The following is a 57671-nucleotide window of genomic DNA, read 5'->3' on the forward strand; positions in this document are numbered from 1 at the left end:
ACGGTTTGGTGCGGGCCCTGCTCGCGAGGAGAGCCCGCGCCGATTCAGATCTCAATCGTAAAACTCCGGCGCCTTCTTCGTCGCCTTGAAGATTTCCGGATCGTGCCCGTAGAAAATCTGCGCGTTATTCGCATCGCGCACCAGTCTAATGCGCTGATAGCTGCGATAGGCGTCGCCCGGGTTTTGTGTGCCGGGGATCGGCGGGATGAGGTTCTTGTCGAGATTTTCCTTGAGATAGACCACGTCGCTGGTGAGGATGACCGAGCCGGTCTTGGGCAGCTTCACGGTCACGAACTGACTGCCCGGGGTATGGCCAGGAGCACGCATGACACGCACCGAGCCGTCGTCGAATAGGTCCAGATCGCCGTTGAGGCGGATGACGTTCATTTTCTTCGTGTCGGCGAAATCGCCTGGAATGTAATAGACGGAGAAGCCGACATCCGGCCACCAGGCAGCCTTCAGCTCATCTTCCTGGACGACGAGGGTCGAATTCGGAAACTGGCCGACGTTTCCGCCGTGATCCAGATGTAAGTGACCGGCCACCACGTATTTGATGTCGTCGGTCTTGAGACCGATCTTGGCAAGCTGCGCCGGAATTGCGTCATCCTTCGTCATCTTGAGGCCAAAGCCCTTGGCAAGCGGTCCCCACCATCCCTCGGGGTCGGTTATCGTCTTGTCGTTGTTTCCGGTATCAATAATGACGTTGCCCTTGGGATGTTTGAGCACATAGAAACTCACCGGTGCCCAGTCGATATTGCCTTGCCCACCCATCTGCAGGGCGGCCTTCGGGAAGCCTCCCAACGAGCCGGATGAGAAGACGTAAAGTTTTGGGCCCTCTTGTGCGGAGGCCGGCGCGCCCACTACCGCAAGGCCGAGCGCGAAAGCTAGACTCAAGGCAACATGCTTCATCGTCATAGCGTGTCCTCCTTTGCCTTCGTTTTACGGGCTCTCTTTGGAGCCACAAGCCCCGCCCGACGAGGTCGAGGCCAAGCACCAAGAATAGATTGAGCGCCCCGGCAAAACAAGTTGGGAATGATCTTCTCGTTGACCGGCCTACCGCTTTCGGCCACGCTAAACTGGAACGCCAGTTTGGATTAGCGCCCTACCCCTCAAAACGAGACAGGATAAGTAACAGCTACTGCCATTACGGCAGCAACACCTGAGAGTGGGAGACCTACAATGGTGATCTTTCTCAAGACACGAGAGATTGGCATATGTTTTGGAATAGCGACCCTACTCGCCTGCTTTGCCCCAACCGCACGAGCCCTGGATAAGCTCACCGACTTGCTGGACATCGATCCAAAAAAGTTCAACCGGCCGACCATCATCGACAACAAGTGGATGCCGCTGAAGCCCGGCACGCAGCTGGTGTTTGCTGGGACGACGGTCGACGACAATGGCAAGCGCAAACCACATAGCATCGTGTTCACGGTCACTGACCTTGTAAAAAAGATCAACGGGATTGACGTCGTCGTCGTCTGGGACCGCGACATAGCCGACGGCAAGCTCGAAGAAAGTGAGCTAACCTTCTTCGCTCAAGACGATGACGGTAATGTCTGGCATCTCGGCCAATACCGAGAATTGTACGAGGGTACCGATCTGGTCGGCGGACAAGCTTGGATGGTCGGCCATCTGAACGGTGCCAAGGCCGGCATCATGATGAAGGCCGACCCGAAACAGGGCACACCGAGTTACTCGCAGGGCTATGCACCACCACCGTTCAATTGGACCGATCGTGGCCAGGTGTTCAAGACGGGCCAGAAGGTCAAGGTTCCTGCCGGCACCTATGAGAACGTCCTGGTGACCGAGGAATGGGCCCTGTCAGAGGCGAGTGGCGCTCGCCAACTCAAGTACTATGCCCCGGGAGTCGGCAACATCAAGGTCGGCTACGCCGGCAACGATGAGAAAAAGGAGATGCTCGACCTGGTCAAGGTCGTGCAGCTCAGTCCCCAGGAGATGGACGAGGTGCGTGCCGAGGCGCTGAAGCTGGACGGGCGCAACTACGTCTATGGCTCGACCGAAAAAGCACAGCGCCGTCCGCAATAGACGGCGCGCGGTCGCCGCTGCTCCGGTACGTCGTTGCGGCCACGCGCTGTCCTTCGCGACGAACCTGCTCGCGCCTGGATGCGATCAGCGCTTCACTGCGCCAGCTTAGTCATCGGGCTTTTCGGAGGTGATCACGCCGGTCTTGGGATCGGCATGAAATTCCATCTTCTGTCCGTTCTTAAGACCCTCGCCTTCCCATCGGCCATCGTCGGCTTCAAATTTGGTTACTTGCGTATAGCCAGAGTTAAGAACTTTATCGATCACTTGCAGCGCGGGCATCCAGTCCGGCCCCGGTTGATCGGCCGCCTTCACCAGATTGACCGATCCAGCAGACAGGGCGAGGGCAAAAGCGATAGATGCAAATCTGTTCATTTCGGACCTTCCTTTGCTAGTTGAACAACGATGTGAAGTGCAACTGATCAAGCCTTACTTCATTGTCTACGCAACAAGACTGTTTCGATATTGGTCATGGCCGTTTTTTGGTGGACTTTTTCTTAGCCTTCAGCACCTCCGCCTGACTGCGATAGGTCTTCGCCATATTCAAGAAACTTTGGGAGACTTCGTCGTCTGAGGCGAACCGCGCCATGCGCTCAGCCTTATCCGCCGGCTCCCGAAGAAATTTGATTTCCTTCACCATCACGCGACCTACTGCGAGTGCATCGGGACGTATTGAAGGCCACCTAAATCCACTAGGACAGGCATCGCGCCGCCGATACATGGTTGAAGCCGCACAGGCGCCCTTGTTTCCGCCGAGCAGAAAACCCCGCCCGCAAGAAAAGCGGGACGGGGAAAGTTTGTGCTAAGCGCCGGTGTCAACACCCCGACGCCGCAGAAATCATAACATCGGACGGGCCGGATAGGAATTGAGATAATCCCGCGAAGGTGTAGCCTACTTAACGGTAAACTTTGGCAAGACAGGAGCCGTGCTCAGAGGGAGACCAGTCATGAAAAGCGGAGCATTTGTGGCGTGGTTGGTTTTGCGAATTACAAGATGGATAAGCTGGGTGAGCTTTTTGGCGTATTCCTTCGCCATCACTATCACTGCTGACCGATCAAGCTACCTCGATCACTTCGGCCGGCCTCTGTATTCCACTGAAGCGTGGTTGTTTGGCCTACCCATGCTCGCCGTCGCTCTCGGTCTTTTCGAACTGATGATGCGCGAGCGGGCCGGGATTGCGAGACCTGAGTACTTCCATTTGATGCCGCCAAGGCCGCCCATTTCAAACTGAGGCACTACCCGATTCTGATGCGGCTCGGGCGATCGCGCTCAAGCCCGGTTGGTCCGAGCATGGGAAGCATGGCACGATCGACCGGGTGCGCGTCGCGCCTTCGCTCTGGCCCCTACTCTATCAGAAGAGTGACAGGCAATCTCAATCAGCCAGTTCGATGAGGATAGGTTGATGATCGGAGGCGTCGGTCTTGCTATTGACTTCGACGCGGCTGATCCGGCCTGTCAGATCTTCTGTCGTGAAAATAAAGTCGCGACAATCCGGCCCAGCCGCCCATTGCACACGATCGTACAATCCGCAGGTTGGCGATCGCGGTTGGTCCGGATGGCAGATGGCCCATGCGTCCCGGTAGTTAAGGCCGGGCCGAGCCGATCGATCAATCAGTGCATGCTGCCGGTCGGTGACGTCGAAGTTGAAATCACCGCACAACAAGCTCGGCGCCGCCAACGTCTGACTCCCGTAAGGCTCGTTGTGCTGGGAAACCGACGCTTTGGGGCTCGTCGACGCTTCCTGCTGCAGGTCCAGCAGTCGGGTAATCTGCGCTTCGCGCTGATCGGCAGAGTGGTATTCGAGATGCGTATTGACGATCCGCAGCACGCCGAATGCGGCCTGGACCGTGACCTCCAGCGCGTGACGGCGCATGCTGCGCGTGGCGCCAGCTCCCGGCCACGGCAGCAGGTGATTGGCAATCTGCAAGACCGGCAAGCGCGACAGCGTCATGTTTCCGAACCGGTGTAATCCGCCCGCGCTGTCCATCGTTTCGATCGCCGGGCGAAACACCGGCAGATAATCGGATAGCAGCGCAGCAAGTTGCCCGCTTTGATCCGTATTGCCGTCGAGTTTGGAAAAACTGCTAGATACTTCCTGGAAACACAAGACATCTACGTCGGCCATCTCCTTCGCTACGGCAACGATCCGCGCCAGGTCGGTTACGCCGTCGCAACCCTTTCCGCACTGGATATTCCACGTGATCAACCGCATTAGCGGATTCCCGCACGCATGAAGGATTGAACGAACTGCCGCTGGAACAGAAGGAAAGCGAACAGCAGTGGCGCCATCGTCATTACGGTCGCAGCGGTGATGATCGACCAGTCCACACCGGTCTCCGGTGCGCCGAACACAGCCAGTCCAACGGTCAGAGGCCTGGCTTCCACTGAATTTGTGACGATCAGCGGCCACAGGAAATTGTTCCAGTGATAGCTGACCGAAACGAGACCGAAGGCAACATAAGTAGGCCGCGCCAGCGGCACGTAAATCCGCCAGAGAATCTGCAACGGCCCCGCGCCCTCGACGCGGGCCGCTTCGACCAGTTCCTGCGGAACACTCTTGAACGTCTGCCGCAACAGGAAGATGCCGAAAGCGCTCGCGAGATACGGCAACGCGATCGCCGGAATGGTATCCAGTAATCCAAGCTTTCCGATCATGCGGTAATTCTCGACAATCAGGACGTCGGGCATGATCATCAATTGGAGCAGGACGAGCGCAAACGCTATGCCGCTACCTTTGAACGTGAAGCGCGCGAAGGCGTAGGCCGCCAGGGTCGACAGGACAAGTTGCCCAATCAGGATCAGAACGACCAGAACGACCGTATTGAAATAATATCGGCCGAACGGCGCCTGATTCCAAGCCCGTGCAAAATTCTCCAGCGTCCAGGGCGCAGACAGGCTGAACGACGTTGCATAGGCCGCCGGATGCAGCGCGCTCCAGAAGGCATAGGCCAGCGGCGCAAGCCAAAGCAATGCCAATAGCCACGCGGCGATCACTTCAAGAGGATGCGTCCGCCCGTTCATTGATAATGGATCCTGCGATCGAGATAACCGAACTTGATCAGTGCAACCGTGCTCAGTAGGACCAGAAGTACCACCGTCAGTGTCGCCGCATAGGCTGAATCCTGGAACGTGAATGCAACTTCGTAGATGTAATAGAGCAGCAATGTACTTGCGTTGTTGGGACCACCCTTGGTCATGATGACAAGGTGATCGACCAGCTTGAACGAATTGATGACCGCATTGATCGCCACAAACAGGGTGGTCGGCATCAGCAGTGGAAAGGTAATCCGCCGAAACGTGTACCAACGGCTCGCACCCTCAACGGCCGCCGCTTCCTCAAGATCGGGCGAAAGCTGCTGCAGCGCGGCGAGATAGAAGATCATGAAGAATCCGGCTTCCTTCCAGATCACCATGACGACCAGGCAGCTCATCACGGTCGAAGGATCGCCGAGCCAATTCCAACCTGCGAAACCGAACAGCCCGCGGAGCTGATCCAGCAATCCATAGTCTGGCGTGTAAAAAAACAGCCAGATGTTGGCAACCGCTATCATCGGCAGCACGGTGGGCGTGAAATATGCAAGGCGCAGGAAGCCGCGTCCGCGCATGTTGCGGTTGACCCACATCGCCATCAGCAGCGCCAACGCGATCGACGTTGGAATGGTGCCGAGTGCGAACCAGAAATTGTTGACCAGCGCCCTCCGGAAAATCGGATCGGCGGCCATTGAATGGTAGCTCTCGATGCCCACGAAGGCCTCGGTGCCGTTTCGGCGCGTGATGAAGAAGGAATGCCGGATCGTGGCCAATATCGGGAAATGCGTGAACGCAATCAGCAGCACGGCCGCCGGCAACAGCAGCAGCCAGGCATTCACGGCGTTCCACCACGCATGCGATCTCGGCCGGCGCGCGACTGGTGACATGACGACTTGATCGAACATTGGATTGTCAGGCCGGATGAGCGCGAACCCCACCCGGCCCTTCTCTTTATTTATACGCGCGCAGTACGCGGTCGGCCTGCTGCTGAGCGGCAGCAAGTGCCTCCTGCGGCTTTTGCGTGCCGGTGACCGCCGCCTGCACGGCATCCCCGACGAACTTGTAGATGCGGCCGTTCTCGTGAACGGACAATTCCGGCACGGCATGCTCAAGCTGATCACGGGCAACGGTCGCGGCAGGGAAACCCTTCGCATAGGCTTCCATCGCCGGGGTCTTGTAGGCCGCCGGAGAAACCGCGACATAACCCGTCTTCATGCTCCACTCCGCCGCACGCTCCGGAGCCGTCATCCACTGGATGAATTTCACGGCGGCCTTCTGCTGCTCGGATGAAGCGCTCTTGAAGATGTAGAAGTTGCCGCCGCCGGTGGGTGAGCCGCGCCGCTCCTTCGCCGGCAGCATGGCAACGCCGAAGTTGAACTTGGCGGCGTCCTTCACCGCAGTCAGGTTGCCCGTGGTGTGCCACATCATTGCCGTCTTGCCTTCGACAAAATCGGTGCGCAGCGTCGCCCAGTCGATGCTGCCCATCGGCATGACATTATGCTTGCGCGATAGGTCGACCCAGTAATCGAGCGCGCCCACCGTCTTTGGCGCCGTGAGATAAACCTCGTTACCGGGTTCGTTCATTAGCTTCTGGCCATTTTCGATGGCAAGCGCCTGTAGCATCCAGTAGGCGTAGCCGGTTGTCGGAATTTCGACGCCCCAGCGCACGGTGTGGCCGGACGCATCCTTCTTGACGAGCTTCCTGGACATGTCGACCATTTCATCCCAGGTCGCAGGCGCCTTTTCCGGATCGAGGCCGGCTTCCTTGAAGGCATCCTTGTTCCAGTACAGCACGATCGTCGAGCGCTGGAACGGAATGCTCCAGGTCTTGCCGTCGATCTGTCCGTTCGCCATGAACGCCGGATAGAATTCCTTGAACCACGACTTGTCAGCGACGAGACCATCCATTGGCACAATGGCGTTCTCGTCCATCAGCGTGAAGACGTCGGTCGATAGCAGCACCGACAATTGCGGCGGTTGACCACCCTTCATGGCCGTCATCGCCTTGGTCATCGTATCGGTGTAGTTGCCGGCGTAGACCGCCGTCACCTTGATGTCCGCGTTCTCCTTCTCGAAGCGGGCGACCATGTCGTCGATGATCTTCGTCACCGGGCCGCCCACCGCGACCGGATAATACATGGTGAGATCCACCGCCGCCGCGGGAGACAGGCTCAGAGACAGGGCCGCAAGCGTCGCAGCCGCCAGCATTGTTTGTCGAAAGAATCTCATGTCGTCCTCCCTTGTTATCTTTTTTGCCGTGCCGAGACCGTCGTTTCAGTTTCAGCCAGATGCAATTCGCCTTTCCTCATTGACGGCCGACTCCAGCCGCCGCTCCGATTTCTGGTCAAACTGATGTTCATGGCCGGTGTCCCAGGCAAGCCTGACTTCATCGCCTGGGTGAGCCTTGCTGAAACCATCTTGCCGCACCGAAACCGGTTGGCCTTCGATTTCGCACAGAATGATGCTGTCGGCACCGAGATGCTCGACGGCTTTTACGCGCGCTGCGTGACCGTCTTGCGACACGATGCGGATATGCTCCGGCCGGATACCGATCAGCCGGTCGCCCTGCAGAATCAAATTCATCGGTGGCGTGCCGATAAAGCGCGCGGTGAATGCCGTCGCCGGTCGATTGTACAATTCCTCCGGCGAACCGCTCTGCTCAACGCGACCGTCGCGCATCAGCACGACGCGATCGGCCATGGTCATGGCCTCGGTCTGATCGTGCGTCACATAGACCATCGTCATTCCGAGTCGCTGCTGCAGCGCTCGGATTTCGGTCCGCATCTCGTGGCGCAGCTTGGCGTCGAGATTCGAGAGTGGTTCGTCCATCAGGCAGACGCGCGCCTCCGCGATAATGGCGCGCCCGAGCGCCACGCGCTGGCGCTGGCCGCCGGACAGTTGCGACGGCTTGCGCTCGAGCAAATGTCCGAGACCGACGATGTCCGCAACGCGCTGAAGCCGCGCGTCGCGCTCGGCGCGGGATACACGGCGCACGCGCAAACCGAAGATAATATTCTCCGCCACGCTCAGGTGTGGAAACAGTGCGTAGGACTGGAACACCATGGAGATCTTGCGCTGGGCCGGCGTGAGATGCGTCACGTCCGTGCCGCCGATCGTAATCGTGCCACCGTCGAGTTGCTCGAGCCCTGCAATCAAACGAAGCGTTGTGGATTTGCCGCAACCCGATGGACCGAGCAGCACCAGCAGCGACCCTTCTTCCGCCGTGAGACTCACGTCGGCGACGGCCCGCATGGGACCCCAATTCTTGGAAACGTGATCCAGCGTAATCGCCGACATCATCTACCCGGTCCAGCACTGTTGATAGGCACAAGCGCAGTCGTATCGAAGCATCCTAGTCCGTTGCTTCGTTCTCGTGTGGCGTAGCCCGCGATCAGTCATTGAAAACGGAACGATCCCTTTCCCTTTTCCGAACCGAGCGGCCATTCACCCACTCCGAGCGCATTCCAACCTCCTTCTATGTTCATATGAACATAAAATATGCACATATGAAATAGAAATTGCGCCTGGCTTGTTCGAATGATACTTTGTGATGGCAAAGGGGTCCTATGCTCAAGATCGCCACTGAACGCCAGGCCCGTATTCTGGAGATCGTGCGCGAGGAAGGCTTCGCCTCGATCGAGCATCTCGCCAAGCATTTCGACGTCACGCAGCAGACCGTCCGCCGTGTCGTGAATCAGTTGTGCGACCAAGGGCTGCTGCGGCGGATTCACGGCGGCGTCAGCCTTCCCGTGCAGAACCAGAACCTTGCCTACGGAAGCCGACAGGGGTTGAACCCCGACGCCAAGCGACGGATCGCTCATGCGGTTTCCAATTTCATTCCCGACGGCGCATCGCTCATGATTGGCCTCGGCACGACGCCCGAATATGTCGCGCAGGCGTTGTCCCGCCGTCAGGATCTGCGGGTCATCACCAACAACCTGAACGTGGCAGCGGCGTTCGCGCAAAATCCCGACGTGGAAATCACGATCGCAGGCGGAACGCTGCGTCCCTTTGACCGGGACATCATCGGCGACGCGGCAGTACGTTTTTTTTCCTGCTTCAGGGCCGATTTCGGAATCTTCGGCGTCGGGGGCATCGATCAGGACGGCACCCTGCTCGATTTTCATTTGGACGAAGTCCAGGCGCGGCAGGCCATCGTCGCCAATTGTCGAGCCGCCCTGCTGGTCGCCGACACCAGCAAATTCGGCCGCAACGCCACGGTCCGCGGCGGCCATCTTAGCGATTGTCATCATTTCTTCACAGACAAGTCGCTGCCGGCGGGTTTTCGTCCGATCGCCGAACAGTACGCGGATCGAATCCACGCCGCGAGGGATGGCCGCGTAGACGCTGCTTGAATCGGACTGAATGGGCGGCTCAGTTCGTCGGAATACTTAGGAGAGAATCGATCATGTCCCTGTTTGTTTCCTTGATCGATCTTGCCGGCGCCATCGCGCTGCTGCTTTGGGGCACACACATGGTGCAGACCGGTGTCCAGCGCGCCTTTGGGTCGAAGTTGCGGTCGATCCTGGGAAGCGCCTTGCGTACCCGCTTTCGCGCGTTCCTCGCCGGCGTAGGCGTTACCGCGGTCCTTCAGAGCAGCACCGCCACGGGACTGATGACGGCTGGCTTCGCTGCCGGCGGCCTGGTGGCGCTTGTTCCGGCGCTCGCGGTCATGTTGGGTGCCAATGTGGGTACGACATTGATCGTGCAGGTTCTTTCGTTCGACGTCGTGCTGATCTCTCCGGCGCTGATCCTGATCGGCATGGTGATGTTCCGGAACGATTCGCGAACCCAAGCGCACGATCTCGGTCGCGTGTTCATCGGCCTCGGCTTGGTGCTCCTTGCGTTGCACCAGCTTCTCAGTCTGATGACCGTCTACGAGAATTCACTGATCTTGAGCATGCTGTTGAGCGCTGTTTCGGCCTCATGGTTCTTGGACGTATGTCTGGCGGCTTTATTGACATGGGCCGCGCATTCGAGCGTCGCAATCGTCTTGCTTATCATGTCGCTGGCGACGAAAGGCGTGGTTCCTGCTGACGCGGCGTTTGCTTTAGTTCTCGGTGCAAATCTCGGCACAGCCATCAATCCTCTCGTTGAGGGTGCCGGAGGCGACGATCCGGCAGCGAAGCGGCTTCCATTCGGCAATCTGATCGGACGTATTCTGGGGGTTGCCGCGACAGTAAATTTTCTCGGGCCGATCAGTCATTTCATGACGTCGATCGAGCCAACCAGCGCGCGCGCCGTTGCCGATTTTCACACGCTTTTCAATCTTGTCGTCGCTGTCGTTTCGCTACCGCTTCTAGGGCCTTATGCGTCGCTGTTGCGCCGCTGGCTTCCGGAACGTGTCGATCCGGCCGATCCTGCGCGCCCACTCTACCTCGATCCCGCCGCGAGGGAGACGCCCATCGTCGCGCTTGGCGCGGCATCTCGCGAAGCGCTGCGGCTCGCCGATGTGCTCGAGGAAATGCTTCAAGGGGTGAACGCCGGACTAGCGAAGGGAGACCGGCGGTTGCTCGTTGAGACCCGACGGCGCGAAGATGTGCTAGATAAGCTGAACATTGCAATCAAAGCCTATCTTACCTCGCTTGATCCGGAAGAGTTGAATGCGACCGATCATCGCCGCCTAAATGAGATTCTGACGTTCACGATGAACATCGAGCAGGCCGGCGACGTTGTAGACCGAAACTTTTTGCCGCACGCCTCCAAGCGGCTGAAGCGAGGCTTGGTTTTCTCCGAAGAAGAGCAAAAAGACCTGACGGCCATGATCGGGCGCCTTTCTGCGAATCTCAAGACCGCGGCATCGTTGTTCGTCACAGAAGATCCACGAACCGCGCGCCTCTTGGTCGACGAAAAAGTCGCGTTCAGGGACGCGGAGTCGAAGGCGACAGCATCGCACTTCAACCGCCTCCGGGATAGTGACCTCCAGGCGGCTCAAGCCAGTTCGATCCATCTCGACCTTTTACGGGATATCAAACTGATCAACTCCCACATCATAGCCGCCGCCGCATATCCGGTGCTGGAGCGCACCGGCGCACTTCTGCCGAGCCGCGTGACGTAGTTGCTAGGCGAACGGTTCAATACCGGCGCTTGGATTTTCTTTGATCACTCGGTGCACACATCGTGCTCACGCTGCCTTCTTCGTTGTGTTTGGCAGGATTGAAGGACTAGGCAAAGGGCCGTTAAATCATGGGTGATTCGACATATGGTGCTTAGGAATGGCGAAATCCTCGAAACTGGTGGCTGCGAAACGTGGACGGGTGCTTCTCGTAAGACGAAAGCGCGATGGGCTTTGGATGTTTCCCGGAGGGCGCAAGCGCACGCGAGAAAGCGAAAAAGATTGCCTGCGCAGGGAGATCAAAGAAGAACTTCCGAAACTCAAACTTGGACGCCTTCGGCTTTGGAAGGAAGTTAAAGCCAAGAACCGTCGTTCGGGCCGGAAAATGAGTGACGCGATCTTCGTGACAGCGAAAGCGTCCGGACCCCTGACAATCGGCGACAAACATGAAATCGATAAGGCAACCTGGCGCAAACCGCGTGGCATTCGTCTGACGCCGACGTCGCGCTACATCAGGGATAAACTTTTTCCAAAATCAAACTAGAAGAGGCCGCCAACTGAGGCAGCCTCGTCGCTCTTAGTCGTCGACCTTTTCGGACGTGATTACGCCGGTCTTCGGATCGGCGTGAAAGTCCATCTTCTGGCCGTTCTTGATGCCTTCGCCTTCCCATTGACCGTCGTCGGCTTCTAGTTTGGTGACCTCCGTATAACCTGACTGAAGAACCTTTTGCTTTACCTGTTCGGCAGGCATCCAGTCCGGTCCCGGCTGATCGGCCTTGGCGAGGTTCAGCGAACTTGCTGAAAGGGCCGCAGTGAAAACAACTGTCGCCAATTTGTTCATTGCTTAGCCTCCTTTGCGCGTAACGATCAATTCAGCCGCAATGTAAAGGTTGCTAACCACTAGCCCCTTTTCTTCGCGGCCTTCCTCTTTGCCTTTAGAATGTCGGCCTGACTGCGATAGGCCCGCGCCATGCTCATGTATCGTTGCGAGATTTCGACATCCGTCACGGCCTGGGCAATCCGCTCAGCCTTGTCGGCCTGATTGCGGAGGAATTTGGTCTCTTTCACCATCGTTAGGCCCGACAGAAAGCCCCGCTTGCACACGGCAGGACAGGGGAAGTTTGTGCTGAGCGCCGGTGTCAATCTTCCCAACGCCATCGCAATCATAAGGGTATAACGATTGCTTGGAAATGGCAGTGAACTATGCGCTTTGCCAGGAACCGCCGCCGCCCGAGCTGCGTCGGCCGCGGTATCGTTCGGACGGAGGCGGAGCGCCTTCCTCCGCTCAGTCATCCAATTTGCGTGCTGCGCTGAGCACGCGGCCACTGTCGGGATCCACGTGCACAACGTGCAGCCCGTTCTGCTCGATGTCTACCACGTAATCCACTTGGCCTCTTCTAAGCTTGGCCTCGGCGGCGGCAATTATGCCGCCGGGAAACCGCTTTTCAGCAACTGCAATTGCTTCAGCCATCGTGACCTTGGCTTGATCAACAGCCTTCACTCGTTTCAAATCCTTCGCTGCAACGTTCTTCTGCGTGACCTCGATGACGCTCCCGTTTTGCATATCGACGCTCACCTTGTGCAAGGTGTGCGCGTCGTCTTTTACCAGTTCGATGGAGTAGATGACTTTACCGTCTTTTGTTGTCACCAAATCTGCATCGACCGGTTTTGCTCCAGCGATCTCCTTCTGAGCGACGGAAATCGCATCGGAAAGCATGACGTTTGCTTCCAGCAGCGCCGCCGTTTCGCGCTTACTTTTGGCGAAAGCCGGATCGAGCGAGGCGCCTAACGACAGCATGACAAGGAAAATGCTGGTGGTGCTAAGCAGGTACCGCATTGGTTCCTCCTGGATTGCAGAACGGCTCCGCCTCACCATAGCCCGGCCACCGTCAGAACGGTGCGTGCTGCGTTGCGCGAGGCTCATGACAAAGCCAGCCGCCACCGGGTTCGGGATCTGGGTCACCATGATCGGCACGGAGCGGTCACCTGCAGCAACCGCCGCCGCCCGCCGATTGCGGCTATCAATTCCCGCCGTCCAATACTGGCTGGCATGACCCTTACTTTCCAGCCGCATTCTGACGGGACGATATCACGCCGATAGCATGCGGTCTTCGGCTTCTACATCTCTTATCAGTCTTGGTTGTGCAAGAACGCAGCGCCGAGCAAATTGCAGAGAAAAGGTCTGCTCCGGGTCACAACCGGCAATACTCCGATTGAGCAAAAAGCTTCTGCTTACTCTCCCAAAGCCGACCTAAGCGCCCTGCACATCCGGAAGGGGCGAGAACCTAACAACGAAAAGCCCGGCTCTGCAGGTGCCGGGCCAATCGCGAACTAATTACACGTGCTGAAAAGGCCGACATTGGAGCACTAATCGATTCAGGTGTCGGTTCGAACTACGACTCTAGAGCGAGATTTTCGGGACAAAATGGCAATCGATAGAGCAAGGCTCGTGAAACTTGCGGCGACCTATTTGCCCAGCACCAAAGCCCCAGCTTCGGGACGTGAAGCTGAGGCCCGTGGAGGCCAGCCCTTCACCCACAAAGGGCCACGCCAAAATCACAGCACCGGCCAAGCGTGTCTCGCCATAACAAAAGTTAGCCGCAGGTCGGCAGCGGAACCCAATGACTGCACCGAAATTGGTTTTCCATTGCTAGCGGGCGAAATTGGATGCGGTACTGTCCTCGGTGCGACAACACTCGGTGGGTTTGTGAACATCACCTCGATCGGCCGTTCTTGGGAGAAAGGGCCTGCGGTTGCGACGGCCCCGGCGCGCCTTGCCCGAACTGCAATAGAAATCCTTCCGATCCTGACGATGCCGGCGGACTTCAAGCCCGATCTAAGCCAAATCGAACGCGGCTCGCTGACGATGCGCGACAACCTGCAGTGCGCAGCAAAAGGGCCCCAGCGGCGACGTGCTGGGGCCCTCCTGGAGCTGAGGTGTCGCATCGGCATGCGACGCGGCTCAACTCACTTTCCGCCATTCGCGTTCCTAACGTCCCAGCCGTCGCTCGAGCCGCTTCCGGCCGCTGCCGACCTTCTTGACCGCCTTCTTTACCGCGCTGGCGGATCGCCGGGTTTTCTTCGCCTCGTAGCGAACCTCGAGTCCTGACCGCCCGCCACGCGTGCCGGGTCCTGCTTCCGCCCTCGGCTAGATTGCTTCTTTGCCTTCGCCATCCGGCGATACCTCCATTCCCAAGCAGCAAGGCGACATGATGGGGCAAGTTCCGTTTTCCGGGAACGATTTAGCTCAGGCGAGTTGAGTCCGGATTGTGAGTGGCGTGGAGTTTTGAAATGCGTAGGTCCAACTGGACACCATCGATTGTCCCTAATGATTACGATGAAACGGTCTACCTAGTCGCCGATGATTTCGGCAGAATAGGACGGGCTTGGCGTGAAGCAGACTATGAAGCCACGGACCTGGAAACCGTCATTCAGGATCTACTGACCGGCCAATATAGCAACCCATTCCGCGTAGTCGCCTTCAACGCTGCCGAGCGATGGTCAGAGGACGTCTCCGAAGATGTCGCCCGCGAATTACGCCGTCGATGCGATTTTCAGATGTGCGATCTACCGTCTTCGCTCTTAGATTTCGTAGATCGCCAGGATGCGCCCAATCGGCGCCAATTGACCCTGCGCCTAGCTTAAACCCGGATTCGCATTTCTAGCGGGAATGCCTATTTTTCCCGCATGCTTAAACCCTTATTCGAACCCTGCATTCCGACCCACGGCAACAAGGTGCCAAATGGCGCCGACTGGATCCACGAAATCAAGCATGATGGCTATCGGCTGATCATTCAGCGCGAGGGCAAGCGCGTGCGGCTGTACACGCGTAACGGCAATGACTGGAGCGACCGCTACCCGATGATCACCGAGGCCGCGCTGCGCAACCGCGTCAGCTGGTTTGTCATAGACGGCGAGGCTGTACTGCTCGGCGTTGACGGCCGATCCGATTTCAACGGTCTGCACAGCCGCAAGCACAACGAGAAGGTGCAGTTTTACGCTTTCGACGTGCTCTCACTGGAAGGCGAAGACCTGCGGCCGTTCCCGCTGCATATTCGCAAAGTAAAACTGGCGCGGCTGCTCGCCCGCCGCGTCCACGGCATTTTTCTTTCCGACTTCGAACAGGGCGAGATCGGGCCTGATCTATTCCGACAGGCCTGCATGATGGGACTCGAGGGCATGGTTTCGAAGCGCAGAGACCGGCCCTATCGTGGCGGCCGCTCGCCACATTGGATCAAGGTCAAAAACCGAACCCATCACTCGATCGACCGCGTCAAGGAGGCGTTTTCCTGATGGATGTGCCTTTGACCGTTTCTGGCAGTGGGCGAACAAGCCGCTCGATAGCGACCTCACCATCTCGGCCGACATTCACCACGCGGTGACGTCCTTGCCGCAGGAAGATTGGAACAACTCGCGCCAAGTTCAACGAAGCCGTGCGGCAGGTGTTGACCTGCGTCCTGGTAGCCTAGCGCGCCATAACGCTCGGCGCTGGGGATCACGTCTTGATTGAGACCAAAGCCGAACACCAACAACGGCGGCATCGCTGCGCGGCGCCGCATTTGCCATCGTTCTCTCGATGCCGTCGATCCTGGCGCTCAGCTATGGCCTTGCCGGCTCGACCGGCAACAGCATGGCCACCGGCGCCGTCGTCGCCGCGATCGCGTTCTTGGCGACGCTGGCCTGGCACCGCCCGCCGGCGGCCGATCTGGCCGTCGCCGCGCTGGCCGCAGCCGCGCGGGCCTCGATCGTGGCCACGATCGACCGCGACGGCCGCAATGAGACGATCGCGTTTGTGATAACGCTCGCCGCGTATGTCGCCGGCCGCGGGCTTTCGAGTGCCGACCTGCCGATGCTGCGATCGGCCACCATCGCCGCCGCCGGCGCGATCACCGCGATCGGAACGCGACCGCCACCGCGCTGATCAGCCAATGGCACGATCTGCATGGCCATCCGATCGTGCTCGGCCTCCCCAGCGCCGTGACGATGCTGACGGTCACGCCGGATTTCTGGTGATCGCCGGCGCGACCAGCGGAGCACACGCCCGCCAGCGGCTCGCCTGGTGCGCCGCGATCTTTCTGCCGGTCGCGATCGCCGGCGCCTCGATGATGCGCTTTTCGCTGATCGCGATGCTCGGCGCCGCCCTGCTCGCCGCCGCGATCGCCACGACACCAAGCCGCCGCGCGCACGGCGATCGCCATTGCGCTAACCGTGATCGCGGCCGCCGCCTGCGGCCTCGCCGCGCGCCATCAGACCTCATCGAAATTCTTTCGGCAGTTTGCCGTGATCGGCCAGGCGCATGCCGCCGCCGCGCTATGCCTGCGGCATCGATACGCACAGTTCGATCGCGATCCGCAAACTGCTGCTTGCCGACGCGATCGCCGCGATCGGCGAGGCCGGCCCGCTCGGCCTCGGTCTCAACGCGCTACAGCGCCGCAATTGCCTCGGCATGCCGCCACACAACACCGCCGTGCGGGCGCTGGCCGAGCTCGGCTGGTTCGCCGGCGCCGCCCTGGTCGCGCTATTGGTGATGGTCCCCTGGCGATTATGGCCGATCGCGCGCCACAATCCGGCGGCCGCCTTCCTGCTCTGCGCGCTCGCCTACATCACGGCGCTCTCGATGGTGCATGGCCAGCTCAGCCGTGACGTCACCCTGTTCCTGCTGCTCGGCGCCGGCGTCGCCGCCAGCGTGCCGAGGCGCGAGGATTCCTAACGCGGCCCAGCCATGCAATATTTCGTTCGCCGGCCGCAGATCAGTAGGCCGCTGGCAAGATCACGAGTAGGTGCATTTCCGATATCAGTTCGCTTGTGACTTGCCAGAAAGCTGCCTCGGAACTTCAACAACCGTCTTGTAGTCTTCGAAAATCGCGCGCCTCGCAATTCGCCAAAATGAGCATGCCGGCACAAGTTGCAATCTTCCTTCAATTTCACCAATCGAAAGGTAACGATTTAATCCAAGAGCAATATTTTCCCGCGGCTCTTTCACGTCGTCGTCACTTACCACAACCCCAGGGAGGTTTCCCGTTCGCAGTATAAAATCAAGATTTTTGCCTAGCGGACCCTCAGAGGTGCGTAGCTTTATGTAACTATGGGCTGTTTGATCAGATATTTCGAAACGCGCTGAGATCCTCAGATGCTGGGCTATGAGGGTCCGCAAATTCTGACCATCAAACTCTTTGAAGCTTGCGTAAGCGTCTGATCGCACCGCTTTCTCGAAGTCGATCGCATTGGAAGAGTCCATGAGCGCGAGCATCAATCGCACGCGTCGCCCGAGAAGCTCTTCGGAGAGACGGCGGAAGCTCTCGATGTCTGACTGAGCCGACGCCAAGCATTCCTGTCTCGCGGATAAAGCCGCTCCCCCGACTGTCACAAATACTGCTGACAAGAACCATATTCCGAGAGGACTGTTGAAAAACCTCACAGCAGAGGGCGGGGATCTGCGGTTCCGGGCATTCTGTATTTTGGCATACTTGGGCATTCTGGCCACGAGAACCTCGCGAAACTCAAGAATGCATCTACGATGCACACTATGATTGCGAACCGACCTTTTCGCAAGTGGCTGCATGTCAGAGCGGTGCCGGCTCCGACACTGTCCGCGCAGATCGGCGAGACGGCCGCCGGCAACCCAGAGGTCATAGAGCGCAAAAACCGGCGGTCGGCTTAGCTCCTTACCACGCGAGTAGAAGATCACCTTCGGGGAAATGCGAGAGTCCGGTATCTTTGGCGTGGTGGTCTTCTGACAGCGATTACCGTACCGCTGCGCCCCACTCAGTCGCCCTGCCCGCCGATTGCTGGCCGGATCATGTGCGGCCATCTGATGTCGAGCCCCAGTTTGTCTGCAAGGCGTGCGGCAAGCGCGGAGCGGACGTGCGGCCGGACTTCGAGCGGTGCCACCCCGGCGGCTCCTGCGACGGGATTTCCAATGGATTCTGCGTAGATATTCGACTAACCTAATGCGAATGTTAGTTGCGGGGTCGATTATGAACCCGATCAGCGCACTTGTGGATATTCTGGCCAAGTTAGCAAAGATGGGGCGCGTAGTTGCGAACATAGGCCCTAGTCAGCTTATCAAACAGCTTAATGCACTCCGTTCGAACCTAGAACAATTTAAGGAAGCCATTCGCGAGGATGACGTTTCAAAAATGCAGCAGTTATTGGCAGAGTGTGAGGCCGAATCTGACCTGCTGGAGAAGCGATTGTTCAAGGGTTTGGATGATAGAACCAACAAATCGCTCAGTTCCACTATACGGCGCGCCCGAGCGTCGAAAAAGGCGATAACGAAGAAACGTCAACAAACGCCCAGCCCCCAGAAAATCCGAACTGCTCTCAAAGCGAAGCGCGCAGAGCTGGCTAGCACGATAGCTACACGCGACGAGACACACCGGCAGGAGTTAGTTGAAGAGATTGATAAGGCGATTGGAAAACTGCGGGGAATATCGAAATCCCTGGAGAGCTTTAAGCTTTAAGTTTTGGAAGGGAGAGCCAACCGCCAACGTGAGCCGGCGGGCCTCCGATCTCCAGGGCTCAAATCGCTTCGCGAGCATTGCCAGCCACATGCTGGCCCCAGCTTCCAAGCCAGCACAGCCGCAGTCATGGCCCCGAGGAACAGCATCATCCGTCTCCTCTCATCAGCCGACTGAACGCGCGCTTGAATGCCTCGACCGCGTAAGGCCGGATGATGATTGCGGCCATGAAGCAGCCGGCCGCGATCAGCGCGCCATCTAAATTTGCTTTTGTTTTGCGGCGGACCATCTACCGTAAATTCGTGAGACAGATAGGACCCAAATGCCACGTCTTCGCAAACGCGTATGCCTTCAGGATGGTCCTTTTCTCGATTTGCCTTGGCTGGTGAGAAATCAATTCGTGCGTCTTGCCACCTTCAGTCCGGGTCGTGCGATAAGCTGGACTCGGCCAAGTTTAGGCGTAGTAGCCTCGGGCTTTATCTGTGCAGATCTCACCCAAGGTGCCCAAGGTTGGCTAAAAATTTGGATCGGCCGCATCCCGCAAGAGATTAAGCTCGCTGCACAGCCGAGGAATTTCGGGGGTCAACAGTGGTATTTCGTCTGCCCCATCACAGGCCGACTCGCGTCCGTGGTTTGGAGACCGCCGGGCGCTAGCATTTTCGCTAGCCGACATGCTTGGGCTACCCAGGTAGCCTACCTCTCTCAATTTGGTACATGGATCGATCGTGCACACTTAGGAAAAGCTAAAGTCACGGCACGTCTGTTGGCCAATTGTAACCCGGAGAGCTGTAGCCCACCTCCACGACCTAAGGGCATGAGATTGCAAACCTACGGTCGGTTGGCGGCGCGCTTCGTGGCCTATCAATCAAAGTTGGACGACGGGTTGAGCGCCGCGGTCTCAAAATGGTCGTCGCGATACACAACAGATTTCGAATAGTTGGCTAAAAGTAAAAGCAAGCCAAGCTGGCTGCGAGCCCAAACTACTTGTTCGGCGAAAAGATGCATCCAATCCCGGCCTTCCTGGATTGTTCTCTGGGCAGCGGATATGCAAACCGGCTCCGTGATCTTCGCAAGTGCCTGACGAGCATGCGAGAATTGGGTTCGAGCACCCTGAGTGGACCCAATAATGGACCCAAGGCCTGAATTGTTGGGCTCGGCGGTATCGATTGAAATAGGATCGGATGGAGCTTGAGCGCGTCTCAAGCATGATCTGCCGTAGCAGTACGGCTGGCCTGTCGGGTTGCTTTCCTACGGCATGCCGTTGATCCGATAGCCGCCGCCTACCCGCCTTCAGTTCCGTCGAACACGAGGCCGCTCGACGCTTCGCCCTGCCCGGCAGACTTGCGTCGGGCGATCCAGACGTGGGTTGATCCGTCGGTCCAGCGCGCGCGGCAGACGACGCGCGTGACGCGGGTGCCGGCGCGCGAAACCTCCTCCGCGTGTATCTGGTACGCTTGCCCCGCGAGGGTCGACGGCAGCAGGATCCTTCCCGCGGGCGTGACTAGGCCGCCGCCCGGATCGGGCATGCCGGCGCGCGCGAGCGCGATGGTCCCCGTCGTCTGATCGAGGGTGACCGGCACGAAGGGGATCCAGTTGGCCGGGACGTCGGTCTGGATCCGATACGTGAGGTGATCCGGCGGCGGGCCCGGCGCGGATGTCCGCGCGACGTTCCGTTCGTGTCCCGAACGCGGAACACCGGCCCCGCCCTCGATCGTCTCCTCGACCGCCCAGACCATGTTCGCGAGATCGTCCCTCAGAAAGCGCACGTCTTCGATCGGCGGCCCATGCAGCATCAGCTCGGAGGCGGTCGGCGCAAGTAGCAGGAAATCCCCTATACCGGACGCCGCCGCCGGAGCGGTGATCTCGAAAAGCGACCAGCGTTCGCGCGGCGGCAGCGGGTTGCGGTCGGCGCGCTCCACCAGCGTGTCCACGCCGAACACGTCGCGCACCGTGAGCGCATCGATCCGTCCGAGATGGCCCACAGGCATGTCGTAGGGAATCACGAACCAGTCGTTCCCGTGCACGAGCATGAAGTCCATCACGACCAGCCGCGCGAGGTCGCGGCGGTCCGGCCGGATGTCTCCGAAGTCGGTCGTTCCCGATTCGAAATCCCACCAGCGCGCGTTGGGCATGCCGCGGAAGCGCACGGGCGTCGGGATGATGCTCCAGGACTTCGCGACCGGCTGGCGGCGGTCGAGTCCGTCGCCCGTCACCATCGCGCCCGTCAGGGTGAACGCGTGCCACTCGAATGTGCCGTCGGGCGAGCTGCGCGCCTGCAGCTCGATCGCGCTCGCACCCGTAGGCGAAGCAGCCGTCGAAGCGAAGATCGAGGCCGCGTATTCGAGCCGCTCCGGCCGCCACGCCGGCGGATCGTCGCCGCCGATGTCACCGTAGACCGCCTGGACCCACCCCGCGAGCGCAGCCTGCGCGATCGAAACGGCGATCGCCGTGCCGGGCGGCAGCACGACACCGGCGGGCAGCGACGGTGGTGACGTCCGGGACGCGTGATATACGGCGACGCCGTCGAATGACCGGCCCGCCGCGACCAGCGCGAAGCGGCGAGCGTCGGTGTCGTCGGCCGGCGCGTCAGGTAGCGGCACGCCCGCGCGGAACGCAGCGATCACGTCGCGCACCTGTGATGCCAGCAGTGCGCCCGCCGCGAGCAGATCCTCGAACGTCTGGGCGAGCTCCACCCGCAGCGACAGATCGGGCGTGAAGGCCTCCCGTTCGACGAGCGGTTCGAGAGGCGACCAGGCCGGGAGATCCGAGACCGGACCGTCGCCGGCGCGCCAGCCGGTCACCGGCGCGTTCGTGCCCGCGACGCGCGCAAACGCAGGCGAGCCCGCGTCCTCTCCCTGGAACTCTCCGAACTGCCACTGCCGGGTCAAGAACCAGACGGGATCGCGGACGCGGGCGCTCAGCGGCTCCGTGAGTGACGGGGCGCGGGGCCTCGGTTCGAGACGGTTCCAATGGGTGATCGATGCCATGGCTATTCGGATTGAAAGGCGACCTGCGCCTGATTGATACGGGCGCCATCGAAGCTGGTGCCGACGGTGTCGCCCGCGGCATTGCTCGCGAGGTAGATCGCTGGCAACAACTGCGACAGATCGGGCACGCCTGGGACCCCGACACTCGCGGGCACGTCGGCGTGGACAGCGCGGATCTGCGCCAGATCGAAGGTCTCCAGCAACACGGCCTCCAGGGAGTCCGCATCCCACTGCGGCGCATTGGTCGGGCAGACGGCGAGTAGAACGGCCTGCGCCGCTTCCGCGCCCGGATCGTCGTAGTGAAAGCCGACGCCGGTGGTCTCCTCGGTGGACGGAATGATCTCGGTCCACTCGTCGATCATCAGACCGGCCCACGGCTGCGTCGCTGAAGGAGGCGTCGCCGGATTGAACAGCGCGAGCGACGTGCGGCGCGCCGCCGGCGCCTTGTCGGGCGTGAACGGCAGGCCGACCCACTGGGCGCCCGCCTCGTACGGCAGCTGCGCCAGATCGAACGGCGGCACCGGCGTGCCGATGCAGCGCGCGTAGCGCGCAACCCGCTGCCAGAGCCCGATCTGCGCGCGCACGCGTTCCAGCTGCTGCAGCCACTGCCGCTTGACAGCGTCGTTGGGGACGAGCGCGCCGCCGGCCCCGAGCGCCTGTTGCAGGCCGGCTGCGTTTCCGGGGAGGAAGCGCGGCAGGAACGGGAATCCGGCGCCGAATATCGCGGCGATGCGCGCGCTCGCCCCGGTGCTCGCGTTCGCGGCGGCGATGCGGCCCGCGAGATCGCGGAGCGCGGCGTCCGCCGCCGCGACAAGGCGGAGCCGCTCACCGGCCGGCGTGGGCAGCGGGAGCGGCGGGAACGACGTGGCCCCGTACCCCGCGGCTCGGATGACGGCGGCGCGCAGGCCCGTAAGATCGGGCTCGGGATCGCCGGGCGCGGGATCGGGAACCGCGGCGCGCGCGCTGGTGAGCGCCGCTTCGAGCTGCACGAGCGCGCCAAGCGCCTGCGCCGCCCGAGCGTCCGCCTCGGTGGAGAGGCCATCGGCGCCCGACGTCGCCAGGTCGACCTCCGGAAGAATGACGTCCGCCGGTGCGAGCGGACGGGCCTTGCCGATCAAGTCACGTGCCGCGCGCAGCAACTCGAGGATCGCGGGCAGCGTGCGGATGCCGCTCGCGAGCCAGCCGGCGTCGGGCGCGTAGAGGACCCGGCACGTCGCCGGCGGCGTCCACCCAAACGCCGCAACCACGATCCGCCGATCCAGATCCGAACCGTCGGCCAGCGGGTTCGCGTTGCGTGCGTCGAGCGCAACCGAGCCCCCTCCGCCGTCGACCAGCGGCAGCAAATCGAGCGGCCGCAATCCGAGCTCGACCAGACTGACCGTCTGCACGACGTCGGGATCGCCGCGATGTGGCCCCGGCGTCGCCACCCGGCACCGGACCGTCGACGGATCGCCGATCAGCGCCGCCAGCCATCGATCGAGCCACGGCTCGGTGGTGCTCCGCGGCGTGGCCGGCAGGCCGCTCCACGCGTCGGGCGGCGGATCGCCGCCCAACACGAGCGCGACGCGGTGGGTGAGCGGCACGCCGCCCCTCGGCACACGCGCGATCTCGGGATCGGGCGGACGGACGCCGCGCGCCTGCGCGTCCATGCTGGCGCTTGCGCCCATCGTCGTGCCGCGCACCAGCTGGTGCACGCCCTCCGCCGTGAGCAGGTCGGACACGGCGTCGAATGTCTCGTCGAGCGCGGCCAGCTCGGCCTTCACGCCCGCGAGATCGGGGTCGGCCGACGGCAGATCGGGATTGGCGCCGAACGGGATCTGGCCGGCGTCCGCCGCGGCACGAAGCGCGAGCCCATCGACCACGTCCGGTGCGGCGGGCAGATCCAGATCGGGCTGCGGGTAGAGCTGCCGCAAGGGCTCGATGTATTTCTCAAGCTGCCGTTCATGGAGGCCACGTTCGAACTGGTAACCAAGCAACCCGCGAAGCGACTGCCCTTCGCGCATGCCGCCCAGCAGCCAACGGGCCGCCCGGATCCGATCGGACGAGAGATCGAGCGCGTACCGCTCCTGCCCCGGCCCCGAACGGGAGAGGTAGCCGTTGCGAAGCACCGCAGCTGTCGCGGCGTGCGTCATCGACGGCGCGTGGATGAACCCGCCGTTGCCGGCCTGCAGCGAGACCGTCCGACCGTCCTCCAGGCGCCGCTCGGCGGGCGCGGCGACCGGGCGAAGATTCTCGACGAACCCGAAGGCACCGAGGTGAATCCCCTGAGGCCGCGCGGCGCGCAGCTCGGCTAGCCGCTCCGTCGCGAGCGCCGTAATCCAGGCGTCGAGCCGATGCGCGCAGGTGTCGAGCGTCTCCGTGAACAGGCGATCCAGCTCCGCGGTCGGCAGCGATTCGAGCAGCGTGAGCGCGCCGACCTGATCGGCGAGCGTCGACGTCGCCGTGGTCGGCCCCGTCGCAGCGGGTGACACGACCAATCCATGCAAGTACTCGCCGAGGGGGGCGCCGCCGCCGACGCCGGCGAGCGGCGCGTCGAGCCGGTTCCAGATCGTCTTGCGGTCCTCGGTCCCGGGGACGATGCCGACGAACTCGGGCTCGCGCCGTTCGCCCACGTCCAGCGCACCCACCTGGTCGATCAGATCCAGCGCCGCACGCCGGTAGCCGAGGAGCAGCCCGTGCCGCGCGAGGCGATACAGCAGCTCTACTGGCTTCGGAACGCCATCGGGCACGCGCTCGGCGCGGAGGTCGGCGGGCGTCGCCGTGCGCAGCCACCGGAGGTAGTTGAAATCGAGCGCCTCCGTCTCCGAGAGGAGCGCGCTCACGAGCGCGAAGCGGAAGCGCGCGCTGCCGGGCTGGAAGACCGCAGTGGCGACGCGCGGAATCTCGACGCCACCATTCCAGAGGTCCTGGAGGCGGCTCACCTGCGTGGACTGCGCGGCCAGCCGCGCCGACCACGCGATGCCGGCGAACGTCGCCAGATTGGTCGCGGCGTCGGGGCCAACCAGCGGCCTCACCCAGACCTCTCGTGCGCTCGCGTCCTCGGCGAGAATGTCGAGCAGCGCCTGATCCGGATCTCCATCTGCGGCGATGGCGCGCGGAACGCCGGCGACGCCGCCCAGCCAGTAAGGCCGAAGCTTGCGCAGCAGTCCCGGCAGAAACCGGCCGAGCGCCGTCGCCGCGCGCCGCGGCTGCCAGCGGAGCAGCGACGACACAGGAAGCAGCCCGTACGGCACCGAGCCGACGCGGAAAGCGGGCAGCGGCCCGCGCCCGCGGACCCACGCGACGTAGAACGCGCGGGTCTGATCCACCGCCGACACTGGGACCACGGGATCCAGCAGCTGATCCAGGAAGTAGCCCCACGTCGCCGGCCAGAGCGCCTGATTCATGGCGCGCGCCGCTTTCTGCTCGATGCGGCCCGCGCCTGCGATGTGATCCGCCACCGCCGGAACGCCGACAGCGCGCGCGAATGCTTCGCCGTCGCTGCCCGCGATCGCTGCCGTGTCGCCCCGCTCGACCGCGAAGCTGACGGCGGCGTTCGGGTCCGGCGCGGGAAAGCCCGACGCGGCTGCGCCGGTGTTGTTCGTCGGCGTGCCTTGCTGCACGAGCGCCAGCCCGCGGCTGTAGTGGTGGCCGCCGAGTAGGCCCTGCAACCGCGCGCCGCCCTCGGCCGGCGCGAGCGAGGCCTTCACGCCGTAGACCAGCACGCGATCGAATCCCTGCGCGAGATCGGTCCCGTCGATGCTGAGCACGATCCCCATCCCGATCGCCTCCGCCCGATCGAACTGCACGGTCCAGAGGAGCGCATTGTCGAGCATCAGCCCGTCGCCGGAGATGTCGGTGACGCCCGCCGTGTCGTTGGGATCGATCGCGGGCGACACCGTGACGGTGAGCGGCTCGGGAATCGGGCGGCCGGCGCCGCGCCGGACGACGGCGCCGCCACGGACGCAGGCGACGACCCAGCGGTCGGGCAGGACGCTGGTGGTCACCGGACGGCTCCAGGTGGCCGACTTTAGATCGACCGCCGGAAACAGCGGCGCCCCGGCCGGTCGGGCCGCGAGGTTCGTTGGCGTCAACACGCGCGCGATCCACGCCGCGCGCGTCGCGCCCGCGAACGCGACGAGCGCCCGCCACGCCTCCATCTCCTGCGTCGGATCCCACGCGGTCGTCCAGAAAGACGTGCCGGCGTCGCGCTCGGTGATGGTCAGCTCGGGCTCGTGACTGTCGGCGGCGATCTCGTCGGGATAGACGCGCACGCGGAGGCACGGCTTGCCGACCTGGTTGCCGAATCGGGTCTCGATCCGGACGGGCAGCAGCGCGATGGGGTACTCGGCGGTGAGGCGGGAGATGTCGTTCCCCGGATCGCTGTGCAACCAGGCACCGAGCGACGAGAGGTAGGCGCGCTCCGCCTCCGCCGCGTTGCGGGTGTTGGCGGCCGCGGCCTCCGGCCGTTGCCCGGCACGGAGCAGCGCAGAGGTTTCTTGCGCGCGGGCCCGCGCCGCGCGTAGGGCGACCAGAAGGCGTTCGGATGTCGGGTCTGAGTTCGGATCAGCCATCGCTCAAGCCTGAGGGGGAATCATGTCGGATCCGTGCACGGCGACCCGCATCGGTGGTTGAAGCGTGATGTACGCGAGATCGGCGGCGCGGGCGCCTTCTTGCAGGTGCCACTTCGCGCCGCCGGTCGGATTCACCTGCGTGGTGTCCGGCAACGCCGCCGCGAGATCTATGTTGCGGATCGCCTTCAGCTCCCCGTCGGTCGTCGCGAGGTGACCCCACGACAGGTCGGACCAGCGCGCGGGCCGGCCCCCCACGACGTCGGGCACGTCCAGGCCGAAGTGCGGCTCCGAGGGATGCTCCTGCAGGACGAAGAACCATCCTTGATTGACGGAGCCCGCGGTCTCGTCGCCGCGCGCGTCAGCCGCCGTCAGGTCGAAGCCGAAGAAAGCGACGTCGGGCGCGAGCCGCCCGCCGAACGCGGGCAAGAGCTCGGTGTCCGTGAGATCGTGGGTTCCGCCGGAAGCGGCCTTCGCCTTCACCGCATACACCTGCGTGTTGGGATAGCGGCGGAAGACCTCGCCGCGGATCACCAGCACCAGATGCTCGCCGCCCGGTGGCGGCACCCGCACGGAATGCTGCCCCAGCGCCGACGTCCGGTCCCACGTATCGAGCGCCGTGATGTCGAGCTCGGCGCCGGGCGCGGCGTCACCGCCGGCCGGGTCCCAGAACTGGCGGAAGTAACTGCCGCGCATGTCGGTGGGGTACTCGTTCCACTGGAGCTCGCGTGCCATCTCGTGATTGAGACCGACCATGTACGCTTCGATGAAGCGCTGGTTGGTAAGCACCGTCGTGACGGTGTTGGGGAGGACGTCCTTGATGCCCGGCAGGATCCAGTCCTGCGAGACGGCCGCGAGCGGCGCGTACATCGGCTGCGGAAAAGTGGGCGCCGCCATCACCGTCTCAGCGGGATCGGCAGTCGGTTGGCGAACGCCGCCGGGCAGCTTCATGCGGTCGCGCAGCCCGGCCACGACGCTCACCTTCGGATCGATCGCGGCCATCACCTTGGCGCCGAGCTCCGGCAGTTTCACCGCCTTGAGCTCGGGCACGTCGGCGGCCCGATCAGTGAGCTGCGTGGCGAGCTCGCGCGCCGCGGTCCGGAACGCCTCGGCGCCGCCCGCGCGCGCGATGCTGCCCGGCGGGGGCTCGAGCCGGCCCGCCGGAATCTCCACCGGCGCGAAGCTCGGTGGCGGCTCGACCGCGTCCAGCTGGGCTGGCGTCAAGCTGCCGGCGGTCAGCGCATCCAGGCGCGCCGACGCATCGACCTGCTGCCGCGCCTGCCGCGCCGCCACCACCGCAACGGCGCCCGCGGCGAGGCCAGCGATCGCCGATACAGTTCCGGCTGCCGGCCACAGCAGCAGCCCCACGATCACCAGGGCGAGCCCGATCCACGGCAGGCGCTCGGCCCGCCGCCGGAGCCGGACGATGTTGCCCGGCGTGTCCCACGGCGGGCGGGTAGGTGGCGCGGAGGTCGTTGTTACGACGTTCGGGGACGTCAGCGCCGGACCGGGCCCCTTCAGCTCGCCGCGGTTCATGCGATCGAAGCCGGTCCACGGAGCGCCGGTCCGCCCCTGCCGCCGTCCCACCGGCCCCCGCGGGCGCAGGACGCGCCGGAACTGCGATTCGAGCGTCCCCGGGAGGATGGGGCTTGCGGCGAGGCGCGCTTGGATCGTGATCGGACTGGCCACGACGCGGCTAAGGAGCGGCGCGCTCAGCTGCAGCACTTCGTCCGGCCGGTTTGCCGGGATGTGACGGCGATAGATGCGAAGCGCGAGCTCGCGCGCGAGCTGTGTGTACCGGAGCCGCTGATTCGCCTCGCGGATCCCGTCGACCTGCGCCCAGGCCCCCGCCATGAGCTGCCGTTGCTGCGTCTGGATCACACGCGCGCCAATGCCCGCCGCGACGCGTTCGCGCGGATCCTGATTGAGATCGTTGAACCAGATCGGCTCCGATGCCGGCCGCACCCGGTCGGACTTCGCGTGCCAGCAGCCGTAGAGCGGCGGCACCACCGCACGATCCGCGCCGGGCTGTTCGAGGCGGTCGGCGGGGAGATTCAGCAGCGCCGCCAGCCTCGCCACGAACGACTGCTGGACGGACCCCGACCAGTCGGTGCGTTCCATGCCGATGGCTCGGAGCGCGCCCTCGAGCCCGACGGCGCGGTCGAAGGCCGCCGGGAGCTGGTCTCCCGGCGTGGACACGTCAAGATCCCGGCGGCCTATCGTCTTAGGCAGAACGCGCGCCTCGAGCTGACGGACGAGGAACTCGAAGTCGCCCGCCGCGCCCGTGCCGAACCGCCACCGGTGGTAGATCGGCAGCGTGACCGGACCGCTGTCCGTCCAGGCCAGTTGTAGTGCATCCAGGTCGACGGGCGCTGGCTCGCCGCCTCCGGCGCGACGGCCGCGCTCGAAGGTTGGTACCAGAAACGCCGTGTAAGCGGTCAACGGCTCCAGCCGGCGCGGACAGAGGAGCCGGCTTATGGCGCGGGCCGGATCGGCCGCGATGACGCTCGCGATCTCCGCCGCGCCGAGGTTCTTGCCGCCCGAGATCTGCGCGTGGGCCCAGGCCCAGGTCTGCGCGAGCGACGGCAGCACGGCGGCGTCGTCGACAAACAGCAGCGGCAGCGATCCGGCGTGCGCCGGTTCGCGCACCTCTTTGATCTCGTCGTCGCGCAACACGACGAGCGCGATCCACGGCGTCAGCCGGTCGGCGCTGCTGGCGCGCGCGGGCGTGTAGCGCCAGGGGAAGTCGGCCTGATCGAACTCGATCAGCGGGAAATAGTTCGGCTCGACGTCGAACGTGTCGGGCGTCGGCGCGACGCGAATAATCGCGTCTCGATCGACGCCGGTGACGTCGCCGGGCCCGAACAGCGCCAGATCGACGGGCGGCGGCGTGATCGTCTCGTTGAGCGTGATGCTGACCGACAGCGCGATCCGCGCGACGCCGCTGCCGGGCGGCGGCGCGACGCCTTCGTCGCGGGTGATAGCCGTCGCCATGCCCCGCCGGAGCCACGGCACGAACGTATAGCTGCCGAGGTCAGCCACGGAGCACGCCTTCCGCCGCCAATACGACCTGCAAGGTACCGCGATCCTCGGGATGAAGCGCGAGGTGCCGCGATAGGATGTCGTAGGCGCCGTGCTGCGAGAGGCCGGTGCCGAAGTTTTGCCGGACGGCAAGATCGGCGACCCCGGCGATTACGAAGGATTCGTCGCTGACCGTGACGGCGGGGCCGCTCAGCGCGCGGCCGGTGGAGAACTTTTCCGGCCCGGTTCGCCGGAACGGCGCCCGGCCTGCCGCGCCCGAGGCGACCATGACCAGCTGGTTCCGGAGCGGAAGCGGGTAGTCGGGCGCGGGCGCGCCGGCCCACGGCCGGTCGACGATGCGCGTCTCGTAGACGAGGTCGGTGCCCAGCCCCGGCCCGGTCTTGACCCCAGTCCCGACGATCTCGAAGCCAGCATCCATCTTTGCGAACGACGGGAGCGAGAGCTTCTCGGCGTCGCTGAACTCCGCGAACTGCGCCGGCGCGAACTGGTCCTGCACCGCCGTCCACGGAATGTCCTCGCCGGCCACCCGGACCGCCGTGACGTTGTAGGCGACGGGCGCGCTCGGCTTCCCTTCTCCGAACTTCGTGATTGTCCGGTTGAGCGGCAGCACCTGCTCGCGCAGCATGATGCCGCCGACAGGATCGATCAGCACGCGCGTCTCGCCCAGCGGCGTGGTCACGCTCGCCGCGCGCCAGACCGCCGTTGGCAGCGTGCCGCTCCAGCTCAGCGGATCGCCGAGCGCCGCGAGCAGTGGTGGGAGCGGCTCGATCACGGCGAGGACGATGTCCTTCAGATCGCCGAAGGTGTGGTCGAACCCGACGCATACGTCGAACAGCCACAGCGAGACGCAGGCCCGCCCTTTGGCGTGGAACGGAGACACGCCGGAGAGCGTGGCGCTCAACGACACGCCAGCCAGTTTCGTGCTGCCGCGACTTAGCTTCACGCCGCCGCTGAAATCAGTGACGAACGCGAACGGCAGGTACGAGAACATCGCGTCGAACCCGATCCAACCGTAGATGTTGAAGCCGCCGTACTCGGCGTAGAGCTCGGCGAGCGCGCCGACTTGCGAGGTGTTCGCGGTGCGCGCGAGATACCCCTTGAGCGTGATGCGGGGGTTCTCGCCCAAGCCTAGCGACACGGTTAGCGGCTGAAGCATCGGGAACCCGGCGGGCGGTTGATAGTGCGGGTTCACGCCGCCGACGGCGAGGATCAGCGCCGGGTCGCTGCCGCAATCCAGGAGGAATGCCATATCGCCACTGATGGCGAACGCGGCGACGTGGGAGTCATGCAGGCTCGCGAGCACCGAGACGCGCAACGATTCGAGGTCCGGCACGCCGAGGAAGTCGATGTGGAGGGCGACGAGCGCTTCGTCCTCCTTCGGCAGCGCCATACTCAGCGAGCCCACCAGCAGCAACCGGATGGGCAGCGGAACCTCGAGGATGAGGCCGACCTTGATGTGGACCAGCGTCGGCGTGCACCAGCCGAGGAGCGCCATCGGGCCAAAGACATAGCGGCCCTGAGCAGGCGGGAAGATCGTGCGGATGTCGGAGAGGATCTGGTTCGCGTTGGCGATCGGATTGTCGGGGAACAGAACGCGGTCGAGCGCTCCGGTCCGAAGGCCGGCCTGGATCGCGTCGATCGCGACCGTCCGGTTGACCCCCGCTAATCCCCCGGCCCCGTTAAGCGTGAAGCCGTATCCGAGCTGGATCGTCGGGAAGGTGGCCGCGATGATGATGAGGAACGAGTAACCCGGGTTTCCGTCGGGCAACCTCGTGTCGAGCAGGCCGATCGCGGTGAGCCCCACCTTCGCGATGCGGAGCTGGAGGATGCCGGCGTAGCGCCCGGTGGCGACGTCGTGCGACAGGAACCCGCCGCCGGTGACCAGGCTGGTGTCGATCGAGACGCCGAGGCCCGTCGGCGGCTTGAAACCTGTGGAGACGTCGAACGGGCCGGCATTCCCCGATGCGAACGTCGCCGTCAGCGTTACTCCGAGCCCATCGATCGCAAAACCGATCGGGCCTATCGCGCCGTGGATCCCGACGTCGGCGCCGGCGGTGAGCGCGGGCGGCGCGCCGCTCGACAGGCTGGCCAGCACCGCGAGGTGGACCGTGTCGATCGTGATCGATCCCAGCTCCAAGTGGGGCGCGACCGTGATCTCGAACCCGGCGCCACCCGTGAAGGCCAAGCCACGCTTGTTGCTCCAGCGAATGCCGAGCTGGATCGGGATTGTCAGATCGTGGTTGGCGAACAAGCTGGCGAGGAACGAATCCTGATCGCCGAGGGCAAGGACGGCCTGGAGTCCGTGCACGTCTGACGCGAGCTGGAGCTCGAGCTCGCCCTGCGTGAACGCGAAGCCGAGACTGGATTCGGCGCCTTTGAACTCGAGGCGGGTGGCGCCCGCGCTGCCCAGCAGAACCGACGGCGCAGGCGGGTTGTAGTCGAGAGACACGCCGAACCCGGCTGACGGCGGCTGCGTACCCGGCGCAAACGGGTAGCGCACGAGAACGTCGCCCGGGCGCACGATGATCCCGAACGCGCTGGCAATGTCGCTGCCGGCGCGGATCTTCAGCTTCAGGTCGTCCGCCAGCTCCACCTCCTCGGTGAGCGAGCTCGGGATCGATGGGCGCAGCGCGAGACCCGGGAGCCTCCCTTCGTCGGCGGGAAACTCGACGACGACCAGATCGACAGGAACGACCTCGTCTGCGATCACCGGTCGCGCGATCGGAATGCGCAGCTCCCAGCTCACCGGTTTCGGCAAGGCCTGTCCCGGCGCCTGCAGCCCGGCCGAGAACCCCGCGTCGTCAGGATCGCGTACGCGATCGATACCAGCGGGAATGTGCAGCGCCGTGCAGAGATCATGGAGGTGATCAACGACGCGCGGGAAGTTCAGCTCCGCGGTGCCCCACCCGTACACCCGCTCCGGAAGTGACAGGGGATCGGCGACGATGGCGGGTATCTGATCGAAGCGGAAGCGTTTCTCAACGAAAGCGGGTCGGCTGCCCGCGGGGGGAGTCGGCCTGATGGTGATGACACCCGTCATCCGGCACAACGTCCAGACATCCGGCAGTGCGCGCATCAGGTAGTCGACGAGCAGCAGCTCGAAGATCCGGTCGGCGATGCTCTCGAGGAACACGGCCACGTCCACGCCGGCGGGCGCGTCGCCGATCCCTTTCAACGTTGTGTAGAGCTGGCGCACCTCTTCGAGCACCGCCGCCGCGTGCTCGATGCTGGGATCGTCCACGAGCTGCGTGACCGCATCCAGCGCGCCATCGACGGCGCTGCCCAGCGCGGTGTACGCGGGGGGCAGATCGTCGACCGACCACCCGAGCGACAGCATGAACGTCTGGAAGTGCTCCAGGTTGGCCACCGCATCGGCGAGCGGCTGCACGGCCAGACCTAGGTGCCGGGCCAGCGTCGGAAGGAAGTCGCTATCACTCACGGCGGCTCCGGCCAAATGACCTGATACGCGGCGTCCGCCCTGCCGTGCTTCGTGGGGTCGAGGTTGTCGATCAGGATGTACCGGCAGACCGGACAAAACGCGTAGATCGCGTTGCGCGTGTCGCCCAGGTAGGCTCGGGTTTGCCGCCGCATCAAGCAGGTTCCCGTCGGATGAAAGACTCCGCAGTTGAACTGCTGGCCGCCGTCGTAGATCCCGACGATCCACTGGTGGTACCGCGGCAACTTGAACGCGGGCCCTTCCGCGGGGAGATTGCGCGGATCCTGCGGCTCGGATTCGGTGGCCGTACAGGCGTACGCGGCCGGCGGTCGGCGCGCGTTCAAGGGACGATTGGTGGTGGTGATGTGGTCGCGGACCGCCTTCGCCATCATCATCAGCTCGGTAGCGCCCTTTCGCCGCGGCACGAAGACGATGTCCCCCTTGCCGCGCGCGAACAGCGATATCACTCCTGCGTTCAGCGGCTCGACGGTGATCTGAAACCGGCTGTCGACGCTGACGATCTTCAGCTCGTCCGTCGGAACGGGTGACAGCGCCACTGGCCGCCCGCGAATCCTGACGACCTCATCCTTGTGGAATTCCTCGCCCCGGGCTGTTCCCTCGTGGCTGATCTGAAATGGTGAGCTCGTCAGGATGGGAAGGTCGGACGTGATGACGGCAGCCTTGGCGATTCGGTGCCATTGAGCCCATTTGATGGTATCGCCTTGGAGCTTTGCAGCGGCGTCCTTGATGGTCTTCTCACTCTGGATGTTGCCATACCTCAAGATGTCGCTCTCATCGCTCGAGGTGATCGGCCGCGCCAGAGGAAATTCGCCGTATTCATCGCCGAGGCCCACGTTGTACTGCTTCGCCGGCACGCCGAACGCATGCGCCAATTCGTGGACCAGCGTCGTGACGGTGTCGGTGTCGATGTAAGACGTCGGCGGATAGGGATCGAGGATCGCCTGGTGCGCGAAGCCCTGTACCTGTGCCTGAACTTGCAGCTCCGAATGCACGCCAAACGCCAACGTGCTCGTGCCGGGATCTCGCGCGCCTCCCTGACGGGACCCCGCACACAAGAACACGACGAAGGGGTACGACGGCTTGCCGGGCGTTCCCCACTTGCCGTCGCGAGACAGGTTGCTAAGCATGAGATCCAGCGCTTCGCGCTTCATCCGCAGCGGCGACATCGCGATCGAGCGGGGCACGTCATATACCTCGGCGCGTGGGCGCTCGCCATAGGCCAGTCCGAACGCCGTATCTCTCTCGTCGATCAAGTAGCGATCGCCGATGCGCTGCCAGAGCCTGTGCACGTCCGCATCGACGTTCATGAGGGTCGAGGCGAAGAGACCATAAAGGTTGCGCCACCGTGGGATCTGGTCCGCCAGCGTCGTCGTCTGGTCGGCCGGCACGGGCAGCGTGCGAGCGACAACTTCGCTGATCGACGGAGAATGCGCGCCCGGCAGGGTGGGAGGATCGACGACCTCGTACCAAGGATCCCAGGGTGAGTGAAAGGTCTCGTACAAGACCGATGGCCCCGCCTCGCGCGACGGAACGAAGGCGGACCAGAACTTGACAGTGGCCGGCATGCGGTTGATCGGAAAGACGCGCGGACTCTCCATTGCCTGGGTCGCTGCGTTCACCGCGTCGTTGAATTCGTTTCTCTGGGTCGTCAGGTACCCTTCGGATAGAAACAGGATGTTCAGCTGGTCTTCCTGTGGAAGCGCCGTATTCGGCTGCCCGACGGGGTCGACCGTGACGGCGGTCGAGAGCGGATCGGCGACGCGAATCGTGCCCTGGACCGTGCTTCCACCGAGGGAGCTTGGGAGCGTCGCCTTGATCTGGAGGTGTCCGCTCGCCGCGTTGACCGGCCAGAACTCCGCGGTGCTCGCTTTCACGAAAATCTTGGTGGGAGCCAGAGTGTCCCAAACGATCCCCGGATGATTCGTGATGTCGCCGTTCGTATCGTCGCCGAACTCGGCAAGGATGCGGAACCGCACCGGCGTGTCATTGCCGCCCGCGCTTTTATGTGCGGTCAGGATCGACGGCGTGATCCAAGCGCGCGAGATCCCGGGGTGCAGGTGAATCCGAATCGCTGGCACGTCGGCGAGCGCAGCACCTGTTTCATCGATGACGGCCGGGCGTATGATGAAGTTGTGCAGGATGTCGGCCGGCAGCGGCGCGTGCTGGTTGAACGTGACGACACCTGTCTTCGGGTCGACAGAGACGTCGTTGGTGGCGTGCTTGATCGGGTTTGCGGTGAAGTCGACCGGACGGAACTCCGGGACGAAGAGGACAGTGATCTTCGGGTTGGTCGTCGCGGCGTTGGCGGCGGTCGCCGTCAGGCCGTGACCGGGAGAGGTCTCCAACCACAGCAGATCACTTAGTGACTGCGATGGCCCCAGATTCGCGATGACGTGGACGTCGTAGCCCTCGATCTCATCGGGGTGCTTCGGATTTCTCCACCGCGCGGAAGTGACTGGCATGCGCAGACCCTCTGCCGACGGCAGCATCCGCTTCTTCGTCGACGATGTCTAGAGCATTTCCGGCTCAGACGAACTCATATCCTCGTATCGCATCAACCTTGCTCCTGACGACGGGTCTGCTCTTACATTGAAACAACATTGCAAATGCTCCACGCGAGCGCCAGCCTGCCCGCATTGCGACAATGTGCACGAAATCCCGTTGCGACATCGCGCGCTCCGAAGAGCAAGACGCTATGGCCGCGGCGGTTGTCACGGTGCTAGCTGTCCGCCGTCCATGTGATCGCAAGCGTCGGCTGCGGTCTCGCGACATCCGAGAGCCAAACCCTTATCTCGTGGTCCAGGGCAGTGTGATGGCCACTCCAAAGCCTTCCGGCGCCGCGTAGATGAAATAAGCAGTCTTGGGAGTGGGGTAACCACCGCCGGGAGCTCGATTCGCTCTACGTGGCCTCCCTACGATCCCGCGGCTCGGTGTGGGCCAGTCGAATTGGAGGTTCGCCGCAGGCGGGGGTCTTCGATCATACCGAAATGGAGTTCAGCATCCGCCGTGCCATGGAAGTGGCCGCTGCAGAATACAAGACTGGCCGGCTCAATTGCCGCCTTGCGCGAGCTTGCCCAGCGGCCCCCTCCCCGAGATATCTATAGTAGTTTGGGATTCCCCGGTGATGCATGTAGTGGGGGATTCACTACTATGGATTTCTTGGTTTCGGGTGTGGTTTCCCACACGGAAATTCGAGTTTTTACCACACCGGCTTCTCGATTTGTCGGCCGGCGCGCGTCGAGCAGCCCGCGCGCAAACCACGGCGTCCTGCATCGTTGCAAATCGTCGCCACTCGTGAGTGCCGTTGTAGCCGCCATGGTTATCTCGGTACGTGAGGCGATATCTGTTGGGCTTTCGGAACTCAGCGTTCCCTGCCCTTCCTCTTTCGGTTACTTCGATGAAGCCCAGCGCTTCCGCTTCGCGGATTGCGGGAGCAATCGCTTGACGATCAATACCGTATTCTTCGAAATTTTCATAAGTAACAGGAAGCCGACCGTTCTCTTTCCCACCATGGTGCGCTAGCTCGACTTCGATTCGGCTTATCACACGATGAGCAGACAGGCTCAAAACCCTATAAGCAGGTGATTCAAGCATCTCGACAGTTCGGGCTGCCCATTGCCCGACGATTGAGCTTCTGCGCTTACCACTCACGTCGCACCTTGGCTTCCGCGCCGCTGGGCCAATCTTGCGCGAAGAGCATGCTTCAGTTGATCCACCTCACGCTGGATGTCGTCACCGGCCACGCCCCGTCGTTGCAGTACCTCAGCTTGGATTTTTAGCTGCTGCTGAAACAGCCGCTCAGCGGCAGCGGGACTCATTGCCGACGCGTGTCGTGCCAAACGATCGATCATGACTTTGCGACTCGCCAGCGGAAACGGAATCACAATGCAATCCTTCAAGGCCTATCTCCCGTGGGCGATCTTCGATCCACTTAGGTAGGCCGGCCAAGATCGCCATCGCTCTGGGGTCGACCTCGCCTACGTATTCTCGCGTGCAGCGACGCAACGCATCTGCTGTGCGGCAGTACGACCGGCCACGCCAATCGTCTTTACGCGATTTTTCTGGCGATCCACGGCGCTGTAGTATCCACTGGATGCTGTCACGGCATTCAATTACCCGCCAGTTATCGTTCAGTCTTGCGACGAGGCGGTCGTATTCGTCATCGCATTCCCGAAGGCTCACTTCGCACCCGCCTGCGCGAGCAACCGATCGAAAGCTGCTTTGGGAACCCGAAGCAACTTTCCGATCCGGATGGTGGGAATGTCACCTCGCTTCGCAGCCGCATAGCTCGCATTGCGCGTAAGTCCCAGCATCGCGCCGGCCTCCGGCACAAGGTAGGTGAGACACTTGTCTGGATCGATGTCCTGGCGCTTGTTCCGCACGGCAAATCCTCCTTTGTGGTGGTTCACCAAATATGTGCGCGCTCGTTATTTTATGCAAGATATATCTGGACGATCACCAATTATCGGATTAGTTTCGACTAGTCATGGCCAGTCTCACCAGTTTCCTCCCCAAGCTCGTTCCCCATTTCGAAATAACGCCGGCAGCTATCTATGAGAGGCAGCGAGCTTTGGTTCGATTGGGACTTTTGCCCCGACCACACGGCCGTGGCCGGGGCGCAGGAGCTTTAGCGACTCCAGAGACGGCCGCGTTGATCTGCATTTCTCTCCTGGCAACAGATAATCTTTCGGAGATGGACGATCGTATCACGGCCTTGGCCCACGCTCCGATCCACACTCACTATAAGAGAAAATACTGCCGCCTTACCGGCGCTACTGACTTCAAAAACGCACTATCCGCAATAATGGGAGATGTAAATTTGGCCCAGCGTGTCAGGAGCGTGGATGTTCGCCGGAAGGAATTGGAGGCTACCGTACACTGGGTGAAAACGGGCCGGGCAGAGTTTCACTATCAAGGAAAGAATACAGACTTATCCAGCTTCCAGCATCGCAAGGATTTCGTTCAGCACTCTTTCACGGTGGAGGCCAGTCTCCATGGAAAGGCTATCGGCGAAATCGCAGCTGCCCTTTCCAGGAGCGGACCGTGAAGAAGCAGCGTGGCATTAAACGAGCATTCGGAGACGGTGGCATCGATCAGCGCGGGGAGAACGTCTACCGCTTGCGCTATCGGATAGGCGGCAAGCGCTTCACAAAGACAATACACGGCACGCTCGGCGAGGCTCGAAAGGAGCTTAGGGCTCTGATCCGGGCGGGCGACACCGGCGACCATGTTGACCCCAACAAGTTGACCGTCTCGCAGTGGATTGATCGATGGATCGAGGCTGGGGCACCAGGGAGAAAGAAGAAGAAGGTGGGACAACGCACACTTGAGCGCTACGAACAATTGCTCAACACGCACGTAAAACCCGCGATCGGCGATCAAGCCTTGCAACAGCTTCGTGCGGCGGCGATTGATGAGCTTTATGCGAGTCTCGAAGGCAAGATTGCGCCGAGGACTGCCCACCATGTGCACGTCGTGCTTGGCGCTGCGCTCGGTACCGCTCACCGTACCAGATTGATCGCGGTCAATCCCATGGCGCACGTCCAGCAAGTTCCGAATCCCGATGCCGTCCAGCCTGCTGATGACGAGGCCGACGATCTCGGCGAAGGTTTGGAGGAAACAGAACTCGCCGCCCTCATCGCCGGGTTCAAAGCTTCTTCGAGCCTGTTTTGTATCGTGGCCTTGGCAGCCGCAAGCGGTGCCCGGCGCAATGAGTTGTTGGCGTTGCGCTGGACCGATCTCGACATCGAAAAAAAGAAGCTCCGGATCGAGCGCGCGCTCGAGCAGACCAAAAAGTTTGGCATCCGAATAAAGCCGCCGAAAACGAAGCGCGGTTTCCGCACGATCGACCTGGACGACGCCACCCTGGCCATTTTGCTGGTCGAGCGCGCGAAGCATCAACGGCTGCTGTCGGGGGTCCCCGACGGCACCGACGTCGACCTTACACTGGTGCGGCTGCCTCCGAAGGCGTTTCTGTTCCCGGCCGTACCCGAGCGCGGAGAGGATATTAACCTGACCGCGCCGCGGAACCCGCGCAACTTCTCCAAAGAGTTTGCCAGGCGTGCCAGCGTTCTCGGCTTCGGATCTACCCGCTTCCATGACCTTCGCGGCATCCACGCGACCGCCCTGCTCGACGCCGGCATTCCTGTACATCGCGTGGCCGAACGCATCGGCGATGATCCCGCCGTGCTGCTTCGAAATTACGCCAAACGGAAGCGCGCGAAGAGGGCCGACGAATCCATGAGCACGACCCTGGCAATGATCGCCAGTGGATTTCTCGGATCTTAGGTGATTTGGGTCCGGTTTGGGTCCATGTTCGCCTTGCGTTCAGATAAACCATCCGCTAAGTGCCTGATCCTCCAAGGACGGAAGGGTGGCCGAGTGGTTTAAGGCACCGGTCTTGAAAACCGGCGTGCCTGCAAGGGTACCGTGGGTTCGAATCCCACCCCTTCCGCCAGTACCCTGTTTCCCTTCGTGCCTCCCTGTTTCGAATCCACAGTGAAATCAAAGACTCCCGCCGTTGAGGCACTGACCGATCGTTGGCAACGGCCTGGGCAGGCCCGCCGTAGCCCTCCTTGCGAAATCGACCAGGCCTGCCCCCTCGGCACGGTCTGCCTCCTGTCGTCGTTACGGTCCGCGTGACGATGCTCGCATGGAACTATGCGGCGCGGGTTTTGCTTTTTCGGATCGGGCGACTTTTGCCTTTTTAGCGGTTTTCATCGCAACTAATCCCGTGTCGGCGGGCGCTGCAGCGGGAGCGTTGCTGCCTGAGCTTTCAACCGATGTCGCGAGAATTTCGCGTTGAGCATTTAGCCAATAGTTGTCTGCCTGGCCCTCGGGTTGACCGTCGGCGATCCAGAGGTAGTAGGCGCGTTCGCGAATGGCCTCGTCGAGATTTGGCATGGGAGTCTCCTTTTATGATGCGCCCAGCCCCGGCAGGCAAAGTCTTGCTCTCGTAAGGTTAACGAAATCTTACCTGCCGGTAGATTGCCTAGCCGGACTGCGATCAGCAGGTGTCTTTGAAGTGCGTCAAGATATTTGGGCGGGCGAAGTCGTCTTTCCGAACAGCGGGTATCGATAGCGCCTAGCGGCGTCCGGTCCTGGTCGAAGGCACCGGCTCTTCCGCAACAGGCTCGTCATCAGCAATCGCGCGCCAGCCTGCCCCTTCGAGGTCGTCGTACTGGCCGTTCTTGAGCGACCAGAGGAAACCCATCAGGCCGATGGCGCCGAGCGTGGGTGCCAGCGGCACGAGGAATACCAAAACTTCCATCAGCAAAACTCCCTGGCGCCGCGATGCGCGCGCGCAGCGCATTCAAGATCACCAGCAGCGACGAACCCGACATGGCGGCGGCAGCGACCAGCGGCGTGGCGAGGCCTGCGATTGCGAGCGGCACGGCAAAGAGTAGCCTGCGTGCAATCTTGTCCGCCGGCGTGACGGCCGCGCGCCATCCATGGATACCGAGCTGTTCGGCCGCATGGCGTACGGCTGGCTCGCGATCGCCGGACAGAATCTCGACTTCGATCCCGGTCTTAAGAAGCGTGGCAATGGCGGCCGCCGCATCGGCGCGCAGGCGCTGGCGCACGGCGAAGACGTGCCGCGTCTCGCCGTGACGGAAGGCTACGACGGATGCCTCGGGATCCCGGCACAGGATCTACCTTTCGGCGCTAGCTTGCGAGGTGCATGTGGAAGTGCCCGGGCACTTCCTTTCCGGATCGACCGCCAATATTCCCGGGATCATTGCGGGCGAAATGGAAAAGAGCCGGAAGAGCGCCAGGGACATGCTGGCCGCATTCGATGTCGCCGCAAACAAGGCCGGCATTCCGCACGAAAACCCCGGATCTCCTCGTGGACTACGCGCGGCTTCGCGACCTCACCATTGTGCCGGTGCCGGAAAGCTACGATCAGTGGTACGCGGAAGCCGTGATATTCGGATCGGGCCGTCCTACTTTCGTCCTGCCCGAGGGCCCGCGGGCCCGTCCGTTCGAACTGGGGACGGTCGCAATCGCCTGGGATTTCAGTCGTGCTGCGGCCCGGGCGATTTCTGATGCGATGCCGATGCTCGAAAAGGCGAGTGAGGTGCGGATCGTTACCGTCACCAACGAGAAGAAGCTGGATAGCAAGCATTCCGCCGCAGCGCTGGCAAAAAACCTGGCGCGACACGGCATCGACGTCGTGCTCGACAAGGTCGACGCCAACGACCAGCCGATCGGCGAGGTGCTCGAAGCCTATACGGCATCACATCGGGTCGACGTTCTCGTGATGGGCGCTTATGGACATTCGCGATGGCGCGAATTCATCCTCGGCGGCGCCACCCAAGAGCCTGCTGTCGAGGCCGCCGCTCCCGATCCTGTTTTCGCACTGACGGCCAGCCGCCATTGTCGTCGTGCGGCAGCGTCACGAAGGCGCATGCGCTCAAAAAGGGCTAAAGCGCGAGCCTGACGTTGCAGATATCGTGCTCCTGGGGGTCCCACTTCACCTCGAAGCCGAGGCTGCGGCACATCGCCAGCATCACCGTGTTTTCGGTCAGCACGTCGCCGGAAATCGCCCTCAATCCTTCGGACTTTGCATATTCGATGATCATCTGCATCAGGGTCCAGCCGAGCCCCTGCCCTTGAGATCGGATCGGAGCAGGATCGCGTATTCGCCGCTCTCATAGATCGAGTCCGAATGGATCCTGACCACCCCGACCAGTTCGTTGGTCGCCTCGTCGAAGGCGACAAAGGCCATCGCCCGGGCGTAGTCGAGCTGGGTCAGGCGGGCGATGAATTCATGGGAAAATTCCTTCATCGGTGCAAAGAACCGGAGCCGCAGATCCTGCATCGTGACGTGTTTCAACATCTCGTGGATCGCTGGCTCGTCCTCAGGCCGGATCGGACGGACGAACACCCGCCAGCCGTCCTTGACCTCGATGTGACGCTGCCATTGCGAGGGATATGGCCGCACGGCAAAATTCGCCGGACCCGAGCCACGAAATTTTCGTTCCACGCGCCCGATCACAACCCGCGCATCGACCGCCAGCACGCCCGCCTCATCCGCCAGCAGCGGATTGATGTCGAGCCCACGGATATCGGGTATGTCGGCGGCCATCTGCGCCAGCTTGACCAGAACCATTGCGACTGCGTCCTGCTTCACCGCCGGCACGTCGCGATAGGCGCGCAATAGCCGCGAGACACGGGTACGTTCGATCAGGCTGCGCGCCAGTTGCAGGTCGAGCGGCGGCAGCGCCAGCGCCTTGTCATTGATGATCTCGACGGCCGTTCCGCCACGGCCGAACACGACGACAGTACCAAAGGTCGGATCGTCGGCGAGGCCGAGAATGAGCTCGCGCGCCTTCGCCCGCACCACCATCGCCTGCACCATCACGCCCGATATTCGCGCCTCCGGCCGCAGCGATCTTGCCCGCGCGAGAATCTCGCTGGTCGCCTTGCGCACCGCATCGGCGCTGGTGAGATTGAGCACCACGCCGCCGACATCGGATTTGTGGACGATGTCGCGCGACATGATCTTGAGCACGACGGTCGCCCCCCGCGCAAAGATCGCATTCGCATGCGCGACCGCCTCGTTGGCATCGGCGGCGGCAAAGGTAGGCACGGCCGCGATATCGTAGGCGTCAAGGAGCCGCTTGACCTCGATTGGATCGAGCCATGAACGGCCGTCGGCCAGCGCCGCAGCAACGATCTGCCGCGCTGCATTGATATCGGGAGCGAATTCGCTCGGCATGGCGGGCGGAACCTGCGCCAGCGCCTCCACCACCTCGCGATGGCGGACCAGATGCATGAAACCGCGCACGGCGTCGTCTTCGGTCGGATGGTTCGGAATGCCGGCCGCGCTCAAGAGATCGCCAATCGATGGCTCCGCGCCGACCCAGACTGCGAGAACGGGCTTCGGCGCCGTGCGCTGCCCGGCGCGATATTTCTGCACCGCGTCGGTCACGGCCACAGCGATTTCGTCGGCGCGCGCAATCGCCGTCTGCACGTTCATCACCAGCACGGCGTCGTTTTCGGGGTCGGCCAGCAACGCTTCGAGCGCTGCGGCATAGCGCGCGGGATCGGCATCGCCGACGATATCGACCGGGTTCGATTTCGACCATGTCGGCGGCAAAACCGCGTCCAGCTTCTCGCGGATCGCCGGCGAGAGAGCCGCAGGAACACCGCCGAGTTCGACCAGCCGATCAACCGCCAGCACGCCGATGCCGCCGCCATTGGTCAGAATCGCAAGCCGCTTTCCAGGCGGCGATTTGACCCGGCCGAGCGTCTCGGCGCAGTCGAACAATTCGCGTAGATTCGATACGCGCAGGATGCCGGCGCGTTGAAACGCAGCGTCATAGACGGCATCAGCGCCGGCGAGCGCTCCGGTATGGGTTGCTGCGGCCCGCGCGCCTTGCGCCATGCGGCCTGACTTGACGACCACGACCGGTTTTATTCTGGCGGCTGCCCGGGCGGCCGACATGAACTTGCGGGCATCCTTGATCGCCTCGATGTACAGCAGGATGGCGTGGGTCTTTTCATCCAGCGCGAAGTAATCGAGCAGATCGGCGATATCGACATCGAGCTGGTCACCGATCGAAACAATGCCGGAAAATCCGACGGCCCGCTGTGCCGCCCAATCCACCATGCCGGCGGCAATGGCGCCGGACTGCGAGATGAGCGCTAAATGGCCCGCGGTCGGCATATGTGCGGAAAAGCTCGCATTGAGACTGACGCCCGGCATCATGATGCCAAGGCAATTCGGGCCGATCAACCGCATGCCGTATTCTTGCGCTGCGCGCTCCGCTGCTTCCGCGAGCGAGCCCGGACCGTGGCCGAGCCCAGCACTGACAATGACGGCGCCGGCCGCGCCGCGCCGACCCGCCTCATCTATCAGGCCGGCGATGGTATGGGCAGGCGCCGTGAGGACAACGAGTTCCGGCGCAAAAGACAGTTTTGCGATGCTGTCTGCGGTCGCGACGCCATCGATCTCGTGATAGCGCAGATTGACGAGACCGAATTCGCCCTTGAACTGGGCCTTGCGAATATTGTTGAGAATGGCACGGCCTACCGAGCCGTGGCGCGGGCTAGCCCCTACCAATGCGACGGAATGCGGCGAAAGCAAATTTTTCAGACGATAGGTGGACATCGTTTTCCAGTTCCGGCAGGTCGCGGCCTACTGTGAGCCTGGAAAGATGTGCAGCGCAATGTTACGTTTGCGCGACAAGTTGGCCTGGAACTGTTCACGCGCCACAACAAATCGCACTCGGCGCGCCGTCGGCAGGGGCGATTTCAGGTGCATGCTACTGGCCAATCAGTTCAACGAGCGTCCGCTGATCAAATTCGACGTGGCCGCAATCATCCGCTCGGCATGCCTGAACAGCCGTTCGGAATCGCGGCGGAAGAAGTCGAGCTGATGCTGGCCGCATTCCTGGCACATCGTCCTGAGGTCCCGCACCGAATGCGCGCTCGCCATCTTCGCGACGAACTCCGTGTACAAGTGCATCTCGGTCCGTGTCCGCTCCAGCATCTCGTCGCCGAGAAACACCCATTCCTCGAACATCATCTTCTGGACACCGAGCATGAACTCCAGCGCGCCCTGATTCAGTTTGGTGGCTTCCACTTCAGCATTTGCGGCCGCAGGAAAGTAACCGGAAGCGGCCCGCTCAGACAGCTCTGACATGACAATCTCCGATTTCTGAATTTCCGCCGAAACGGTGCTGACCGGATAGCGATACTGACCGGATTCGGATCGAACATTGAGGTCTATCAAACTGGCGTTATTGCGTCCGCAGCACCGCCGCAAGGAGATGAGACAAGGAACTCACGGAGACGAAAGGTCGCATCCCTGCCGCCCAGGGATCAGTACGACATCAGCACCGGCACGGTCATGCAGTCGAACGCACTGCGCGTGACAATGTCCGACGGGAGCGCTGCGAACGATGACGTCAGCAGGCTCGGGCCTGTTTCAGTTCACGATAAGACGCGATGGCGGCGCCGAGCAGCACTTTCCTTCGATGGCGATAGCCCGGCGGCACCTTGCTTCGTTTACCGCTTTCGGCCTGCGGCGATCGGCTGGGAAGACCGGCGAAACGCCTGAGATCGCGGAGGTCGCCCAATGCGCGTTGCATTCGCTTTGCCGGCCGATGGAGGTGATGCAATTCGCCGCGGCTCTGCAGCGCGACGGTTTCCGTGAGCGCTTCCAGCATGTAGCGGAAGCGTTTGACCCTGATCCGCAGCCGGTGACGGCGCGATTCACCCAGCGCCTTCAGGTGGCGTCCCTTGCGGATCAACCGTTCGTGCCAACGGTTGAGTTCGCGCGCGCAATAGGCTTGCAAAGCCTCCGTCTCATTCCGCTTGCACCGCGCCAGCCACTCTCCCTGTCTGGTCCACTCAGCGATTGCCGAGATCAGGCGGCGCGTCCGAACGGTGCGCAGACAGCGAACCAGGCGGCGGTGATCCCGCGTCTGGCACTGATCGGCCTGCTTGATGATGTGCTCTGCCCAACCGCGGTAACGCTTGCGGCGTGCATATTCGACCAGGACGTCGCTGTCGCGTGCGGCGCCGAGCGAACCATTCAGCCAGGCGATTTCTTTTTTTAGACGCAGCCATTCCGCATCGACCACGATCGGCGCGAAGAACGCCACAGCGGCGCGCAACCGTGTAATCGCGACGCGGATCTGATGCACCGCCTCGGCATCGCCGGCGCATGCGCTGCTGTGCTGGGCCTTGATAGAAGCGATGCAGTCGAGCGCAATCGTCTGGAATGCGGTTGCACAGTCGAGACTCACCGCGGAGGTGTTGTGCAGGCCGGATGTACTGGTTGGGCGGCCGCGCATCGTCAAGGCTCGTCCGGCACCAAAGGCAGGACCGCCCGGGCGTTGCGCAGCGACTGTTCCGGCGTCCCAGAGGCATCGATCATATGCCATTGTACCGCGCCGAGCGCGAAAGTCTCCTGCTTCAGGGCGACGCTTCGTGTCGCATCGGACGCATCATCCCTGCGCTGCTCGATCCGCGCCAGCCGCGTCGCGAGATCGGTCGTCAGAAAAAGGCCGACGAACCGCGCATTGTGCGTGGCCGCGAGATTCTCGATTTCCTTCCGTTCCGTCTCCTGCAGATAGGCGGCATCGAGCACCACGGAACAGCCCTGGGCGAGCACGCGCAGCGCAGCGCTCGAAAGCGCTTCATACACTCGCTCCGTCGTTGCGGGTCGATAGGCAGATTCCGGCAGAGCGGTGGTTTCGCTGGTACCGAACAGGCGCTTGCGGACGACATCCGAGCGCACGATGAGCGCGCCGGGTGGCGGCTCGATCAGACCCGCGAGTCCGCGTGCAAGCACCGATTTTCCTGTCCCCGACAACCCGCCGATTGCCACCAGCAACGGCGGCTTGGGCGCAATGAGGCGTCCGGCCAGATCGAAATAGCGCTTGGCCTCCTGCCGCACTGCGTCGCTCTCTCCGGCATGTTCGCTCTTCACGAACAGCACATGCGCGCGGATCGCTGCCCGCATCGACAAGAACAGCGGCAGCAGGCGTAGCCCATCGAAGTCTTCATCCGCGGCTGCGGTAACGTAGCGATTGAACACTGCGTTTGCCGCTGCCCCCTGATTGAAGTGGATCATATCCATCAGCGTAAACGCGAGATCGTAGAGAATGTCCGTCGTGGCAATGACGGGATCGAACTCGATGGCATCGAACAGCAGCGGCCGGCCATCGACCAACGTAATATTCGCAAGATGCAGGTCGCCGTGGCAACGGCGCACGAACCCCTGCTCGGCGCGCTGTCTGAGCAGCGGTTGCAATGTCGTTGCAGAGGCGCGGCTGGCGGCATCGAGTTGACCGATCGCAACGGAATCAAGTCCGTGCACGGTTTCAAACTTTGCGGTATTGCGGTCGATGATGGGTAGAACGGAGGCAAGCCAGCTTTTGCCGTCGTGGCGCGGTGCCCTGTCGTGGGATTGCAGAACCGCATCGGCCAAGGCGGTCGCAAGCGACGGATCGATCGTCTTCGATGCAGCGATACGGTCGAACGACTGCTTCTCGTCGAACCGTGTCATTTCGACCGCCCATTCGACCGCGGTGCCCGAGCCGCCGATTTCGAGAACGCCATCGGAATTGCGCGTGATGGGAACAACACGCCGGTAGAGCTCGGGAGCGTTGCCGGCGTTGACCTTCAGTTCCTCCTCGCAGGCGTTCTTGCGCTTCTCCAATGTCGAATAATCGAGGAATGGTAACCGCACGGCACGCTTGATCTTCAATACCCGATCAGCTCCGAGAAAAACCATGGACGCATGGGTATCGATCCGCTTGCCGCCCCCGGCTGCACCGAAACTGGAGCGATCGAGGAAATCGAGCACGTGCTGCTGATTGTCAGCATCGGCTGCGGCAGCATCTGGGGGTGGTCGCATAGTCATGGCTGCAGCACAGCGGCGCCCGTGATCTGCCCGGCGCGCAGTTTGGAGAGGACTTCATTCGCTTCCTGCAACGGAAACACGCTGGTGTGCGTCTTGATGCCAGCCTGCGCCGCGACCTTGAAGAACTCGATCCCGTCGCCCCGCGTCAGGTTGGCAACCGAAAGCAGCCGCCGCTCCTCCCAGAGCATGCGGTAAGGGAACGAGGGAATGTCCGACATGTGAATGCCGGCGCAGACCACGCGCCCGCCTTTGCGCACTGCTTGCAATGCCAACGGCACCAGGGAGCCGACCGGCGCGTAGATGATAGCTGCGTCGAGCGGCACTGGAGGCTGCTCCTCCGACCGGCCGGCCCAAGCTGCGCCGAGCGATAGTGCAAGGCGCTGCGCCACGACGTCGCCCGCACGAGTGAACGCGTAGACCGAACGCCCCTGCCAGCGGGCCACCTGCGCGATGATGTGGCCGGCTGCACCAAAGCCGAAAATGCCGAGATGTTCTCCATCGCCCGCCATCACCAGCGAGCGCCAGCCGATCAGGCCCGCACACAGCAAAGGAGCGACACCAACGTCGTCGTCGGCCTCGCCGAGTGGAAAGCAATAGCGCGCGTCCGCGACGAGATGCGTGGCAAATCCACCGTCGCGCGTGTAGCCGGTGAAGCGCGGGCGGTCGCAAAGGTTTTCACGGCCGCTCCGGCAATAGGGACAGTCGCCGCAGGTATGACCGAGCCAGGGAACGCCGATCCTTTCGCCGATCCTTAGAGACGTCACAGCGGGACCAAGAGCTTCCACCCGACCGACCACCTCGTGGCCGGGAACGATCGGGTAGGCAATATCAGGCAGTTCTCCATCGACGACATGCAGGTCGGTCCGGCACACGCCGCACGCGCCAACCTTGATACGTACTTCGTCGGCCCCCGGCACCGGGTCCTCGCGCGGCTCAAGCCGCAGTAACGCGCCGGGCGCTTGCAGGACCATGGCGTGCATTTCGTCCGGTATCCTCACGCAAACATGTGCGCTCTATCCGCGACGAGCGGGTCATTCCTGAGTCCGTCAATCGAACCCACCCGAACTTTTCCTAACATGCCTACGTCGGCAGCGCAGCACCAGCCACGGCGTTTTGCCATTTCTTGAGCACATGGAACAGGAGATCGCCACATGCGCGCCCATTTATAGTGACTCGCTCCGTCACGATCGGACCATATCTGGAATCGCTCGAAGACGCCGACATGACAAGGGCGGGCTGGGTACGCCGGCACCTCCCGCGAAAGCAACGACCTACCCGCGCGCGCTCTCGCCGTTTTCTCCTAAGACTGCCCTGCCATCGCCGGTCGTAAAGGCCGCGTTGCGGGGCATTTTTATTGATGCCCCGCAAATCGATCTATCGATTGGATCTCGCCTCCAGTTCTCGCACGGCCTTGAAGCCGTGCGAGGCTGCCTGCAGCGCCTCGTCGATATCGGATGCGCGATGCGCCGAGGACAGGAACATGTTGTGCTGGGGATGAAAGAACGCGCCGTGGCGGAGCGCGACTGAACAGAACGTCCTACCCTTGCGTACTTCCGGATCAGCCTCGAACAGCATCAGCGGCATTTGTGGCGGGCCGCTTTGGCGGATCGCGATGCCGTGCTCGTTCGCCAACGATGCCAATCCCTCGCGCAGCCTCATGCCCATCGCACGAATATGCCCGGGCACATCCGTCTCGCGCGCGATCCGCAGCGTCGTTCGCGCTGCCGCCGTCGCCACCGTGCCGCACCAGAATGACCCGGTAACGAATACCTTGGTGGCGGCTTCGCGGAAGCGATCGTTGCCGGTAACGGCGGCCAGCGCGTAGCCGTTGGCGATCGCCTTGCTCCAGGCGCACAGGTCCGGACGCACGCCGAACGCTTCCCAGCTCCCCCTGATATCGAGACGCAGGCCGGCCCGCACTTCGTCGATGATCAAAGCGGCGTCAGCCGCGTCGCATGCCGCACGCGCGGCTGCCGCGAATTCCTTCGTCGGCAGTTCGAGATCGCGACCCATGTCGTGGCGGAAAGCCGTCACCAGGACCGCAGCGAGATCCTTGCCCGCTTCTTCGACCGCCGCACGCAGGCTCTGCACGTCGTTGTACTCGAAGTGTACCAGATGCGCGCGATCCTCGGCGGTCACGCCGGCAACGCTCGGCGAGCACCATGGCAGCGCGCCGTGATAGCTGCCACGCGCAACCAGCACCTTGCGGCGTCCGGTGCCGGCACGGGCGATCGTCACGCAGCACGTGGTCGCATCGCCGCCGTTCTTCTGAAACATCGCCCAATCGGCATGCGGCAGCTTGGCGACGAGATCCTCGGCAAGCTCCACCATGACCTCGCCCGGGCCGTTCAAGCAGTCGCCTTTGGCGGCCTGCGCTTCAGCCGCCGCCTGAACTTCGGAATGCCGGTGGCCGAGCAGGATGGGCCCCCAACTGCACATGAAGTCGATATATTCGCGCCCGTCGACGTCGCGCACGCGACAGCCCTCCGCGGACGCGAAGAACTGCGGATAGCCTTCCGGGAGCCGCGCGGCATTCAAGTGGCCCCACATGCCGCCGGGAACGACCCGCTTGGCCCGCGCCCGCAACATGGCGTCCGCTGTGTGCGTTTCGCCCAACAGCGCCGTGTGCTCGGTCATGACGTTCTCTTGTTGTAATTCGCTGAGCAGAATAAGGACCCGGCCGCGTGGCTGGGCGGCGCAGGCGTCACACTTGCATCAAACCATCGGTCAAGACAGGCGACAACATCCCTTTGGCACGGCGCGGTCGCAAATGGCGACGGTTCCCGGTGCGCAATCAATCTGATCGGGTGGCTTTTGGCTCGCTAAGCCAATAAAAGACGCACTCCCGTCGCACGGTCGCTTGCCAAATTCGGTTCGGAGCCACGTTGAACGACTATCGTCCCATCGCCGTCCTCGCGCTCGTTGCATTCGCGTCGCTCGCCTTCGCGGGCTCCGCGACGGCGCAAAGCGCGATTGCCGCCAACGTCGCCAAACCGGGATCCCTCCCCGAAATCGCCATTGGGGCTGCCAAGGCGCCGGTGACCATCACCGAATATTCTTCGATGAGTTGCCCGCATTGCGCGGCGTTCAGCCAAAATGTGCTTCCGATGCTGCGTTCGAAATACATCGACACCGGCAAGGTACGCTTCGTGTTCCGCGAATTTCCACTCGACATCAAAGCTGCCGCAGCCTCGATACTGGCGCGCTGCGCCGGCAAGGGCGATTCCGAAAGATACCTCAGCGCAGTCGAGACCCTGTTCAAGCTGCAGGAACGCCTGATGGCGCAGACCAAGGATACGCTGATCTACGTCGGCAAATTGCATGGAATGAGCGAGCAGGAAGTCGAGACCTGCGAGCAGGATCAGGCGCAATTCGACAAGCTTACCGCCGACCAACAATACGCTTATAGCGAGTTGAAGGTTACCTCGACGCCGACTTTCTTCCTCAACGGCGTGCGGCTGCAGGGCTCGATGTCGTTCGAGGAGCTGGAAGAACGGCTCAAGCCGCTGCTGATGAAGTAACGCTCGCCGGCCGTCGCAATAACCCCTTGTCCGGCGTCGCGGCCTCGCCGATGATGGTCCCAACAAACATATTGGGGAGAGCGCCATGGCCACGGCTTTGCGGGTCTTGTTGGCAACCGCGTGGTTGCTATCCGGTGTCCTGGCGTCGTCGGCGCAAAACTATCCAAGCAAGCCGGTGCGCGTCGTGGTCGGCTTCCCAGCGGGCGGACCGACCGATGCCATCGCCCGTATCGTGGCGCAGAAGCTCACCGACCATCTCGGCCAGCAATTCTTCGTCGAGAACATCGGCGGCGCCGGCGGCAACACGGCAGCCGGCCAGGTCGCGCGCGTGACGCCGGACGGCTACACCATCATGGTGGTCAGCACCGGATTTGTCGTCAATCCCAGCCTCTATGCCAAGGTGCCATACGATCCGGTCAAGGATTTCGCGCCGGTAACGTTGGTCGCGGTTTCGCCGAATGTCGTCGTGGTCAACCCGCAGGTGCCGGCCAAAACGTTGCCGGAACTGGTGCAGCTCGTCAGGGACAAGCCCGGCAAATACAGCTTTGCCGGCCCCGGCGTCGGATCGACGCCGCATCTGGGTGGCGAGCTGTTTCGGTTGGCTTTCAAGCTTGACCTGGTCCACGTCCCGTTCACGGGCGCTGCCCCGGCTATTCAGGCGACCATCGGGGGGCACACGCCGATCGCCTTTACCGCGCTGCCGCCTGCTCTCTCGGCGGTGCAGAGCGGACAATTGCGCGCGCTTGCTGTGGCTTCGACCGAGCGGGCCGCAGGCCTGCCTGACGTACCAACCTTCGCCGAACAGGGCATCAAGGATCAGGAGGCCGACACACTCACCGGGATCGTCGCCCCCGCAGGGACGCCGAAAGAAATCGTCGATTTGCTTCACCGTGAGATTGCCAGGATTGTCGCACAGCCGGACGTGACGCAACGCCTCACGACGCTCGGCTTCAAGGCGATCGCGAATACGCCAGATCAGTTCGGCGCGCGCATCAAGTTGGAGATGGATAAGTGGGGCAAGGTGGTACGCGATGCGAAGCTGCGGATCGAGTAGTGTGCTCAGCGCGTCCCGTTCGACGTCGGCCGATCCATAACCGCGTCCACCATCCTGATGAAGGTCAAGCCGATACGATTCTTCTGGATCCATGCTACCCGGCACTCATGCACGATCGACGGATCCTTTGCCATCACCAGGCGAAAGCGCGGCGGGACGAACGCCGGATTGTCGACATCGATCGCGGCGCCCTCGCGCGAGATGTTCCGCACCACGCAGCGCATCACGGAGCCACCCGACGAAACATAGGCAGGCTCCTCGATCTCCGTTCGCGGAAATTTTCGTCGCTCTTCCATTCCGTCCGTCCCATCCCGGATCGATTCCGGCCAAACTGTTAGGCTAGCGCAAAACCTTAAACAAATCGGACGTGTTCGCCGTACGGGCCTCATTGTGCAAAGCGGCACGAAATCCCCATCGCCTACGCGCAGGCGTGCTCCGCGTCGCCATGGACTTGCCGATCGTGGCGATGGCGCGATAGCCTTAATCTACTGATCACTATCTACTGGTCACTGGCACGCGAACGCGACGAACCGGCAGGCTGGCCTTGAATACACCGATCGCAAACTCTGCCGATCTTGCGGGCGACCAGGCAGTGATCGCCCGGGCCGAGGCCATACGTTCAGATGTCGCAGCCGCTTCCGACGACATCGAGGCCGCGCGGCGGCTGCCGCCCACGCTGCTCGACAAGCTGCACGACGCGCAATTGTTCCGTCTGTTGCTGCCCCGCTCGACCAACGGGATCGAAACCGATCCGGTGACTTTCTTCCACGTCATCGAAACCATTGCCAAGGCCGATGCTTCCACCGCCTGGTGTCTCAGCCAGGCCGGCGGTTGCGCGATGTCGGCGGCCTATCTCGACCTGCCGGTGGCGCAGGCGATCTTTGGCGATCCGCGCGCCGTACTAGCGTGGGGCCCCGGCCCCAGGGTTCGCGCGGTAGAATGCGACGGCGGCTACCGGGTAACCGGCGTCTGGTCCTTTGCATCCGGCGGCCGGCACGCGACCTGGCTCGGCGCGCATTGCCCGATCTATGCGGCCGACGGTTCGCCCAGATACGACGCCAATGGAGCCCCGCTCGAGCGCACCATGCTGGTACGCGCCGAAGACGTCGAGTGGACCGACATCTGGAACACCGTGGGCCTGCGCGGTACCGCCAGCGACCAGCTCGCGCTCAACGACTTTTTCGTACGCGCCGACCATTCGATCACGCGTGAGTTCGACCGGGAATGCCGCGAGCGCGGCCCGCTCTACCGCATGAGCAACCACACCTGCTATCAGGTCGGCTTTGCCGGTGTCGCCTGCGGCATCGCCCGCACCGCCCTCGACAACTTCGTCGATACGATGCGTAACAAGGTGCCGCGTGGCGCGAGGAGCTCGTTGCGGGATAATGCCGTGGTCCAGTGCAACCTCGCCCAGGCGGAAGTCAATCTCCGCGCCGCGCGGGGCTACGTGTTGCAATCGATGGCCGACACCTGGAAGGATCTCACCGCGGGCGCCACCATCACGGTCGCGCAGCGCATGAACATCCGTATGGCCTCGACCCATGCCATCCACAAGGCGCGCGAGGCGGTCGACTTTGCCTACAACGCCGCTGGCGCGACCGCGATCTTCGAAAACCATCCGCTGGAGCGGCGGTTCCGCGACATCCATACTGTGACCCAGCAGTTGCAAGGCCAGCTCAGGCATTTTGAAACCGTCGGCGCCTGGATGATGGGCGTCGATACGGACCTTAGCTTTGTTTAGGGAGAGCGACCATGGGACTTGGCGGATTGCAGCATTACACCATCGAGCCCGCCGATCTCGAGCGCACCAAGGATTTCTATTGCGATGTGCTCGGGCTGGAAAACGGCGATCGCCCGCCGCTCGATTTCCCCGGCTATTGGCTCTATTCCGGCGGCACGGCCACGGTGCATCTGATGGGCACGCGCAAGCCGCGTGAGGGCATCGTCGTCCGTGGCACCGAGAAGAAGTATGAGGATACCGGCCGGCTTGACCATATCGCCTTTGCCGCCACCGATGTTGAGGGCATGCGCAAGCGGCTGCAGTCGAAAGGCGTCAAATTCCGCGAGAGCGTCGTGCCGCGCACCGGCGACATCCAGTTCTTTCTCTACGATCCCGATGGCGTCGGCGTGGAGCTGAACTTTCCGAAAACCTAAGGCCTGCGCCCCGCCTGGGTCCGGGCTCGACTGGCTGAGCCGTGCCTGTCAGACGAGCAGGACACAGCAGCGCCAAGGCCGCACGTGATGTTGGGGTGCAACACTACCGATGAAAGACTGAAGTTCCCGACAACGCCGCAAGTCAGCCACGACTAAGGCGCGAGTTGGTCCGGTTTTCTTCATCATTGCAATGAGATTGGAGGAGCCGCGCCGCTGCGGCAGAATAGCCGGGTGCCGCGCCTTTCAACCTACCCCAGGGCACGCGTGCCCGGCTATTCGTCCGACCAACCCGCTTTAGTCGAGCCCGCGCTCGTGGCTCAGGTTGACCATTTCCTGAATGAAGACCGCCTTTTGCTTGTCGTCCAGGGTGGCAAATAGCGGCTCGGCGGCATCGGCCACGTTGCGCTGATCGACGGCGCGATCATTGAGAAATTGAGCCTCATTGCGCATCTGCTCGATGATGTCGTCGGGAGGATCGCGTTTGGCGCGCGCGACACGGAGATTGAGCCGGTCGGCACCGTTATGGCCGAGATAGTGCATCGCACTGTTGAACGCGGCCCAATGCTTCTCCTGCTCGGGCGTGAGATTTAGCTCCTTCTTGATCCGCTCGATATTGGCGTCGCTGTTGGCGACGATCTGTTCGGCCGTCAGTTGCGGCGCGCCGGTCTGGGTGAGGACGGCCGGCTGCTGCGGTTGTTGCTGCTTTGCGGTCTTCGTCGCTTTGGACCCCTTCGAAGGCTTCGCGGTATCGCCCTGCTTGGAAGCCTCGCCTTGTTTGGAATCCTTCGCCGCCGGTGCCTGTCCGCCCTTGTTGTTATTGTTGCCTCCGGTCAGGACACCGGTGACACCGGTGACCACGCCGACGACGCCGCCGATCGCGCCGCCCAGCACGCCGCCGACTGGGCCGGCAGCCTTGTTGCCTTCGCGCGCCCCTTGTTGCACGCCCTGCACCAGCCCTTGCGCGTTCGCGGTCGCACATGTGCCAAGAGCCAGCACGGCTATGGCGCCAAGTACAAAACACCAACGCGACGGCGTCGGCGCAAGCTGCTGAGGACGTGTCATTGTCGGGTCTCCATGGTCCGATCGAGAAATTTTCCACGCGCAATCGCCAAGGCGCGCGAGAATCCCTCTTTGCCTAAACTATCGTTTCCGCCCCAAACTCGTCCACCGCTGCGCCGGACGGTTCCCGGCAGGAAACAGCTTCCGGGCAAAGGCGTTAGACGCGCGTTCGATCGACTGCAGCGCATTTGCGCACCTGCTCGAGCACAAAGTGTGCGGCGCAATATTGCCGCGTCGATTATTGACGATGCCGATGCCACGACATCGTCGCTCCCGCGGCCCGGAATTTCCACGCAACGTTAGTTCAATGACGGCGGGCGCTGTGTTTTCTCGACAGATGCAAACAATTCTGGTCTGATCCGATTACAAAATCTCCGCTGGCGGCCGCCTCGATGCAGCTCCCCTCCGGACGGAGAAGAATAATAAGAAGCAAAATCTGGCTCAGCAAAGAGGAAACGCTATGTCACGCAGGAAGCTTTCTCGCCGACAATTCGTTGCTGCGACAGCGCTATCATCCGCAGCTCTCATTACAGCGCCTTACGTGCGCGGCGCCCATGCCGCGGGGAAGCTTTCGATCGGCTTCTGGGACCACTGGGTTCCCGGCGCCAACAAGGCGTCCACCGATATCGTCAATGCATGGGCCGAGAAGGAAAAGGTCGAGGTTCAGATCGACTACATCCCGAGCCAGGGAAACAAGAACCTGCTCACCATCGCAGCCGAAGCACAGGCGAAATCCGGCCACGATATTCTCGCCATGCCAACCTGGTGGCCGCATGCGCAGGCCGAGCTGCTGGAACCCATGAACGACGTCATGGAAGGCCTCATCAAGCAGAATGGCGAACCCAACGGTACCGTGAAATATCTCGGCCAGTCCAAAGGCAGATGGCTCGCCGTGCCCGCGAGCGTCGGCAGCCAGATCAAGGGGCCCTGTTCCCGCATCGATCTGATGAAGAAGCACGCCGGCATTGACGTGCAGGCGTTGTATCCAGCCGGCCAGGCGCCCAAGGCCGACAGCTGGACTCTAGAGACCTTCTTGAAGGCCGCGGAGGCTTGCCATAAAGCTGGCGTGCCGTTTGGCATCGGACTTGGCGAGACCAGCGATAACGTCGATACGGCAGGCGCCATCTTCCAGTCGTTCGGCGCCCACCTTGTCGATGAGAAGGGCAACCTCACCGTTAAGACCGACGCGGTAAGGCAGGCATTGGATTACTACAAGAAGCTGATCGCGTTCCTACCGCCGGACGCCGGCGCTTGGGATGACTCTTCCAATAACAAGTGGCTGGTCTCCGGCAGGGGCGCCCTGGTCATGAATCCACCAAGCGCTTGGGCCGTCGCCAAGCGCGACGCGCCGCAGGTCGCTGAGCAGTGCTGGACCCACGGCTTCCCGGCCGGGCCGAAGGGCCGCTACGCGCCTTACCTGGGCTATTTCTGGGGTACCTGGTCGTTCTCCAAGAACAAGGAAGCGGCCAAGAGCGTGCTCAAGGCGCTTTCGCAGCCGGATGCGATCGAGAAGATGTGCGTGGCCAGCGGTGGTTACGATCTCCCCTGCTACGAAAAGCTCACCACCTTGAAGGTCTGGCAGGAGGAAGCGCCGCCGAAGGGCACGCTCTACCACTATCCGAACCCGCACAACCACCAGACCCTTTCGATCGCCGCGGCGCCCGCCCCGCCGAAGATCGCGCAGCAGATCTATGTGCAGGCGACCCTGACCAAGATGTGCCTGCGCTATCATCAGGGTGAAGCGATGGAAAAGGTGCTCGCCTGGGCCGAAGGTGAGTGCGAAGGCTTCATGCGGAGCTGACGGACGGGGATACCCTGGCGGCCTGCCTGATCGCAGGCCGCCATTTCCCTATCCGCCTTCAATCGTAGGCCCGGCAAAGCCGACAGAAACGTATCAGGGATGGAAGCACACCATGGCTGACGTCGCATTGCAGCCGAACCGGGGCGCCGCACAAGCCGCGCGCAAGCGCTCGAGCCTACACAAAATGCTCAGGCGCAAATCGACAGTGGCGTTCCTGATGACGCTGCCGCTGATCCTCCTGATCGCGACCCTCGTGATCTATCCGGCCTTCTATGCGCTGCACCTGGCGACCTTGAACAAGTCGATGCAGCGCTTCGTCGCGCTCAGCAATTTCGAATTCCTGTTCAGGCGCGAGACGTTCTGGCTCGTCGTCAAGCAGTCCTGCATCTTCGCGATCACGGCCGTCGTCTTCAAAGCGCTGCTGGGCTTTATCATTGCGCATTTCGTTCACAACATACCGGCCAAGGGCCAGCGCAAATGGCGCGGCATGCTGCTGGTGCCGTGGGTGATTCCGCCGGCGATGAGCACGCTCGCCTGGCTGTGGCTGTTCGATCCCTCCTACAGCGCATTCAACTACACGCTCTCGTTCTTCGGCATCGGGCCTATCCCATGGACCGGCGATGCCATGTGGGCGCGCTTCTCGGTCATTCTCGTCAACATCTGGGTCGGTGCGCCGTTCTTCATGATCATGTACCTGGCGGCGCTGAAATCCGTGCCGGAACAGCTTTACGAGGCCGCCGCCATCGACGGCGCCAATTGGTGGCAACGCATCTGGTACGTGACGCTGCCGATGATGCGAAATATCATCGCGATTACGACGCTGTTCTCGCTGATCGTGACGTTCGCCAATTTTGACATCGTACGCATCCTGACCGCGGGCGGTCCGCTCGATCACACCCATATCTTCGCGACGTGGGCGTTCCGCATCGGAATCGAGGGCAGCGATATACCGCTGGGCGCCAGCGTCTCCCTCTTCATGGTGCCGATCCTGGCGATCGCAGCGATTTTCATCCTGCGCGACATCAACAAACGCGGGAACGAAGCCTGATGACCACGGCAACAATCGACAAGGCCGCG

Annotated in this window: 50 protein-coding genes, 1 tRNA gene and 3 pseudogenes (1 of these 54 only partly in view); 21 read left to right on the forward strand and 33 right to left on the reverse strand. The window is 62.6% G+C overall.

The window, feature by feature from the left end:
- Nucleotides 1-51: 51 nt before the first annotated feature.
- Complete coding sequence (locus V1290_RS01530; RefSeq protein WP_334362663.1) at nt 52-861, reverse strand: N-acyl homoserine lactonase family protein; 810 nt, start codon at nt 859-861, stop codon at nt 52-54.
- Between the two features lie 318 nt (nt 862-1179).
- Between V1290_RS01530 and V1290_RS01535 the strand changes: the two genes are divergently transcribed.
- Nucleotides 1180-2046, forward strand: a complete 867-nt coding sequence (locus tag V1290_RS01535) for a hypothetical protein (RefSeq protein ID WP_334362664.1) — start codon at nt 1180-1182, stop codon at nt 2044-2046.
- A gap of 105 nt (nt 2047-2151) precedes the next feature.
- On the opposite strand, the gene V1290_RS01540 is transcribed toward V1290_RS01535, so the two are convergent.
- Together V1290_RS01540 and V1290_RS01545 are read right to left on the reverse strand one after the other, a co-directional pair.
- The gene (locus tag V1290_RS01540; RefSeq protein WP_334362665.1) at nt 2152-2418 is read right to left on the reverse strand and encodes a PepSY domain-containing protein; all 267 of its coding nucleotides are present in this window, start codon (nt 2416-2418) and stop codon (nt 2152-2154) included.
- 94 nt (nt 2419-2512) lie between these two features.
- Nucleotides 2513-2683 carry a hypothetical protein gene (locus V1290_RS01545; protein ID WP_334362666.1) on the reverse strand — a complete coding sequence of 57 codons (171 nt, stop codon included), beginning with the start codon at nt 2681-2683 and terminating at the stop codon, nt 2513-2515.
- A 307-nt stretch (nt 2684-2990) separates the two neighbouring features.
- On the opposite strand from V1290_RS01545, the gene V1290_RS01550 reads away from it, so the two are divergent.
- Nucleotides 2991-3275 (forward strand): hypothetical protein, encoded by a 285-nt coding sequence (locus V1290_RS01550; RefSeq protein ID WP_334362667.1) that lies wholly within the window; start codon nt 2991-2993, stop codon nt 3273-3275.
- 141 nt (nt 3276-3416) lie between these two features.
- Here V1290_RS01550 and V1290_RS01555 read toward each other — a convergent pair whose 3' ends face one another.
- The 5 genes from V1290_RS01555 to V1290_RS01575 are packed head-to-tail and all read right to left on the reverse strand — an operon-like array spanning nt 3417 to nt 8371.
- A complete protein-coding gene (locus V1290_RS01555) occupies nt 3417-4256 on the reverse strand; it encodes an endonuclease/exonuclease/phosphatase family protein (RefSeq protein ID WP_334362668.1) in 840 nt (279 codons plus the stop codon).
- Entirely contained in the window at nt 4256-5065 is an 810-nt protein-coding gene (locus V1290_RS01560) for a carbohydrate ABC transporter permease (protein ID WP_334362669.1), read from the reverse strand. The genes V1290_RS01555 and V1290_RS01560 overlap by 1 nt, the downstream gene beginning before the upstream one ends.
- On the reverse strand, nt 5062-5979 hold the full coding sequence (locus V1290_RS01565) for a carbohydrate ABC transporter permease (protein ID WP_442894958.1): 918 nt from the start codon (nt 5977-5979) through the stop codon (nt 5062-5064). Before V1290_RS01565 ends, V1290_RS01560 begins: the two co-directional genes overlap by 4 nt.
- Nucleotides 5980-6025: 46 nt before the next feature.
- The gene (locus tag V1290_RS01570) at nt 6026-7303 is read right to left on the reverse strand and encodes an ABC transporter substrate-binding protein (RefSeq protein WP_334362670.1); all 1278 of its coding nucleotides are present in this window, start codon (nt 7301-7303) and stop codon (nt 6026-6028) included.
- Nucleotides 7304-7354: 51 nt separating this feature from the next.
- On the reverse strand, nt 7355-8371 hold the full coding sequence (locus tag V1290_RS01575) for an ABC transporter ATP-binding protein (protein WP_334368906.1): 1017 nt from the start codon (nt 8369-8371) through the stop codon (nt 7355-7357).
- A 269-nt stretch (nt 8372-8640) separates the two neighbouring features.
- On the opposite strand from V1290_RS01575, the gene V1290_RS01580 reads away from it, so the two are divergent.
- The 3 genes from V1290_RS01580 (at nt 8641) to V1290_RS01590 (ending at nt 11673) form a co-directional block, all read left to right on the forward strand.
- A complete protein-coding gene (locus V1290_RS01580; RefSeq protein ID WP_334362671.1) occupies nt 8641-9429 on the forward strand; it encodes a DeoR/GlpR family DNA-binding transcription regulator in 789 nt (262 codons plus the stop codon).
- A gap of 53 nt (nt 9430-9482) precedes the next feature.
- A complete protein-coding gene (locus V1290_RS01585) occupies nt 9483-11132 on the forward strand; it encodes a Na/Pi cotransporter family protein (protein ID WP_334362672.1) in 1650 nt (549 codons plus the stop codon).
- Between the two features lie 157 nt (nt 11133-11289).
- On the forward strand, nt 11290-11673 hold the full coding sequence (locus V1290_RS01590) for an NUDIX hydrolase (RefSeq protein ID WP_334362673.1): 384 nt from the start codon (nt 11290-11292) through the stop codon (nt 11671-11673).
- 33 nt (nt 11674-11706) lie between these two features.
- Here V1290_RS01590 and V1290_RS01595 read toward each other — a convergent pair whose 3' ends face one another.
- From V1290_RS01595 to V1290_RS01610, 4 genes and pseudogenes are all read right to left on the reverse strand, one after another.
- On the reverse strand, nt 11707-11970 hold the full coding sequence (locus V1290_RS01595; protein WP_334362674.1) for a PepSY domain-containing protein: 264 nt from the start codon (nt 11968-11970) through the stop codon (nt 11707-11709).
- Nucleotides 11971-12029: 59 nt separating this feature from the next.
- The gene (locus V1290_RS01600; protein WP_334362675.1) at nt 12030-12200 is read right to left on the reverse strand and encodes a hypothetical protein; all 171 of its coding nucleotides are present in this window, start codon (nt 12198-12200) and stop codon (nt 12030-12032) included.
- Nucleotides 12201-12414: 214 nt separating this feature from the next.
- Nucleotides 12415-13203 (reverse strand): PepSY domain-containing protein, encoded by a 789-nt coding sequence (locus tag V1290_RS01605; protein WP_334362676.1) that lies wholly within the window; start codon nt 13201-13203, stop codon nt 12415-12417.
- A 915-nt stretch (nt 13204-14118) separates the two neighbouring features.
- Nucleotides 14119-14303 (reverse strand): annotated as a pseudogene (locus V1290_RS01610) (DUF3606 domain-containing protein).
- A 117-nt stretch (nt 14304-14420) separates the two neighbouring features.
- Here V1290_RS01610 and V1290_RS01615 point away from each other — a divergent pair.
- The 3 genes from V1290_RS01615 (at nt 14421) to V1290_RS01625 (ending at nt 16050) form a co-directional block, all read left to right on the forward strand.
- Nucleotides 14421-14774, forward strand: coding sequence for a hypothetical protein (locus tag V1290_RS01615; protein ID WP_334362677.1), 354 nt, complete (start codon nt 14421-14423; stop codon nt 14772-14774).
- Nucleotides 14775-14816: 42 nt separating this feature from the next.
- On the forward strand, nt 14817-15422 hold the full coding sequence (locus V1290_RS01620) for an ATP-dependent DNA ligase (protein WP_334362678.1): 606 nt from the start codon (nt 14817-14819) through the stop codon (nt 15420-15422).
- Between the two features lie 283 nt (nt 15423-15705).
- Nucleotides 15706-16050 carry a hypothetical protein gene (locus tag V1290_RS01625; RefSeq protein WP_334362679.1) on the forward strand — a complete coding sequence of 115 codons (345 nt, stop codon included), beginning with the start codon at nt 15706-15708 and terminating at the stop codon, nt 16048-16050.
- A 72-nt stretch (nt 16051-16122) separates the two neighbouring features.
- Here V1290_RS01625 and V1290_RS01630 read toward each other — a convergent pair whose 3' ends face one another.
- Entirely contained in the window at nt 16123-16293 is a 171-nt protein-coding gene (locus V1290_RS01630) for a hypothetical protein (RefSeq protein WP_334362680.1), read from the reverse strand.
- A gap of 132 nt (nt 16294-16425) precedes the next feature.
- On the opposite strand from V1290_RS01630, the gene V1290_RS01635 reads away from it, so the two are divergent.
- Complete coding sequence (locus V1290_RS01635) at nt 16426-16839, forward strand: hypothetical protein (RefSeq protein ID WP_334362681.1); 414 nt, start codon at nt 16426-16428, stop codon at nt 16837-16839.
- An 84-nt stretch (nt 16840-16923) separates the two neighbouring features.
- Here the strand turns inward: V1290_RS01635 and V1290_RS01640 are convergent, their stop codons facing one another.
- The gene (locus V1290_RS01640; RefSeq protein ID WP_334362682.1) at nt 16924-17511 is read right to left on the reverse strand and encodes a hypothetical protein; all 588 of its coding nucleotides are present in this window, start codon (nt 17509-17511) and stop codon (nt 16924-16926) included.
- A gap of 595 nt (nt 17512-18106) precedes the next feature.
- On the opposite strand from V1290_RS01640, the gene V1290_RS01645 reads away from it, so the two are divergent.
- Nucleotides 18107-18592, forward strand: coding sequence for a hypothetical protein (locus tag V1290_RS01645; protein ID WP_334362683.1), 486 nt, complete (start codon nt 18107-18109; stop codon nt 18590-18592).
- 145 nt (nt 18593-18737) lie between these two features.
- Here V1290_RS01645 and V1290_RS01650 read toward each other — a convergent pair whose 3' ends face one another.
- The 6 genes from V1290_RS01650 to V1290_RS01675 form a co-directional block, all read right to left on the reverse strand.
- On the reverse strand, nt 18738-18878 hold the full coding sequence (locus V1290_RS01650) for a hypothetical protein (RefSeq protein WP_334362684.1): 141 nt from the start codon (nt 18876-18878) through the stop codon (nt 18738-18740).
- A 991-nt stretch (nt 18879-19869) separates the two neighbouring features.
- The gene (locus V1290_RS01655; protein ID WP_334362685.1) at nt 19870-21576 is read right to left on the reverse strand and encodes a hypothetical protein; all 1707 of its coding nucleotides are present in this window, start codon (nt 21574-21576) and stop codon (nt 19870-19872) included.
- Nucleotides 21577-21578: 2 nt separating this feature from the next.
- Nucleotides 21579-26129 carry a hypothetical protein gene (locus V1290_RS01660; RefSeq protein ID WP_334362686.1) on the reverse strand — a complete coding sequence of 1517 codons (4551 nt, stop codon included), beginning with the start codon at nt 26127-26129 and terminating at the stop codon, nt 21579-21581.
- A 3-nt stretch (nt 26130-26132) separates the two neighbouring features.
- Complete coding sequence (locus tag V1290_RS01665) at nt 26133-29168, reverse strand: hypothetical protein (RefSeq protein WP_334362687.1); 3036 nt, start codon at nt 29166-29168, stop codon at nt 26133-26135.
- The gene (locus V1290_RS01670; RefSeq protein WP_334362688.1) at nt 29161-32607 is read right to left on the reverse strand and encodes a DUF6603 domain-containing protein; all 3447 of its coding nucleotides are present in this window, start codon (nt 32605-32607) and stop codon (nt 29161-29163) included. Before V1290_RS01670 ends, V1290_RS01665 begins: the two co-directional genes overlap by 8 nt.
- Nucleotides 32604-35114, reverse strand: a complete 2511-nt coding sequence (locus tag V1290_RS01675; RefSeq protein WP_334362689.1) for a hypothetical protein — start codon at nt 35112-35114, stop codon at nt 32604-32606. Before V1290_RS01675 ends, V1290_RS01670 begins: the two co-directional genes overlap by 4 nt.
- A gap of 661 nt (nt 35115-35775) precedes the next feature.
- On the opposite strand from V1290_RS01675, the gene V1290_RS01680 reads away from it, so the two are divergent.
- Nucleotides 35776-36147, forward strand: coding sequence for a hypothetical protein (locus tag V1290_RS01680; protein ID WP_334362690.1), 372 nt, complete (start codon nt 35776-35778; stop codon nt 36145-36147).
- 125 nt (nt 36148-36272) lie between these two features.
- On the opposite strand, the gene V1290_RS01685 is transcribed toward V1290_RS01680, so the two are convergent.
- Both V1290_RS01685 and V1290_RS01690 read right to left on the reverse strand, forming a co-directional pair.
- On the reverse strand, nt 36273-36524 hold the full coding sequence (locus V1290_RS01685; RefSeq protein WP_334362691.1) for a DUF6074 family protein: 252 nt from the start codon (nt 36522-36524) through the stop codon (nt 36273-36275).
- A gap of 279 nt (nt 36525-36803) precedes the next feature.
- Entirely contained in the window at nt 36804-37007 is a 204-nt protein-coding gene (locus V1290_RS01690) for a helix-turn-helix domain-containing protein (RefSeq protein ID WP_334362692.1), read from the reverse strand.
- A 661-nt stretch (nt 37008-37668) separates the two neighbouring features.
- On the opposite strand from V1290_RS01690, the gene V1290_RS01695 reads away from it, so the two are divergent.
- Together V1290_RS01695 and V1290_RS01700 are read left to right on the forward strand one after the other, a co-directional pair.
- On the forward strand, nt 37669-38913 hold the full coding sequence (locus tag V1290_RS01695; RefSeq protein ID WP_334362693.1) for a tyrosine-type recombinase/integrase: 1245 nt from the start codon (nt 37669-37671) through the stop codon (nt 38911-38913).
- A 79-nt stretch (nt 38914-38992) separates the two neighbouring features.
- Nucleotides 38993-39082: transfer RNA gene (locus V1290_RS01700), tRNA-Ser, on the forward strand.
- A 170-nt stretch (nt 39083-39252) separates the two neighbouring features.
- On the opposite strand, the gene V1290_RS01705 is transcribed toward V1290_RS01700, so the two are convergent.
- The 3 genes and pseudogenes from V1290_RS01705 to V1290_RS01715 form a co-directional block, all read right to left on the reverse strand.
- The gene (locus V1290_RS01705) at nt 39253-39528 is read right to left on the reverse strand and encodes a DUF2934 domain-containing protein (protein ID WP_334362694.1); all 276 of its coding nucleotides are present in this window, start codon (nt 39526-39528) and stop codon (nt 39253-39255) included.
- Between the two features lie 181 nt (nt 39529-39709).
- Nucleotides 39710-39895: a cbb3-type cytochrome oxidase assembly protein CcoS gene (ccoS, locus tag V1290_RS01710; protein WP_334362695.1), complete on the reverse strand. Its 186-nt coding sequence runs from the start codon at nt 39893-39895 to the stop codon at nt 39710-39712.
- A gap of 25 nt (nt 39896-39920) precedes the next feature.
- A pseudogene (locus tag V1290_RS01715) lies at nt 39921-40277 on the reverse strand (hypothetical protein); the annotation flags it as partial.
- A gap of 194 nt (nt 40278-40471) precedes the next feature.
- Here V1290_RS01715 and V1290_RS01720 point away from each other — a divergent pair.
- Nucleotides 40472-41065 (forward strand): universal stress protein, encoded by a 594-nt coding sequence (locus V1290_RS01720; RefSeq protein WP_334362696.1) that lies wholly within the window; start codon nt 40472-40474, stop codon nt 41063-41065.
- Here the strand turns inward: V1290_RS01720 and V1290_RS01725 are convergent.
- The 6 genes and pseudogenes from V1290_RS01725 to V1290_RS01750 all read right to left on the reverse strand — a co-directional run bounded on the left by V1290_RS01725 (nt 41049) and on the right by V1290_RS01750 (nt 49642).
- Nucleotides 41049-43741: pseudogene (locus tag V1290_RS01725) on the reverse strand (bifunctional acetate--CoA ligase family protein/GNAT family N-acetyltransferase). The gene V1290_RS01720 and the pseudogene V1290_RS01725 overlap by 17 nt on opposite strands.
- Nucleotides 43742-43906: 165 nt before the next feature.
- Nucleotides 43907-44275: a hypothetical protein gene (locus tag V1290_RS01730; RefSeq protein ID WP_334362697.1), complete on the reverse strand. Its 369-nt coding sequence runs from the start codon at nt 44273-44275 to the stop codon at nt 43907-43909.
- Nucleotides 44276-44540: 265 nt separating this feature from the next.
- The gene (locus tag V1290_RS01735) at nt 44541-45521 is read right to left on the reverse strand and encodes a CHAD domain-containing protein (protein WP_334362698.1); all 981 of its coding nucleotides are present in this window, start codon (nt 45519-45521) and stop codon (nt 44541-44543) included.
- Nucleotides 45434-46999 (reverse strand): bifunctional aminoglycoside phosphotransferase/ATP-binding protein, encoded by a 1566-nt coding sequence (locus tag V1290_RS01740; protein ID WP_334362699.1) that lies wholly within the window; start codon nt 46997-46999, stop codon nt 45434-45436. The genes V1290_RS01735 and V1290_RS01740 overlap by 88 nt, the downstream gene beginning before the upstream one ends.
- Nucleotides 47000-47001: 2 nt before the next feature.
- Nucleotides 47002-47985, reverse strand: a complete 984-nt coding sequence (locus tag V1290_RS01745; protein WP_334362700.1) for a zinc-dependent alcohol dehydrogenase family protein — start codon at nt 47983-47985, stop codon at nt 47002-47004.
- A 394-nt stretch (nt 47986-48379) separates the two neighbouring features.
- Nucleotides 48380-49642 (reverse strand): aminotransferase class III-fold pyridoxal phosphate-dependent enzyme, encoded by a 1263-nt coding sequence (locus V1290_RS01750; RefSeq protein WP_334362701.1) that lies wholly within the window; start codon nt 49640-49642, stop codon nt 48380-48382.
- A 248-nt stretch (nt 49643-49890) separates the two neighbouring features.
- Between V1290_RS01750 and V1290_RS01755 the strand changes: the two genes are divergently transcribed.
- Both V1290_RS01755 and V1290_RS01760 read left to right on the forward strand, forming a co-directional pair.
- A complete protein-coding gene (locus V1290_RS01755) occupies nt 49891-50526 on the forward strand; it encodes a DsbA family protein (RefSeq protein WP_334362702.1) in 636 nt (211 codons plus the stop codon).
- A gap of 85 nt (nt 50527-50611) precedes the next feature.
- On the forward strand, nt 50612-51580 hold the full coding sequence (locus V1290_RS01760) for a Bug family tripartite tricarboxylate transporter substrate binding protein (protein WP_334362703.1): 969 nt from the start codon (nt 50612-50614) through the stop codon (nt 51578-51580).
- Between the two features lie 5 nt (nt 51581-51585).
- Here V1290_RS01760 and V1290_RS01765 read toward each other — a convergent pair whose 3' ends face one another.
- Nucleotides 51586-51876 carry a PilZ domain-containing protein gene (locus tag V1290_RS01765; protein ID WP_334362705.1) on the reverse strand — a complete coding sequence of 97 codons (291 nt, stop codon included), beginning with the start codon at nt 51874-51876 and terminating at the stop codon, nt 51586-51588.
- 248 nt (nt 51877-52124) lie between these two features.
- On the opposite strand from V1290_RS01765, the gene V1290_RS01770 reads away from it, so the two are divergent.
- Together V1290_RS01770 and V1290_RS01775 are read left to right on the forward strand one after the other, a co-directional pair.
- Complete coding sequence (locus tag V1290_RS01770; protein ID WP_334362706.1) at nt 52125-53321, forward strand: acyl-CoA dehydrogenase family protein; 1197 nt, start codon at nt 52125-52127, stop codon at nt 53319-53321.
- A gap of 11 nt (nt 53322-53332) precedes the next feature.
- Complete coding sequence (locus V1290_RS01775; RefSeq protein ID WP_028346045.1) at nt 53333-53734, forward strand: VOC family protein; 402 nt, start codon at nt 53333-53335, stop codon at nt 53732-53734.
- Nucleotides 53735-54028: 294 nt separating this feature from the next.
- Here the strand turns inward: V1290_RS01775 and V1290_RS01780 are convergent, their stop codons facing one another.
- Nucleotides 54029-54796, reverse strand: coding sequence for a Spy/CpxP family protein refolding chaperone (locus tag V1290_RS01780; protein ID WP_334362707.1), 768 nt, complete (start codon nt 54794-54796; stop codon nt 54029-54031).
- 457 nt (nt 54797-55253) lie between these two features.
- Here V1290_RS01780 and V1290_RS01785 point away from each other — a divergent pair, with 457 nt between their 5' ends.
- The 3 genes from V1290_RS01785 to V1290_RS01795 form a co-directional block, all read left to right on the forward strand.
- The gene (locus tag V1290_RS01785; protein ID WP_334362708.1) at nt 55254-56594 is read left to right on the forward strand and encodes an ABC transporter substrate-binding protein; all 1341 of its coding nucleotides are present in this window, start codon (nt 55254-55256) and stop codon (nt 56592-56594) included.
- 112 nt (nt 56595-56706) lie between these two features.
- Nucleotides 56707-57642: a carbohydrate ABC transporter permease gene (locus tag V1290_RS01790; RefSeq protein ID WP_334362710.1), complete on the forward strand. Its 936-nt coding sequence runs from the start codon at nt 56707-56709 to the stop codon at nt 57640-57642.
- On the forward strand, nt 57642-57671 hold the start of the coding sequence (locus tag V1290_RS01795; RefSeq protein ID WP_334362711.1) for a carbohydrate ABC transporter permease. The gene runs 882 nt beyond the window's last position; only the first 30 of its 912 coding nucleotides appear in the window; its start codon is at nt 57642-57644; its stop codon lies off the right edge, out of view. Before V1290_RS01790 ends, V1290_RS01795 begins: the two co-directional genes overlap by 1 nt.

It is taken from the genome of Bradyrhizobium sp. AZCC 1578, assembly GCF_036924675.1.
Taxonomy (GTDB): domain Bacteria; phylum Pseudomonadota; class Alphaproteobacteria; order Rhizobiales; family Xanthobacteraceae; genus Bradyrhizobium.

Coding starts and splice junctions, on each gene's coding strand:
- V1290_RS01650 (WP_334362684.1), bottom strand. CDS start 18,878: ATGGTCCGCCGCAAAACAAAAGCAAATTTAGATGGCGCGCTGATCGCG.
- V1290_RS01675 (WP_334362689.1), bottom strand. CDS start 35,114: ATGCTGCCGTCGGCAGAGGGTCTGCGCATGCCAGTCACTTCCGCGCGG.
- V1290_RS01625 (WP_334362679.1), top strand. CDS start 15,706: ATGCCGTCGATCCTGGCGCTCAGCTATGGCCTTGCCGGCTCGACCGGC.
- V1290_RS01620 (WP_334362678.1), top strand. CDS start 14,817: ATGCTTAAACCCTTATTCGAACCCTGCATTCCGACCCACGGCAACAAG.
- V1290_RS01570 (WP_334362670.1), bottom strand. CDS start 7,303: ATGAGATTCTTTCGACAAACAATGCTGGCGGCTGCGACGCTTGCGGCC.
- V1290_RS01605 (WP_334362676.1), bottom strand. CDS start 13,203: ATGCGGCTGGAAAGTAAGGGTCATGCCAGCCAGTATTGGACGGCGGGA.
- V1290_RS01680 (WP_334362690.1), top strand. CDS start 35,776: ATGGATTTCTTGGTTTCGGGTGTGGTTTCCCACACGGAAATTCGAGTT.
- V1290_RS01735 (WP_334362698.1), bottom strand. CDS start 45,521: ATGGCATATGATCGATGCCTCTGGGACGCCGGAACAGTCGCTGCGCAA.
- V1290_RS01750 (WP_334362701.1), bottom strand. CDS start 49,642: ATGACCGAGCACACGGCGCTGTTGGGCGAAACGCACACAGCGGACGCC.
- V1290_RS01730 (WP_334362697.1), bottom strand. CDS start 44,275: ATGTCAGAGCTGTCTGAGCGGGCCGCTTCCGGTTACTTTCCTGCGGCC.
- V1290_RS01590 (WP_334362673.1), top strand. CDS start 11,290: ATGGCGAAATCCTCGAAACTGGTGGCTGCGAAACGTGGACGGGTGCTT.
- V1290_RS01595 (WP_334362674.1), bottom strand. CDS start 11,970: ATGAACAAATTGGCGACAGTTGTTTTCACTGCGGCCCTTTCAGCAAGT.
- V1290_RS01565 (WP_442894958.1), bottom strand. CDS start 5,979: ATGTTCGATCAAGTCGTCATGTCACCAGTCGCGCGCCGGCCGAGATCG.
- V1290_RS01655 (WP_334362685.1), bottom strand. CDS start 21,576: ATGGCATCGATCACCCATTGGAACCGTCTCGAACCGAGGCCCCGCGCC.
- V1290_RS01760 (WP_334362703.1), top strand. CDS start 50,612: ATGGCCACGGCTTTGCGGGTCTTGTTGGCAACCGCGTGGTTGCTATCC.
- V1290_RS01745 (WP_334362700.1), bottom strand. CDS start 47,985: ATGCACGCCATGGTCCTGCAAGCGCCCGGCGCGTTACTGCGGCTTGAG.
- V1290_RS01775 (WP_028346045.1), top strand. CDS start 53,333: ATGGGACTTGGCGGATTGCAGCATTACACCATCGAGCCCGCCGATCTC.
- V1290_RS01585 (WP_334362672.1), top strand. CDS start 9,483: ATGTCCCTGTTTGTTTCCTTGATCGATCTTGCCGGCGCCATCGCGCTG.
- V1290_RS01580 (WP_334362671.1), top strand. CDS start 8,641: ATGCTCAAGATCGCCACTGAACGCCAGGCCCGTATTCTGGAGATCGTG.
- V1290_RS01615 (WP_334362677.1), top strand. CDS start 14,421: ATGCGTAGGTCCAACTGGACACCATCGATTGTCCCTAATGATTACGAT.
- V1290_RS01705 (WP_334362694.1), bottom strand. CDS start 39,528: ATGCCAAATCTCGACGAGGCCATTCGCGAACGCGCCTACTACCTCTGG.
- V1290_RS01780 (WP_334362707.1), bottom strand. CDS start 54,796: ATGACACGTCCTCAGCAGCTTGCGCCGACGCCGTCGCGTTGGTGTTTT.
- V1290_RS01660 (WP_334362686.1), bottom strand. CDS start 26,129: ATGGCTGATCCGAACTCAGACCCGACATCCGAACGCCTTCTGGTCGCC.
- V1290_RS01740 (WP_334362699.1), bottom strand. CDS start 46,999: ATGCGACCACCCCCAGATGCTGCCGCAGCCGATGCTGACAATCAGCAG.
- ccoS (WP_334362695.1), bottom strand. CDS start 39,895: ATGGAAGTTTTGGTATTCCTCGTGCCGCTGGCACCCACGCTCGGCGCC.
- V1290_RS01545 (WP_334362666.1), bottom strand. CDS start 2,683: ATGGTGAAGGAAATCAAATTTCTTCGGGAGCCGGCGGATAAGGCTGAG.
- V1290_RS01790 (WP_334362710.1), top strand. CDS start 56,707: ATGGCTGACGTCGCATTGCAGCCGAACCGGGGCGCCGCACAAGCCGCG.
- V1290_RS01540 (WP_334362665.1), bottom strand. CDS start 2,418: ATGAACAGATTTGCATCTATCGCTTTTGCCCTCGCCCTGTCTGCTGGA.
- V1290_RS01560 (WP_334362669.1), bottom strand. CDS start 5,065: ATGAACGGGCGGACGCATCCTCTTGAAGTGATCGCCGCGTGGCTATTG.
- V1290_RS01555 (WP_334362668.1), bottom strand. CDS start 4,256: ATGCGGTTGATCACGTGGAATATCCAGTGCGGAAAGGGTTGCGACGGC.
- V1290_RS01635 (WP_334362681.1), top strand. CDS start 16,426: ATGCCGCCGCCGCGCTATGCCTGCGGCATCGATACGCACAGTTCGATC.
- V1290_RS01550 (WP_334362667.1), top strand. CDS start 2,991: ATGAAAAGCGGAGCATTTGTGGCGTGGTTGGTTTTGCGAATTACAAGA.
- V1290_RS01765 (WP_334362705.1), bottom strand. CDS start 51,876: ATGGAAGAGCGACGAAAATTTCCGCGAACGGAGATCGAGGAGCCTGCC.
- V1290_RS01575 (WP_334368906.1), bottom strand. CDS start 8,371: ATGTCGGCGATTACGCTGGATCACGTTTCCAAGAATTGGGGTCCCATG.
- V1290_RS01645 (WP_334362683.1), top strand. CDS start 18,107: ATGAACCCGATCAGCGCACTTGTGGATATTCTGGCCAAGTTAGCAAAG.
- V1290_RS01785 (WP_334362708.1), top strand. CDS start 55,254: ATGTCACGCAGGAAGCTTTCTCGCCGACAATTCGTTGCTGCGACAGCG.
- V1290_RS01600 (WP_334362675.1), bottom strand. CDS start 12,200: ATGGTGAAAGAGACCAAATTCCTCCGCAATCAGGCCGACAAGGCTGAG.
- V1290_RS01535 (WP_334362664.1), top strand. CDS start 1,180: ATGGTGATCTTTCTCAAGACACGAGAGATTGGCATATGTTTTGGAATA.